Source organism: Mycobacterium sp. NGS11, from assembly GCF_059813315.1.
The window spans coordinates 57672-115342 of the sequence record NZ_JCALEJ010000005.1 but is presented as its reverse complement, the minus strand read 5'-3'; the positions used below and the strand labels follow the sequence as shown (position 1 = coordinate 115342).

The following is a 57671-nucleotide window of genomic DNA, read 5'->3' as shown; positions in this document are numbered from 1 at the left end:
GACAGGTCGCCGAGCACGGCCTCGGTGTCGTCGGCGGCGGCGTTGCGGCTCAGCCGCGGCATGACGACCGTCAGCACCGTCACGCCGATCATGCCGAACGGCAGCATCAGGACCAGCCAGGTGTAGTTGTAGATCGCAGGTCCCGATGCCGCTGCGGTGCTGGCGATCTGGTTCCCGACCACCAGGCCGAGCTGGCTGATCAGGACGTAGAGCACCATGGCGGCGGCCATGGTGCCGAAGCGCTTGAGGCGCTGGTCGATTCCCCACAGAGGACGCAGGTCGACGCGTTGGCGGCGCAGCGCCACCAGCAGCAGCCCGGTTTGGGCGAACACGCCCAGCGTGGTGCCGACAGCGAGCACCAGCAGCTTGGCGTTGCCCATCCGGACGGGATCGACCGAGAGCTCGCCGGGAACCAGTGCGTAGACCGCCAGGGTGACCAGCGCGACGACGTTATTGACAACCGGCGCCCACGCCGTGGGCCCGAATACGTTGCGGGTGTTCAGGATCGCCATGAACACCGATGTCAGCCCATAGGCCAGGACCTGGGGAAGCAGCAGGTAGGCGAAGGCGATGGTCAGCGGCTCGTTGACTTGCGGGTTGCGGCCCAGCATCAACCGCACCAGCAGCGGGGCGGCCACTACCGACAGCGCCGTGGCGAAGATCAGCAACGCCGTCGTCAACGTGACCAGGCGCCGCACGAACGCCGCGCCGCCGTCGGGGTCGCTTTGCTCGGCGCGGGCCAGCACCGGCACGAAGATCGCGGTGAAGGTCGCCTCCAGCACCAGCGCCGCGACGAGGTTGGGCAGCTGGTTGGCCACCGAGAACGCGCTGGACAGTGCGGCGCCCAAGATCGCGGCCAACAGCACCACCCGGGCGAAGCCGGTCAGCCGGCTGATCAACGTGGCGAAGGCCATCGCCCACGACCGCGAGACCAACGCCGCGTCAGACAGCTCGGGGCGCCGCCGATCGATCTCGGCGGCAACGGGCGGCAGTGGACCGGTCGGCGGCGAGCCCGCCGCACGGGACTGCGACGGCTCGGGCAGGCGGTGGTGCGGGTGGGCCTGCCGATAGGTGGGGGTCATACTCGGTGCTCTTGTTCGACCCGGTCGTCGTCGGGGTCAGCGGCGGGCCGGGCATCGGGTGGGTCGGGGCGGTCCAGGTCGGCGGGGTCGGGCTGGCCACGGAAGCGATGCCACAGCCGTCGGCCGGCCAGCAGGATCAGGACCGCCGCGGCGGACAGCGTGATGGCGAACAAGACCTTGCCGTAGGCGTTGGAGTGCACCGACAATCGCACGGGCTCCCCCAGCCGCAAACCGTCCGGAGTCCGTAGGGTCGCGTCAACGGCGACGCGCTGGGTGAAGTTCACTTCGACCGGGATGCGCAGCGGCAGGTAACCCGGCGGCAGTTCGATCTGGCCGATGTCGGTGACGTTCATCCCCGGTGGCGCATCGACATGCAGCCGCACCCGGATCGGAACGGCCAGACCGTTGTGCAGCGCCAGCGGCAGCGGGCTGTGCTCGGTGGCCAGGGTGTAGGAGCCGCCCGGGTTGACGATCGTCACCGCGCCGAACAGGTCGTTAACCGTTTTGCCGACCACCACGAGGCGCTGCTGGGCCAGCCCGTTGCGGGTGTCGGGCGGTTGGGATTGGCTCAGCGCGCGCAGCATGTCCTCGCGCAGCGGCGCGGTGTACTGGACGCCGGTCAGCCCGGTGCGATCGTCGGTCATCAGCGATGCCGTCAGGCCCCACAGCCGGCCGACCTGCCCGCTGATGCCGGCGGTGACGTCGTCGCTGAACTGGCCGGGTGCGGAGGCGTAGGTGCCGACGCCTCCCTGCGGCTCGGTGCGGGCTGGTGCCGATTGGTTGGCGTCGGCGACCACGGCCGGCAGCGGTCGCGGTACCGCCAGACCGGAGCGGATGGTGGTGGTCAGGGCGGTCAGGATGACCTGGGCGTCGTCGGCCTGCAGATTCCACGTCGACGGCGGAACCAGGATCTGGGTGCGGGGCTCGTCGCGGTCGAGCGCATGCCAGAAGATCGAGCCCAGCGCGTCCTGCCGGCGCGCGGTCGCGGAGTCGTGGCCCAGCCGAACCGTCAGGGACGAGTCCAGGTACGTCGGCACCCCGGGGGTGGTGCCCGCCCCGGCCAGCGCGGCGCCGACGGCGGGGTCGAACGGCGCAACCATGACTTGCGGGGACAACCGCCGCGGCGCGGTGTCGGCGCCGCTCCCGGGGGAGCCCTGCGCCTCGGTGGCCGACAGGTCGGCCGCAGCGATGGCGACCGTGTTGTCGCTGGCGCTGAGCAGCTTGACCATGCGGTTGGTCAGCGGACCGTTCGGCACCAGCGTGGCGCCGCGGATCGAGGAGACGTCCAGAATTTTGTCGACGATGCTGTTGGGATTCGTGGTGGCGATGGCGCTCAGGCCGGGATCGTTGACGCGCTGGACGGCGTCCAGGTCGGCTTGCGCGTAGGGGAGCGGGGCCACACACGTCCGGTGGGCCAGGGCGCGTAGGCGGTTCAGCCATTCGGTCGCGGCGGCCTGCCCGGCGCCCGGGTGGGTGGGGGTGCCGGGCAGCTGGGCCGAGTCGTCGGGCGAGTTGGACACGACATAGCCGGCGGTCATCGCGTTGACGGTGACCAGCAGATCCGGGTCGAGCGCCAGGCACAGCGCACGGCCGACCGCGCCGTCGGGGTCGACGTCGTGACTGGTGGCGACTTCGGCCGAGGCCAGCAGGATGTCGAGCCTGCCGCCGCCGGCCAGCGAGGTGGCCAGATCGTCGTCAACCAACCGCACCGGGATGGTCCCGCCCGGCACGCCGGGAGCCAGCCTGGGCCGGTCGGCCAGCGGCCACAGCATGGTGATCAGCACCGGTTTAGAGGTGTCGGGTGCGACGGCGGAGCCCACGTCGTCGGCGCGGTCGGGCGGCACGCCCACCACGGGCAGCAGGAAGCGCGCATTGTCCAACCGGGCGGGTGCGCCGTAGTCCGGTGTGCCGTTCACGTTGACCAGGACGGGGTAGATGCCCGGCTTCTCCGCGCCCAGCGACGGCTTGGTCAGGGCGCGCAGTGGGGCCGACAGGGTGAAGCCGACCTCTTGCCCGCGCTGCAGTTCGGGCGCCACGGTGAGGAAATCCGCGGCCGCCTGATACCCATCCGTGTCGCCGTCGAGGGTGGTGCGCAAACCCGCGGAGGCGGTGACGGGGCCCGCGTGCTCGAGGCGGACCATGACGTCGCGGACCGGCCGGTCGCCGATGTTGGTCACCATGCCGCTGACGGTCACGACGGGCGGACTGCTCGTGGTGACCACGTCGGGAGTGACTTGATCGATGCGAACCCGGACGAACGGTGTCACCCCCGGCTCGCCCGCCGCCGCACGCGGCGTCACCGGCCCGGTGAGCACCGCAAGTCCGGCCACGATGGCGAGCACGGCGGCGATACGCACCAAGCCGGCCCACCGGAGACGCGGAGCTGTCACGGCCCCGGTCCGTGGCCGTTCTTTCGGCCCGTGGCCGGTTTGTCAGCATGCCGAGTCCGCGAATGGGTCTGAGGGCGGCGGCGCGGGGAGCTGGGCGGCAGCGGGGGAAGCGAAGCCGGACCGTCGCTTTGTAGCTTGTCGATCAGCTCGTCGGCCACGCGGGCCAGCCGGCGTTCGTCGGCGTAGGCCAGCCGGGACGGCAACTCGCCCATCGGGACCCAGGCCACCTCGGCGACTTCGAGGTCCTCGTCGGACAACTCGCCGCCCGAGAAACGCATTAGATAGTGGTGCACGGTCTTGTGCACGCGGCGGCCGTCGGTGACGAACCAGTAGTCGATGCGGCCCAGCGCGGCGAGGACGCTGCCCCGGATGCCGGTCTCTTCGGCCACTTCTCTAATAGCGGTCTGCTCGGCGGTCTCACCGAGTTCGATGTGCCCCTTGGGCAGCGACCACAGCATCCGCCCCCGCCGGTCGATGCGTCCGATCAAGGCCGCGACCTGAGACTCGCGCGGTCCGTCGAGACCGTCGATGACCAACCCCCCGGCCGAGGTTTCGTGGACGGTCCGCAGCTGATCCGGTCCGCGGCGAGACGCCCGGGATCGGCGCGATTTGGTGGCTGTCGAGTCTCCGGTCGCTTGACCGGTGGTCTGCTTCTCGGACGAAGCCGCGGCGCCACGGCCCCGGCGCCGCCCCCGGCGCCGACGCGGTTTGCCTTGTTCGCCGTCCGACACCCAAGCGATAGTAGCTGGCACGGCATATTCTCCTGGAGATGCTCGCCGCGGGCTGAGCGCGCGAGGTCACGGCGGAAGGCGTGGTGTCAGATCGGGCCGATCGCTCCGGCAATGATGAAGCCGGGAATGAAGATGAGCAGCGACAGCGGCCCCGATAGGCTGCCGATCATCATTCCGCGCCCGATCTGGCCCCATCTTCCTGGCGCCCTGGCGATCAGCGCGCTGATACCGACGTAAGCCAGTGTTATCGGAAGAACGACAAACACGAAGGGCCACATCGGCAGAACGAACAGCCAGGTGACGAGATCGACCACAAGCACGTGGACCATGGCCACTGCAAAAGTCAGGGGTGCATATCGATCGTTTGGTGTACTTGCGAAAGGGTGTTCAGTCATGACTTGGTCTCAGCGCATTTCCAAGTAACCGAAAATTATCGCGCCGACTATCGCGACGCCCGAACAGCTCGCGATGCTCAATGCAAAACCACGACGACGCGAAGACGGCGACGTGAGAAGCGCAGCCGTGAGGAATGCACATTCCACCGTCGTGATGAGTGTTGCGGTCAATATCCAAGCGCGTTCGCTGCGGCCGCTTTCGGTTGCGAAAGGCCCCTTGCCCAGCAACCACATATTCATGATCAGCAAGCCTATTACGCCTTGCACTACCAATGGTGCGGACAGCGTGGCCGAACGCCAGGCGCGGGCATCGAAGGCCGTACGGAGGGACATCGTTCGTTGCTTCCTATCAAGAGGTGATCAGGACGGGACTGCTATTCCGCTTGGTAGCGGAGGAACAGACGGTGGATGCGCTACTGGCCCGAATTCCGTTGGCGGCAACGGCGTAGGTACGTCGTAGTGAGAATTCCAGCTCCCACTGTCGAACGGCGCAAAGGCCCTCCCGCCGAGCGGGCCGACATCGTGATGGCGAAACAGGTTGGTAGCTGGACCCAACGATCTGGCTGAGTGCGCCGGGTCGATCAACAATGTGCGGGTGCCGCCTCCCGGTAAGTCCTGGTAAGCCTCCAATGACGGATAGTTGGTGCGTGTGCCATTCACCTCTACACCTTCCCGCCCCGGGGTGAACACGAGGTCGCCGTTGACGGTGATTGTGTGCCCCGCCAACGGTCCGTTCGGGTCGGCGGTAATGCTTGGAGCGAAGGGATTTCCAGCGTCGTATTTGATCCGGACCGACCCGTCGGCTAACTGGGTCACGCTGCCCTTAGGTGCGCCGACCTTGACGGTGCCCGGCGCACCGGTGGGAGTCTCCTCGACAGACGGATTCTGACGCAGAACCACGATTCCGTTTTCGTAATCGATGTAGGTCGTCACCTTAGTGTCCTCGGGGTTGAAGTGCTGATCGGCTTTACGGTTGTTACCGAGATCGCGGTTGCCGGTGAGGGAACTTGTCACGTCGCGTTGTTCGATCCACTGCGAGACACGGACCACTCCCTGCCCGGGTACGGGGCGGATCCTGACCACACGGATCTCCGATTTGGCGCCGTTGAACTTGGGGTCATAGGTCTGCGAATCCAGCGCGGCCGCAGTCTCCCAGTCGGCGTCCGACGTCGGTTCACGGCCAAAGACCTGTTTGAAGGCCTCAATCTGGTTATGACGACGCTGGTCCTGCGAGGGCGATTCCGGAACATCGCCGTCAAATGCCTGGATCGGCGGGTCGTACCCGTCCTGCTTACGCAGGTTGGCCATCGAAGCGTGCAGCTGATGAGAATATTGATCGCGAATTCGCGTCAGATTGCTTACCGACGCCTTGGTGTCATCGATCGCGTGCTTCTCGAGTCCGTCGATGTAGTGATCCAGCAACTGCCTCTCCGAAGCCGTCAACTGAGCGTTCTTCTCCAGCTCGACCGCCTCGCCGATTTGATCGTCGAGATCTTGCAGCGCTCCTTCAAGCGACGAAATCTCGCCCTTTCCCGATCGTTGGGCCTCGGCCAGGGAGGCCGCGACGTTCTCGAGATCCGCGCCGATTCTGGGCAACTGAGCTGCTTGTACCCCGAGCGCGTTCGTGGCCCGCTGTACCTCGGCCGAGTCGTTGATCGGGTTCTCGCCGTTCTCGCGTGTCCAGGCTTTGTCGAAGCGACTCCGCGCCAGGTTGAATGCGGCTTCCGCTTCGCCTGTGGATCGCCCCGCGTCATGAAACGCTTTTGCGAGATTCGAGATCTGGGCCGGCCGCCCGCTCTGCAATGTGGCATTGATCTTCCACGGGTCTCCGCCCGCGAACATGATCAGTGCGCCCTTGCTTATGTATCGGAGATGCACCGCATCGTCCCGCCGCCAACCCTTCTTGTCGCACGTAACGGTACTGACGCGCCACGCCGGGTCAATTCACCTTTGGTGACGTGCGAGGCTCCTCACACGGGCTTTTCGCGAGCGGCCGACTAGGCTGATCGAACGTGCCAGACGCCGCCCAGGATGCCGACCTGCTGACCGCCGCCGCGGTCGCCCTGAATCGGCATGCGCCCATGCTGGCCGAGCTCGGCTCCGCTTTCGCCGCCGCCGGCCACGAGCTCTACCTCGTCGGCGGTTCGGTACGAGACGCGTTGTTGGGCAGGTTGAGTCCCGACCTGGACTTCACCACCGACGCGCGCCCCGAGCAGGTGCAACAGATCCTGCGTCGGTGGGCCGACAACATATGGGACACCGGGATCGAATTCGGGACCGTTGGTGTCGGTAAGGGCGAGCACCGCCTGGAGATCACCACTTTTCGCGCCGACACCTACGACCAGGTGTCCCGCAATCCCGAGGTGCGATTCGGCGACCGCCTGGAGCACGATCTGGTGCGGCGCGATTTCACGGCCAACGCGATGGCCGTGCGGATCTCGCCAGAGGGGCCGGGCGAATTCCTGGATCCGCTGGGCGGTTTGGCGGCGCTGCGCGCGCGGGTGCTGGACACGCCTGCCGCGCCAGAGGTGTCCTTCGGCGACGACCCATTGCGGATGTTGCGCGCGGCGCGGTTCGTCTCACAGCTCGGCTTCGGCGTTGCACCGCGAGTGCGAGAGGCGATCGATCAGATGGCCCCGCAGCTGGCGCGGATCAGCGCCGAACGAGTAGCCACCGAACTGGACAAACTGGTGCTCGGCGACGACCCAACGGCCGGCATCGATCTGCTGGTGCAGACCGGCATGGGTGAGGTGGTGCTGCCCGAGGTCGGCGGCATGCGGATGGCCATCGATGAACATCACCAACACAAGGACGTCTACGAGCACTCGTTGACGGTGTTGCGCCAGGCGATCGCCTTGGAGGACGACGGCCCGGACTTGGTACTGCGTTGGGCCGCGCTGCTGCACGACATCGGCAAGCCCGCGACTCGGCGCCACGAAGCCAACGGCGGCGTCAGTTTTCATCACCATGAAGTCGTCGGCGCCAAGATGGTGCGAAAGCGCTTGCGGGCGTTGAAGTATTCCAAGCAGATGGTCGAGGACGTTTCGCAACTGGTGTATCTGCATCTGCGGTTTCACGGCTACGGCGACGGGAAGTGGACCGATTCCGCCGTCCGGCGCTACGTCACCGACGCCGGCCCGCTGCTACCCCGACTGCACAAGCTGGTGCGAGCCGATTGCACGACCCGCAACAAGCGCCGCGCCGCGCGGCTGCAGGCCAGCTACGACCGGCTCGAGACGCGGATCGCCGAGCTGGCCGCCCAGGAGGATCTGGCCCGGGTACGCCCCGACTTGGACGGCAACCAGATCATGGAGTTGCTCGGCATCCCGGCCGGCCCCCAGGTCGGCGAGGCATGGCGGTTCTTAAAGGAGCTCCGGTTGGAGCGCGGACCGCTGGACAACGACGAGGCGACCGCAGAGTTGTTGGCGTGGTGGAAGTCTCGGGGGAACGAGTAGCGGCAGCCACGCGTCCGAATATGCATGGACTACTGCATGGCTGGTGATAACGGCGCCGCCTTCTGGCACGGGCAACCCGACCTCGATCTGGACCACGACGGGCGCTTCGAATCGATCGGACTGGATTTCGACCACGACGGATTACGCGACGACGCCCTCGCCGATCTCGACGGCGACGGCATCGTGGATCACGCTGTGCTGGATATCGACAACGACGGTACCCCCGAGGCGTACTTCACCGACGACGGATCCGGGACATGGGCGGTGGCCATGGACCGAGGCGGCCAGCTGCGCTGGTTCGGCCTCGATGGTGTCGAACACACCGGCGGCCCCCTGGTCGACTTCGACGCGCACGGGCGTGCCGACGCCCGCCTCGTCGATACCGATGGCAACGGGTTGGCGGACCGCGTCCTGCGTTCCGACGAAAACGGCGTGACCGGCTATGTCGACACCGACGGCGACGGCAAATGGAATGTGCGGCTGACCGATTCGGATGGCGACGGCCTCGCCGACGGTGCGAGTTCGCTCTGAGGGTGGCGCTGGCCTAGCGACGGCGCGATGTTATTGCGCCACATAAGCATTCCATTTCTCGTCGCCGAAGCCGGCGGAGATCCCTGGTCGACCGATGCCAGCGTGCAAGCGGGCCGCCCAGCACAGATCTCGTCGTTGGCGCGGGCGTTCCGCGACGCCGGAGCGAGCACGTCTGAGGCGGTCGTTGCCTTCGAGGCCGCTCGCCGTCGCTTCGAAGCGTCGTGGAACCGCCAGAACAACGAGCATCCGATCAACGACGCCGATGAGGTAGAACGCGTGACCCGGTCGTTGGGTCTGCAGGCCGAGCGATTGCCCACGATCGCAGTCGAATTGGAGACTATTGCCGCAGCGTTGGCCGAGGCTCAGCGAGCCTCCGCGTGGTACCTCGCCGCACTGGAGTACGACCTGGAAGTCATCGACGACGAGCTCTGCGAGGCCCTCGCAGACAACGACCACTGCGCGGCCGACGATCTGCGCGGTGAGGCGGTTACCGAAACGAAAGCGATAGTGCTGGTACTCCGGCAGGTTCGCGATCGGTATTCGGTCAACCTTACGGCCGCGATAGGGGATCTCCGCGTCGAGGGGGTCGACCCGGCAGACATTCAAGGCGTCGACGAACTATCGATTCCGTCGGCGGGCAGCAGCTCAGAGGAGGGCAGGCGATGGTGGGAGTCGTTGAGTGCCAACCAAAAGCGACTGCTGATAGACCAGCACCCGCGCGAGTTAGGCAACATGAACGGCATACCGGCCGACGTGCGCGACGCGGTGAACCAGGCAACGATGAAAGACGACCTGCGCAAGGTTGAAGACGCCGCCCATCAGCGCGGGCTGGTGCCCTCGGCGCTCCGCGAGGACGCGCTCAACAACCGGAAGTCGGATGTGTTCACCAACCCCGGTGATTACGGGTTGTGCGCCACCGACATTTCGCGATACCAGAACGCGGTGAAAACGAACGACTTTCTCGAGCGCGACAAAAGGTCCGATCTGCCGGCGGGGCACCCAGTCATGCTGTGGGCCTACGACCCGCTGGCTTTCAACGGCAAGGGCAGGGCGGCCGTCGCGATCGGCAACCCGGACAAGTCTCGTAACACGGCGGTCATCGTCCCGGGCACCAACAGCAGCGTGCGGGGAGGGTGGATGTCCGACGGGACTGACGACGCGATCAACCTTTACGTACAGTCAATGAAAGCCGACCCCAGCCACTCGACGGCGGTGCTGGCCTGGATGGGTTACGACGCACCCGAATTCGGCCAACCGCATTGGCAGCAGGCCATCACCGATCCCGCGGAATTGGAGCAGGTTGGCACCCCGTGGCGGGCGAGGCAAGCAGGGGCGCTGCTGGCCGCGGATGTCAACGGCCTGGCCGCGACACATGAGTCGGCATTCCCGTCGCACGTGACGGTTCTTGGACATTCCTACGGTGCCACCACCGTTGCCGATGCGTTTGCGAACAGCGGCATGCGCGCCAACGATGCTGTGCTAACCGGTTGCCCAGGAACCGATTTGGCGCATCGCGCCGCGGACTTCTCTCTCAACGGCGGCAGACTGTATGTGGGCGCCGCGTCGACCGATGCGATCAGCTGGATCGGTGAGACAGGCGGCGGCCTCCCGAACGGACTGAACGAAACGCTAGGCGGGCCGGTGGGACCGTTGGCAGGGCTGGGCAGCGACCCGGCGCACGCGGGATTTGGGGCGGTGCGGTTCCGTGCCGAAGTCGCGGGCTCGCACAGCGTCATGCCCTGGTTCACCGACCATTCGCGCTATTACGACGTGGGCAGCGAATCGCTGCACAACATCACCGAGATCGTCGTCGGGCACGGCGATCGGCTGGCCGGCGAGGGCATGCTGGCGCCGGACCGGGCCGCAGCGCGCATCGCCCTTCCTTTCCAGTTACACACCCCCTTGGGCACGGTTTCGCTGCCGCATGTCGAAATCCAGGTGCCCATGACTGTCGATCCGGAATGGGATCGGCCCGCGCAATCGGTCACCAATGACCATGGTTTCTAGGGGTCCTCGTGCTGGCCGCTCCGCCTGGTCCGTGGGTGAATTGACCACCCCCGAAGCCGCATTTAGCCTGATCGAAAGGTGTACGCGGCGTCGAGACCGTTTATCGGATCAGATCGGAAGGAGTGCCAGTGTTCGTCGATACGGATCTTTTGCATTCCGGAGGCAATCAGTCCCACCGCGCAGGAGGGCACGCCCAGGACGGGGCGGATCAGTTGGCTGGCGGAACCGTGGCAGCGGGGATGTTCGGTGACTTCGCTGCGGCCGACGCCTTTCACGGCGCGGTCTCGGTCGCGCACGGTCAGCATGTGAAAACCCTGCAGGCCCACAGTGAGACGCTCACGGGTGTCGGCACCAAGGCGCACCACGCGGCCAAGGGGTTCACCAACATGGACGACAACAACGCCGACGACATGAAGGCGTTGCGACCGAGTTCTGGTCCCTCTGTACAGAGCGTGTAGAGAGTGCCGTGACGGAGGATCCAGCTTCACGTCTGGGTGGGCCCTATGTTGGTCCACCGGTCCGGCAGCCGACCTAGCGGCCGCAAAGCGGCGGTATTGCTCGTATCTCGGTTAGCTGTTGAACTATGGAAGCAAATTCGAGACGGTCTCGAAAGCGCGGGCAATCATGAGGAGGACGCATGGTGGGGGATCTGCCTCCAGCTCCCGAGGAGAGGCCGGCCGCCGGCCCGCCGACAGGCCCCACGCCTTGGGCTCCAGTCTTTCCCACGCAGCCATCGGCGCGCCCTCGGGCATGGCCAGCTATCGTCTTAGCCGCGATTGCCGTCCTGCTGGGCATCGCGGCCCTCGTTGTCGCATTAACGCGGCCTGGGACTAGTCAGTCAGTTGCATCCTCAGCCACATCGGCGCCAGCGCCGTACAGCGCGGACCAGACTGCTGCTGCACATCAACAACTGTGCGATGCGTACAAGCTTGCAGCGCGCGCGGTCCAAATCGACACAAACGGCGATAATCCCGCCTTGGCCGGAGTCGCCAGCGTGAATGGGGCGGTAATGCTGGAACAGGCTGTAAACGCGGGGCCGGCGCTCGCATCCGGCGATCGGGCCGCCGCCCTTGCCTTAGCGGCGGCATATAGCAAGGCCACAGCGATGGGAAGCTGGTCGCAGAGGGATGATCCTGCCTTTCGAGCGGAGGTCGATGATGTCAACGCGAAGGACGCCGCGATGAAGAAGGTATGCGGTGTCAGCTGACTGCTCCATTGATTGAAGTAGGAGGCTGGAAAATTTTTAAAACATCGCAGAGGGTCTTGCCGACCGGAGGAGGGGCATATGGCGGGAAGGGTGCGCGGTGGCGGTTGACCTTCCGCCCGGTACCTGGACCGCCGCGCTGATCGGACCATGGTGGCCAGGGCCATCAACGGCTCTGCGCGCCGGTGCCCAGCACTGGAGCGAAGCATGTGCAGAACAGCAGGCTTATTCGCAGACCTTGCGCACCAAGTGGACGTTATTCGCGGCGCACAATCAGGGTCACACGGCGGATGACCTTATACACCGATTTCAGCAGGGCGAGAAGTTTCACCTGGATCTCGCTGAGAAGTACCAGACAAAGGCGTCGGCATTCAATTCGGCGGCAGACGCGAATGACTATCTGCGAAACCGACTGTCCGACATAGCGAATAATGGCAACAACGAGATCAATCAAATACTCGCATCAAAAAAGCCACCGCCTGAGAAATTAACGGAAGTACAAGCTGTTCAAGCGCGCTGCAACGCGGACGCCGCGAACGCTAGTCGAGACGCCGTCGACAAGATGATGGCGGCGACGCAAAAGATTCTCGATGCTGAAGGCACCGGCGGTGACGCCCGTAGCTGGGCACAGGCAAATGGGTTCAATGTTGGCGATCCCACGCCGCCGAACCCAGTTAGTAAAGAGGACTTGCAGACCCCGCGGACGACACCGGCTGGCTTTGGTGTCGGGGGCACTCACGGCGGACCGTCACCGGCCGGCGGTCCGGGCACTACCCCGGGGGACAGCGGTCCAGGCTCGGTTCCGGCTGGATACGGCACAGGGCTTGGCCACGGTGGGTCGGGTCCAGGTGGCGGCGGGACGGGGGGGCCTCTGGGGCAGTTCGGTACCGGTCCGGGTCACGGAGGCCAGGTATCGAGTGCCAACGTGCCGGCAGGCTCGCCCGGGCTTGGACCCACAAGCGGGCCCCAGACGAGCGCGCCGTTGGTAAATGCGCCAGTTCAGGGCAGCCCCGTACCGATCTCGCCGGCGTCACCCGCCGGCCTGGGCCCAGGAAGTCAGCCCGGTTTGGCCCAAGCCTTCACCTCTGGCTTGGCGACCGGGCAGTCGACGGGACCTGGCGGACAGGCGTTCACCGCGGGGCCGATTCAAGCGATGGATTCCGGGATAAGTCAAGCTCCTCAAACCACACCTGCAGTCACACCGACCGTGCCCAGTGCAGGAGCATTCATCCCGACAGCCACTCCGGTCGACGCGCCCCCAGCCGCGTCCCCGGCGCCAACGACCATGGGGGGAGGCACTTCAGTTGCGCCCGTAATGACCGCTGGTTCATGGTCGTCGCCCGCCCCGACCATGGGTGTCGGCTCGTCCATTCCGTCGGGGCCGTTGCCCGCCTACGGTTCCGACCTACGCCCGCCAGTGGTAGCGCCTCCCTCCGTACCTTCCAATCCGGGGGGCCCCGTCTCGGGAGCACCGGTAGCGTCTTCGCCGGCGTCATCCCCGTCCGCGGGCGGGGCGGGCGGGCCATTGGTCTCTCCAGTGGAGCGGACGGCGTCCGGGGCCGCCGCGGGCCAAGCCGGTGCGGGGTCATCGACAATGGTTGGCGCATCGGCAGCTTCCGCAGCGACCGGCGCGACCGCTGGCGCCGTGTCGGCCAGGACGGTCGAACAACAGCGATTGCAGCGGCTCGTCGACGCGGTGGCGCGTCAGGAGCCGCGGCTGTCATGGGCGGCGGGATTGCGCGACGACGGTGCCACCACGCTGCTGGTCACCGATCTCGCCGGCGGTTGGATTCCACCCCACGTACGGTTGCCCGCCCACGTCACCCTTCTTGAGCCGATGGCACGACGCCATGACGTCAACGTGATGGATTTGCTCGGCGCCGTCACGGTGGCGGCTGCCCATCACCCCAACACCTATGTCACCGAGCCGGGACCCGACGAGCCCGCACTGAGCGGCGATCGGCCTGCCCGCTCGGCGGCGCCTGAAGTCGACCAACTTGGTCCCACCTTGGTCGATGCCGTACGCCGCCGGGACGGCCTGCCACGTATCGCGCAGGCGGTCGCCGCGCCCGCCGTGCGCAAAACGGGTGTCCTTCAAAGCGAATCGGAGCTGCTAAGCCAATACCTCGCTGAAATTCAACACTCGGTGCTGACCGCGTATCCCGGCTACGACCCAGCAGGCGTCGGAGACTGGATGCTGTTGGCCGCGATCGAGGCTTTGATCGAGGGGCATGAGTACCTGGCGAATTACCATTTGGCCTGGTTTGACGCCACCAGCCACCTGACCGGTTTGTAGCGCGGCCCTCAATCCTTTGGGTGAATACCGCTATCGGCATCCTGTGACAAAATGGGCGGCAAGCGATCGGCGTGCTCATGCACTTTCGAACTTTGCGACTGGCTTGGAGGTGAGACCTTGGGACCCAATGGAGGGAAACCGATTCGTTGGGATCCAACCACGACGCCTGATGCACCACCGGTCCCGCTCCCGACGTCGTCTCCTCCTGTTCCCCCAGGAGGTGTTTCGCCCGGCGATGGTGGGCAAGGAATGGTCGCGGGAGCCGGAAACGCCGGCGTCCCCAAAGACGCTGCGGACGCAGCCGCGGCAGACGCGGATCGCCGTGCCCATGCCGCCGATGCGGAGGCCAAGTTCCCGGCCAACGAGGCAAATAGCCAGCAGGACATGCAAATGGTCCAGCAGATGCTGCAGAGCGTGACCGGTGCCATCGGTGGTGCGATCGGAGGCATCATGGGCCCGATGACGCAGCTGCCCCAACAGGCGATGCAGGCTGGTCAGAGCGCCCTTCAGCCGCTGATGAGCGCAATGCAGGGCGCCCACGGCGCGGGCCTTGCCGACAGCGCGCATCTGGTCGACAACGTCGGCAGCGGCGGTGGCTCCGGCCTGGGCGGTGGCTCGGGCTTAGGCGGCGGCGGTGGAGGCCTCGGGGGCGGCGGCACCACGCCGGCCAGCTCGCTGGGGCCACCGCCGGTGCCGACGTCGTCCCCGCCAACCACACCCGCGGGCGCCAAGGCGCCGATGATGCCGCCGACCGGTGGCATGCCCGCCATGCCCGGGCAATCCGGCATGACCGGCATGCCGATGATGCCGCCGGGCGCGATGGGGGCCGGCGGCGAAGGCGGCAAGAAAGACAGCCCGGTCGAGAAGCGGGTGATGGCGCCCGGCGTGCCCAACGGCCAGCCGATCAAGGGCCGCTTGACGATTCCGCCGAACGCCCCGGGCAACAAATCCGGCGAGGCAAAGCCGACCGTCGTCACCAATAGGCCCAACCGCCGGATCGTGATCATGCCGTCCGAGGACGAGCCAAAGGAATAGCGGTGAACATCCCAGCCCACCGGAAGGTGACTGGTCGGACGGGTTGCCCAGCAGTAAGGTCGCTACGTAATCGCGGTCGGCCGATCCCAACGCACGCACCAAGTTGGGTTGCCCGTTATTGACAGCAGAACTGTCGATACGTGCACTATTGGTAAGTCTGCAGCGACCGCGCAATGCGCGGCCAGGAGTGTGTGGGAGTACTAGCGCGAAGTGTCCGGCAAGGATGCGGCGTCAAGAGGGCGCACAGGTGAATCACGGCGGGGAAGTCGGTGACTGATCCTCTGAAAATACAAGCGGTCACGGCGTTGTCTCGCGCCCACAATCTGTTCGCGGGCTTCACCACCGACCACGGCATCGACGATGCACAGGCCCGCGCCGCGGCGCTCACGCATCTCACCGCTGGGCTGCCCAGCGCGGCAGCTACTCGGTCGGATACCTCAAGAAAGCGGTTGACACGGTCGGCCCATGCGGACCGGATGCTGGGGCAGATCATCACCGCGGCGCGGGCCGATCACACGCACAGCCACGCTGCGACGCGAACGGTGCTCGATGCCGCCTTAACCGACACGACACCGGCCGCCGATACACCGATGGGTCGACGCGAGGCAGAAGGCCGTATGGCGGCGCGGCTGCGGACCCAACATCGCCACGTCGCCGGATCGCGCCGGCGGGCGAAGCTGCTCGCGCGCAGACTGCGACGCTTGCACTACCTTCGGGGGCGGTCGATGCACCACAACCAGGCCAGCGGACGCCCGGCCGTGTTGGCGGCCATCCGTAAAGCCTTGGACATCAAGGGCATTTACGACCCGGCGGCGCGCGCTCGCTGGGAACGTGGCATGGATCTGGTGGCCCGCCGCGAATCCAACTACAACGCCAACGCGGTCAACGACTGGGATTCCAACGCGGCGCGGGGCACACCGAGTAAGGGCGCCTGGCAATTCATCGCGCCGACCTTCGCGGCGTATCACCAGCCGGGGACCTCGCGCGACATCCACAATCTCGTAGCGCAGGCGTGTGCGTTCATCAACTATGCGATGGGCCGCTACGGGGTGGCAGTGGACGCCGCGAATTTGGCTGATCGGATTCAGCAGGCCGATCCTCACCGAGCACCCAAGGGGTACTGAGCATGCCGCTGAGTTTGTCTAACCGCGACCAGAACTCCGGGCACCTGTTCTACAACCGGCGGCTGCGCGCGGCGACCACCCGTTTCTCGGTGCGCATGAAACACGACGACCGCAAGCAGACGGCCGCGCTGGTGTTGTCGGTACTTCTGGTGGCCATCGCGTCGGGCTGGATGCTGCTGCTGAATGTTCTGAAACCGACTGGCATCGTGGGTGATTCCGCGATCATCGGCGACCGCGATTCCGGGGCGCTCTACGCCAGGATCGACGGGCGGCTGTATCCGGTGCTGAATTTGACGTCCGCGCGGCTGGCCACTGGCACGGCGAATCAGCCGACATGGGTGAAACCGGCCGAGATAGCGAAGTATCCGACCGGGCCGCTGGTCGGTATCCCGGGTGCGCCGGCGGCCATGCCGGTTCATCGGGGGGCGACGTCGGCGTGGGCGGTGTGCGACACGGCGGGCCGACCGCGCAGCTCCGAGCGGCCGCTGGTGACTTCGATCGCCGGGCAGCTCGAGGGCTTCGACCGCGCCACACCGCTCAGCGATGACGCCGGGGTGTTGGTCACGTTCGAGGGCAACACCTATGTGATCTGGGGCGGAAAGCGCTCGCAGATCGATCCGTCGAACAGGGCGGTCACGCTGAGCCTGGGTCTGGACCCGGGAGTGACTCTGCCGGTGGAGATTTCGCGGGCCCTCCACGACGCGTTGCCGGCGACCGAACCGCTCGGTGTGCCCGCGGTGCCCCTGGCGGGCACGCCCTCGACGTGGGTGTCGGGCTCACAGGTCGGCGCGGTGCTGCAGGCCCAGACCGCCAGCGGCGGCAAGCAGTTCTACGTCCTGTTGCCCGACGGGGTGCAGAAGATCACCAGCTTCGTCGCCGACCTGTTGCGCAGCGCCAACTCGTACGGCTCCACGGCGCCCCGCGTCGTGGCTCCCGACGTGTTGGTCAACATACCCGAGGTGTCCTCGCTCGCGGTGGACTACTACCCGACCAAGCGCCTGAATTTCATTGACACCGCCGCCGATCCGACCACCTGTGTCGGATGGGAGAAGGGCTCGACGGATCCGCAGGCGCGCGTTGTCGTCTACAACGGGCGCGGACTTCCCACACCGTCGTACCTGGACAACCGCATCGTTCACCTGGTGCGTGACGACCGCGACCCTGCCTCGGTGGTCGCCAACCAGGTGCTGGTGTTGCCGGGCGCGGCCAACTTCGTCACGTCGACCAGCGGCGTGGTCACCTCCGATTCCCGCGAATCGTTGTTCTGGGTCTCCGACAACGGGGTGCGGTTCGGCATCACCAATGACGACACGACGTTGCGCGCGCTCGGGCTCGATCCGGGATCGGCGGTCCAGGCCCCCTGGCCGCTGCTGCGGACCTTCGCCGCTGGCCCGGCGTTGTCAAGGGAGGCAGCGCTTTTGGCGCGGGACACCGTCCCGGCGCTCGGCAAGGTGGCTGTGGTGACGACATCGGCGAAGCCGGGAGGCTAGAGAATGTCCAAGAAAGCGTTCCCCATCAACCGCGTCAAGATCGAGCCGCCGAAACCCGTGCGGGTAGCGCCCAGCGCGCCTATCGCGCTGCCAGAACGCGAGCCGCGCAACATCTGGGTGATGATCGGGGTGCCCGCGCTGATCGTCGCGCTCATCGGCACCATCGTCATGCTCTACGTCTCGGGCGTGCGCAGCCTGACCACCGGCTTTTTCCCCCTGATGGGGATCGGCGCCTTCAGCATGCTGGCGTTCTCCGGCCGCTTCGGTCGTGCCCGCAAGATCACCTGGGGCGAAATGGAAAAGGGTCGTCGTCGCTATCTTCGTGACCTCGACGGCAACCGTGACGAGATCCAGACCGCGGTGTGTGCGCAACGCGAATGGCAGAACTCCGTGCACTCCGACCCGCGCGGGCTCGGCGCCATCATCGGCGGCCCCCGGATGTGGGAACGCGGGCGCGGCGACGCCGACTTCCTGGAGGTGCGGCTCGGCACGGGCGTGCAGCACGCGCCGGACTCGGTGCTGTCGGTGACCTGGCCCGACATCGCCTCCGATGAGGAGCTCGAACCCGTCACCGGGCAGGCACTTCGCGATTTCATCCTGGAGCAGCGCAAGATTCGCGACATCGCCAAGGTGGTCAACCTGCGCTCGGCGCCCGGATTCAGCTTCGTCGGCGAGGATCTCGACCGGCTGCGGTCGCTGATGCGCTCGGTGCTGTGCTCCCTGGCGGTGTTCCACAACCCGCGCGACGTCAAGTTGTTGGTGGTAACCCGCAACCCCGAGGTGTGGTCGTGGATCGTCTGGCTGCCGCACAACCTGCACGACGAACTGTTCGACGCGTGCGGGTTTCGGCGCCTGATCTTCGCCACGCCCGAGGAACTCGAAGAGACGCTGGGTGCTGAGCTGCACATGAAGGGCAAGCGCGGCGCCTGGACGCCGCTGGCCGCGGCCAGCCCCACCGCGATGGGCTCGGCCCTGGAAACCGGCAGCGACACGGTCGATCTCGGCCCGCACCTGGTGATCATCGACGACAACACCGGCAGCCCCGATGCGTGGGAGAGCGTCGTCGGCCAGGTCGGCAAAGCGGGAATCACGTTGCTGCGCATCGCCTCACGCATCGGGACCGGCGTCGGCTTCGCCAATGACCAGGTTTTCGACCTCAGCGAACGGCACAGCGCACCCAACGGATCGGTCAACGGCGAAGTAGCCCTGCGCCGCAACGGCTCCGACGCCGACGGCGAAGACGACCGCCCGGCGCCGCTGCTGCGGGTGCGCAACAAGTTCTTCGCCCACGCCGACCAACTGTCCGTGCACCGCGCCTACCGGTACGCGCGGGCGATGGCCCGCTGGTCGCCGACCAGCCGCAGCGAGATCGCCGACTCTGTCAGCGGCGCAACCGAACTCCTGCGGGCCCTGGGCATCAGCGACCCCCGCGATCTTGACGTCGACCGGCTGTGGGCCGAGCGGCGGGGACGCGGCGACGAGCGTTGGTGCGAGGTGCCCGTCGGCGCCAAACCCAACGGCGAGCTGCAGAACATCACCATCCGCGCCAAAGACTTCGGCGGCTTCGGGTTCCACTCCGTGGTCATCGGTACCAGTGGCTCGGGGAAGTCGGAGTTCTTCTTGTCGTTGGTCTACGGCATCGCACTGACCCATTCCCCGGAGACGTTCAATGTCATCTTCGTCGACATGAAGTTCGAATCGGCGGCCCAGGACATTCTGGGCATTCCCCATGTGGTGGCCGCGCTGTCGAACCTCGGCAAGGACGAACGGCATTTGGCCGAGCGAATGCGCAGGGTCATCGATGGCGAGATCAAGCAACGCTACGAGCTGTTCACGTCGGTGGGCGCCCGCGACGCCAACGACTACGAAGAGATCCGGCTTGCCGGGCGCGATCTGCCCCCCGTGCCGGTCCTGCTCGTCATCGTCGACGAATATCTGGAGCTGTTCGCCAATCACGAAAAGTGGATCAATCTCATCATCCACATCGGCCAGGAGGGCCGCGGCGCCAACGTTTTCTTCATGCTGGGTGGGCAGCGGCTGGACCTGTCGTCGCTGCAAAAGGTCAAGTCCAACATCGCGTTCCGCATCGCACTGCGCGCCGAGTCCGGTGACGACAGCCGCGAGGTGATCGGCTCGGACGCCGCCTACCACCTGCCATCGAAGGAAAACGGCTTCGGTCTGCTCAAGGTCGGGCCGCGTGATCTCGAACCGTTCCGCTGCTTCTATCTCTCCGCCCCGTTCGTGGTGCCGAAGGCCAAGGAGGTCGCCACCACCGTCGACATGACGCTGACCAAGCCGCGGTTGTACAACTGGCAGTTCCAGCCGCTGGACGCCTCCGATGCCACCGCGCTGGAGGCCGCCGCGGCCGTCGACGCCGAACCCGACGAATTCCTCTACTACGACGACGGTTTCAAACGGAAGAAGATCGTCGACGTGCTGCGGGAGTCGCTGCACGAGGTGCCGCACCGCTCACCGCGCCGGCCGTGGCTGGAGCCGCTCGAGGAGCCCGAGTCCATCGACGCCCTGGTCGCGGGATACCGCGGCAAGCCCTGGCACGTCGACTACGGGCGCAACGCGGGGCTGATGTTCCCGGTCGGCGTCATGGACATCCCCGAAGAGTCGAAGCAGATTGTCCATGCGGTGGACGCGTTGCGCAGCAACGTGATCGTGGTAGGCGCCAAGCAGCGCGGCAAAACCACCACGCTGATGACGCTGATGTGCTCGGCCGCAACCATGTACAGCCCGTCGCGGGTGACGTTCTTCTGCATCGGCGGCGCGACCCTCGCCCAGGCCGCCTCGCTGCCCCACGTCACCGACATCGTCTCGCCGAAGGACGCCGAGGGCATCGAGCGCATTTTGAGCAGCATGGACGCGTTGATCGACGCCCGCGAGGACTCGTTTCGACGCCTCAAGATCGACCTCGACGGCTTCCGGGAACGCCGCTTCGCGCCGGGCAGTGACGGATTGGGCGGCACCGACGCCAACGATCCGTTCGGAGATGTCTTCGTGGTGGTCGATGACTACGACGACCTGTACTCGAAAGACACTGTGCTGGGCGACCGCATCATCTCGCTGAGCAGCCGCGGCCCCGAATACGGCGTGCACGTGATGTGCAGCGCCGGTGGGTGGATTCACGGCCAGCGGCAGAGCCTGCTGCAAAACGCCACGGCGCGAATCCAATTGCGGTTGGCCGACCCCAGCGAGAGTCAGATGGGGCACTCCTCGCTGGAGTCACGCGACGCGGCGCGGCGGACGCTGAACCGGCCCGGCTTCGGCCTGACCGACAGCCTGCACGAACTGCGGGTCGGTGTTCCGGCCCTGACCGATCCGAACACCGGCGTGGTGGTGAGCATCGTCGACGTCGGGGCCCGCATCGCGGAGGTCGCCGGAGTCACCAAGCACGCCACCCTGCAGCGTCTGCCTCAGCGGGTGGCGCTGAAGGCGATCTTGGAGTACGAGGCCGGACACCCCAGCGGCGAGGACCTCTCGCTCGCCTTCGCCATCGGTGAACGTCACGAGCTGGGGCCGGTGCCCATCAAGCTGCGCGAGAGCCCCGGATTGATGATTTTGGGACGGCAAGGGTGCGGAAAAACCATGTCGCTGGTCGCCATTGGCGAGGCGATCATGAACCGATTCAGCCCCGAGGAAGCGCAGCTGACGCTGATCGACCCCAAGACCGCACCGCACGGTCTGCGCGACCTGCACGGGCCCGGCTACGTGAGCGCCTACGCCTACGACCAGGACGAGATCGACGAGGTGATCACCGCACTCGCGCAGCAGGTCCTGCTGCCCCGGCTGCCTCCGAAAGGCCTGAGCCAGGAGGAGTTACGCGCACTGAAACCGTGGGAGGGCCCGCGGCACTTTGTCCTGATCGACGACATTCAGGACTTGCGTCCGGACCAGAGTTACCCGCCCAAACCTCCGGTGGGCGCCGCGCTGTGGAAGCTGATGGAGCGTGCGCGGCAGATCGGATTACACGTCTTCACCACGCGCAACAGCGCGAACTGGGCGACGCTGCAGATGGATCCGTGGATGCGCTTCCAGAACTCGGCGAAGGTGGCGCAGCTCTATATGGACAACGACCCGCAGAACCGGATCAACCGCAACGTCCGGGCCCAGACACTGCCGCCGGGGCGCGGCCTGCTGGTCAGCGTCGACGGAGACGTCGAAGGCGTACTGGTCGGACTGCCCTCATCTGTCATACCGCCCCAGCAGTAACCAGTTGCGGCTCAGGCGTTCTCGCCGATGGCGCGACGGTGCGGCGGGGGAGCGGACTCGGCCACCAGAACCACCGCCCCAACAGCGCCACGATCGACGGCACGATGAACGCTCGCACCACCAGCGTGTCCAGTAACAATCCGACCGCGATCGTCGTACCGATCTGGGCGATGCTGAGCACGCTGCTACTCAGCAGCGCCAGCATGGTCAGCCCGAAGATGACGCCGGCAATCGTGACCACCCCTCCGGTACCGCCGAACGCCCGGATGATGCCGGTCTTCAGGCCCGCCGCCGCTTCCTGTTTGATGCGCAACGCCAGCAGCAGGTTGTAATCCGCGCCGACGGCGATCAGCGCGATGAAGGCGATCGGCGCGACGGCCCAGTGCAGGTCATGATGAAGCAGGTGCTGCCAGATCAGCACGCTGGCACCGATGGCCGAAGCGTATGAGGTGACGACGGTCCCGACGACGACCAGTCCCGCGACAGGGCTGCGCAACATCGCGGTGACGATGAGGAAGATGAGGACCAGCGCGGCACCGACCAACAGCTCGGTGTCGCCGGCCACGAAGTGCTGTAGGTCGGCGGTCACCGGGCCCACTCCAGCCAGGTCGACCTCGGTCGGGGTGAGGGTGCCCTCCTTGGTGGCCTCGTCGATGGCGGCGCGCACCTGCCCCGCCCGTTTGGCACCGTCGGCGCCCCACTCCGACCCGTCGCCGTACACCAGCAGGTAAGCCGCACGCCCGTTTTCGGAGATCAGGTGGCCCAGCGCCGTGGTGTAGCGCGGGTCGGTCAAGGCCCGCTGCGGCATGTAGAAGTCCCCTGCCGCGCTGCCCTGGAACTGCGTCGCGATCTCGTTTATGTAATCGGTCAACTGGCGCAGTTGCGGACCGAGCGTATCGGACAGACTCAGCAAGTCGCGGGTGGCCGAACGGGCTTGCCCCAGGGCGTCTTTCATCGACGCCACGCTCTGCGGCAGGGTGGCCATCGCGGCGGCCGCCGTGCTCGACCCGCTGGTGAGTTTCGCCGCGCCCGAGCCCAGCCGGGTAGACGTCTGCACCAGGCTATCGACGGGCTGGAGGACACGGTCCACCGTTGAGCAAATTGGATTGGTGGCGCAGTCGGGAGTGCGCTCGACGAAGTCCCGCAGCGGGTCAAGGTAACCCGATACCGTCGTGACATTGCTCTGCAGTCCGTCCATCCCGGCCCGCATGTCTTGCGCGGCGCCGGACATGTCGGCCAATCCGGCGCTGCCACCGCGCAATCCGTTGCCCAACCCGTCGACCGCGGCTTGGGTCCGCGCCAGCGCGGTGTCCAGCTCGGAAACCCGCTTGAGCCGCTGGGTCAGCGAATCCATGGTGTCACCGAACTGACGGCCGAGCACACCGGCCTGATAGGTCAATGTCGCCTGTTCGGGCACCTTGCCGTCGGGACGGCTGGCGGACTGCACCGCACGCACACCCGGTACGGCCATGACGTGGCTGGTGATCCGTTCGATGGCGATCAGCCCGGCCGGGTTGCGCAGGTCGTGGTCGGCCTGGACGGCGATGACGTCGGGCAGCAGCGCGTTGGCCGCGAAATGCCGGTCGGCGCTGGCATAGCCACGGTTGGAGTCGGTGGCCGACGGCGTGGCCGCGGGTTCGTTGAAGCCGACTCGCATGCTCACCAACGGCAGCGCGACCAGCAGGGTCAACGCCAGCGCAGTGACCAGGATCGGGCCGGGCCAGCGGGCGACGGCCGTTCCGACCCGGCGCCAGCGCCGCGCGGTTTTCGACGGCCGCGGCTCGAGATACCCGCGCCGTATCGCCAGGCTCATCAGCGCGGGCGTCAGCGTCAGTGCCGCGACCATTGTCGCCAGAATGCCGATGGCGCAGGGCAATCCCGCGCTGCGGAAAGAGCCCACCTTCGCGAAGACCAGGCACGCCAGCGCCACCGACACGGTGAGCGCCGATCCGATCACCACGGGCGCGATGGACCGGTAGGCCTGCGTCAGCGCCTGGGCCGGAGCCACGCCGCGGCGCCGGCCTTCGTGGTAGCGGCCGACCAAAAAGATCGCATAGTCGGTTCCGGCTCCCAGCGTCATGGCCGCCATGAGCGCCACGGAAAACAGCGACACCTCAACCACATTGGATTGACCCAGCGCCGCGACGACGGCGCGGGCCAGCGCCAGGGCAAGTCCGACCGAGATCAGCGGGATCGCCGCCGCGACGGGTGATCGATAGACCACCAGCAGCAACAGCAGGATGAGGCCGATGGTGGCGGCGGTGATCCCGAGCATCTGCCGATCGATCGCGGAGAATTCGTCGACGATCGTGGCTCCGGGGCCCGTGACATGGACTGCCAGACCGGTAGGTGGTGACAGCTTATGGACGGTCCCGCGCACGGCGTTGACCGAATCGCGCGCCTGCGCGGTGCCGAGCATGCCGGCCAGCCGGATCATCACGCTGACGGCCTTGCCGTCCGAACTCTGCGCGCCGGCGGCCGTGGCCGGCTGCGACCACAGGTCTGTCACCGCATACACGTGGCGCTGATCCGAGCCCAACGCCGTCGTCAGCGCGTCGTAGAACTGGCGATCCTGCGGCGTCAGCCGCTGATCGCGTTCCAGCACAACGTAAACGAAGTTGTTGCTGGGCGTCTGGTTGAACAGCTGGGCGGCCCGGGCGGCGGCCGTCGCGCTCGGCGCGCTGGACGGCATGAAGGACCGGGCATGGGAGTCCACCACCCGCTCAAGTTGTGGCACCGCCACATTGGCGATTCCCGCCGCCAGCACCCAGAGGCCGACGATAAGGACCGCGTACCGGCTGGTCAATCGCGCAAGGCTGCCCATTCGGTCATGCAACGGTCTGCCGATCACCGTTGGGCCCGCCGAACAAGCCGACGGCCACGTGCTCACCGCGCGTAAGCGAGCGCACGCGCAGCGAGCGACGAGTGCCGATCTTCACCAAGGCGTGCAGCCCGGGATGGGCGGCCTCGAGATCGGCACGCACCTGTTCGGCAGGCGCGCCCTCGTAGGCGGCCTGATCCAGCTTGGCCACCAGCATCGTGATCCAGCGTTGGCCGAGCGAGAGCATCAAGCCCTCCTGGTCGCCGAACAGCTCGGACACCTCGGATGAGTTGTCGATCAACGCAAGTGCCGCCTCGGGGTCCGTCTCGGCGGCGCGTATCACCTCGGCCATGAAGGCCATGCGGTCGTGCAGCAGTGTCCATGTCATGACTGAAACGCTAGGAAAGCAGCGGCCCGCGGCGCGTCGTGCCGAAGTGCAGTCTTTGTCTCCTACCACGGGCGGAGGCGGGTGCCGCCCGCAGGAGGATGTGACGGGGCAGCCGGCTCTTCTAGGATTGGACGATGTTGCATGCCGCAGCGGATCACTTGCGGGAACTGCTGCGCCGGCGAAGCGAGCTGATTCCCGTCGGTATCACCTGGGCGGCGCTGATCTCCGTCGATGTCGCCCTGGTGCTCGGCGGGGTGATCGGGACGCTGCAGCGGCCCGTCTCGGATCTGCCGGTGGCGCTGACCGCGTTCGCCCTGGCGCTGTCCCCCTCGTTCGCGTTCTTGATCTTCAACACGAAGATGACCCCGGGGCCGCTGTGGGCCACCTGGACGGCGTCCACCGCGCTGACGCTGTTTGGCACGTCCACGCCCATCCACGCCGATTTCGCCCCGGCGTTGCTGGTCCTGATGGTCTTGGTCGTCGCGACGTTGGCGTCGGTGCTGGGCGGGATCCTGGCGAGCCTCTCGGCGGCGGCGCTGTTGCTCACCGCATCCGCCCTGCATCGCCTCGACACGGTGGTGCTGTATCTGGGTTTCATAGCGGTGGGATGGCTGCTCGGTTACCTGATGCGAACCCAGCGGCTGCTGCTGGCGGAACAGATTGAGGCACAAGACATGTTGGCCGAGCACGCCGCCGCCGACGAACGCCGCCGCATCGCGCGCGAAGTGCACGATGTCATCGCCCACTCGCTGAGCATCACCCTGTTGCACGTGACGGGTGCGCGCCGCGCGCTGCAGCAGGATCGCGACGTCGATGACGCGGTCGAGGCCCTGGAGCAGGCCGAGCGGCTCGGCCGCCAGGCCATGGCCGACATCCGTCGTACCGTCGGGCTGCTCGACAACTGGCCGAGCAAGACCGCGCAGACCGCTCCAGAGCCCGGCATCGACGACATCGCGGTGCTGGTCGAAGGTTTTCAGCGGGCCGGTCTGACCGTCGCGCTGTGCGTCGAAGGGCCCACCGATCACGTGTCGGCCGCGGTCGGCCTCGCGCTGTACCGCATCACCCAGGAGTCGCTGGCCAATATCGCCAAGCACGCCCCAGAGTCGAAAGCCGGTGTGGTGTTGGATATTTCGGCGGTGTCGGCGAGGCTGGCCATCACCAATCTGCTTCCCGCGGCGGTGGCGGCCTCGCCGTCGGCCGAGGGACGCGGCTTGCGTGGTATGCGCCAGCGGGTGGAGCTGCTCGGCGGCGCGATCGACGTCGGCCCCACCCGCGACGGCTGGTCGGTGTGCGCGGAAATACCGCTGCACGAAGGCGATGTCGCCTGGCGCCCGTGGTGGTGCAAGGGATGATCCCAGACAATTCAGCGACGCCCGAGATCACCGTGCTGCTCGTTGACGACCAGGACCTGGTGCGGTCGGGCCTGCGCCGGATCCTGCGCCGCAAGGACGGTTTCGTCGTCGTCGCGGAATGTGCCGACGGTGACGAGGTGCCGGCCGCGGTGGCCGAGCACCGGCCCGACGTCGTCGTGATGGATCTGCGGATGCGCCGCGTCGACGGGATCGAGGCGACGCGCAGGCTGGGTGGCAGGCCGCCGGTGCTGGCCCTGACGACCTTCAACGAGGACGAGCTGCTGTCGGGAGCACTGCGTGCCGGCGTGGCCGGCTTCGTGCTCAAGGACTCTTCGGCCGAGGAGTTGATCCGCGCGGTGCGGGCGGTCGCCAGGGGTGACAGCTATCTCGATCCCGCGGTCACCTCGCGCGTGCTCACCACGTACCGCAAGGCCGCACCCGGTCCCCGCGGCATCGCCATCGGCGAACTGACCACCCGCGAGCTCGACGTCCTGACATTGATCGGCCAAGGGTTGTCGAATACGGAGATCGCCGACAAACTGTGCATCTCCGGCGTCACCGTCAAGAGCCATGTCGGCCGCATCTTCGGGAAGCTCGATCTGCGCGACCGGGCCGCCGCGATCGTCTACGCCTACGACAACGGCATCGTCGTGCCGCGCTGAAGACCTAGTAAGGCGCCGACTGTTCCGCCAGGTTCAACAGCACGTAGGCCATGCACATCAGGAAGTTCAGCACCACCACGATCAGACCCGCGAACATCAACGAACGGGCGCCGCGCTTCTTGAGTCGCTTGTAGCGCGCGGCGCGAGATTCGCGGTCGAGCTGCATCGCGATCAACGCGAAGTTCACGTTGAGCAGTTCGTGCGCGGCCAGCGGCGCGCCCGCCAACATTTCTCGCAGCCGCTCCGGTGCCGTTCGAACGCCCACCCGTTCGAAACTCTGGCACAGACGTCGCGTCCGCCGCCGGCGGAGCGTGTGATACGGCAGCCGAAGGTGCCGCGCAAGTTGCCCTCGATTGCCCCCCCAGGGGTAAGACGGGGTCATCACAAGCGGGATTCTAAATCGCTGGACGCCACTTTCGCGCCGTGAACGCGAATTATGTTGCGAGATATCACTTCGGCGTTCCGACGCTCATTTGCTGGGAGGCGGTAGCGCCCGGCGCAGAATCAAAGCGCTACTAGTGGTGTCGACGCGCGAGATACGGGGTTTCCACGATGTTTGCGGCCGGTAGAGCAGGGTGAGGGTGACCCGTTGAGCAGATCGGGCGGTCGGGTTTGTCGGTGGTGGCTGCGATGATGGCGCCATGTCTCCGACCGCGATTGCAGCCAGCGTCGAAGTGCGCCCCAAGGATCGTCTCGAGGTGCTGTTCGAGGAGATGGCAGAGTTGACCGGTCAGCGCAACGCGATCGACGGGCGCATGGTCGAGATCGTCGCCGAGATCGATCGCGACGGGCTCTGCGGGATCACGGGCGCACGCTCGGTTGCGGCGTTGGTGGCCTGGAAGCTCGGGGCGTCCTCGACGAACGCGCACACGATCGCTACCGTCGCGCGCCGGTTCGAGGAGTTTCCCCGCTGCACGCAGGGCATGCGGGAGGGCCGGTTGTCGCTGGATCAGGTCGGGGTCATCGCGGCGCGCGCCGGCGAGGGCTCCGATGAGCACTATGCGGCGCTGGCCCAGGTCGCCACGGTCAACCAGCTGCGTACCGCGGTCAAGTTGGAACCGCGGCCCGAGCCCGATCCTGGGCCGCAACCAGAGCGATCGATCACCAAAGCCGCCAACGAGGAGTTCACCTGTTGGCGGATCAAACTTCCACACCTGGATGCGGCGAAATTCGACGCGGCGCTGGCGTCTCATCGGGATGCGCTGATCGCTCAGTGGAAGCGCGAGCACGGCGAGGGCGTCGGCGATCAGGCGCCGCCGCTGCCAGGCACCGCCGACGCGTTCATGCGCCTGGTCGAGACGGGTTGGGACGTCGAGGCGGCGCGGCGTCCCCATGGGCAACACACCACCGTGGTGGTGCATGTCGACGTGGAAAAGCCCGCCGCGGCGCTGCATCTGGGCCCGCTGCTGTCCGACGCCGAACGGCGCTACCTGACCTGTGATGCCACCTGTGAAGCCTGGTTTCACCGCGACGGCGAAGTCATCGGCGCCGGCCGTGCGACGCGGGTGATCAGCCGGCGGCTGCGCCGCGCGCTGGAGCATCGCGACCGGATGTGCGCGGTGCCCGGCTGTGGGGCCACCCGTGGTCTGCACGCACACCACATCCGGCACTGGGAAGACGGCGGCCCCACCGAACTGGCCAACCTGGTGCTGCTATGCCCTCATCATCACCGGTTGCACCACCGGGGCGTCATCACCATTACCGGACCCGCAGACGCACTCGTCGTGACCGACAGCGAAGGGAACGCACTGCACCCGGGATCGCTCGCGCGCCCACCAACCCAACCCCCACCCGCCGTCCCTCCCTGCCGTGGGCCGCTCGGCGAACGCGCCGACTGGTGGTGGTACACACCGTTCCAACCCCAACCACCACCACCCAACAATTGAGGCGGGTTAGCGGGGTCACTACCGGCAGTGGATCGACGAGTGTCAAACAGATTGCTACATCAAGACTTTCGTTGATGCGACCGGGGGCCGATCACCCGACCCATACCGCCTGCGACCCAAGACCCGTCAACACCCGCCGCCGGTCATGCGCTCTGATTCGGGCAGTTCGAGGTAGCGCTCCAGGTTGCGATGCATGTTGATCACGCGGCGTTCCTCGCTGGACAACACCAGATGCGTGAAGCCGGGTTGATGCATGCCGCGTTGCAAGCCGGGAAGCACCGCGATGTCCTGGGTGAGCACCAGGCCCGGTTCGGCCTCCCCGGCGGTCGTCCGCATATCCGTCGGCTTGTTGTGCGGCGCACCGGGCGGTAGCCGGGTCATCAAGAACATGATCAGCTCGCCCTTGTCGGGGGAGGGGTCGGCGGCGGGCCGCGAGCACATCACGGTCAGGTGATCGGCGTTGGCCAGCAGCGTCATGTTGGGAAAGACGTTGTACTGGTGCAGCCGGGTCATGCGGTCGGTATCGGCCCAGGCGAGGTCGACGCCGCGCTCGGCCGCGAATGCTCTAGTGCGCGCGGTGATAAGGTCCTGAACGGTCTGGCCGGACTCGCGCGCCGGGATGGGCGTGCCGTCGGCAGCCCCCATCAGCGCGCCCTGCGTCTCAACGTAGGAGTTCCAGACCTCTTCGTCGGACAGGGCGCCGTCAAAGCGTGGGCTCTGCACACCATAGGGCTGGTCCGATTTCCCGGTGTGGCCCCAGATCTGTTGCGGCGCATGAATATCGTCGACGCAACGCAGCAGTTCGGGATGCAGGGTCTGGATGTGGTAGGTCTCGCTGTAGCCGTCGGCGATGGTCTTCCAGTTGGCGTCGACCTCGATGGTGAGCGTGGCGTAGCAGCGGAAATCCTCCAGGTGGCACCACGCTATGTCGTCGGGCACCGCCTCGAGGTATTCGGTCAACGAGACCGCGCCAGGATCGAGGTTGACGAAGACGAGCCCGGCCCAGGTCTCGACCCGCGCCGGTATCAGGGGAAAATCGGACATCCGCAGCGAGCCGAAGCCCTTGCGGTTGGGCACCCGTTTGAGCGCACCGGCCAGGTCCCAGGTCCAACCGTGATAGCCGCATTTGACTTCGCGCAGGCCGGAACCGGATCCGGTGCACAGCGAATTGCCGCGATGCCGGCAGACGTTCTGGAAGGCGCGGAGCGTCCCGTCGTCGTCACGGACGATCAGCACCCCATATGGGCCGCAACGGTATTCGAAGTAGTCGCCGGGTGTCGCCACGTGGTCGACCATGCAGGCCAGTTGCCACACCCTCGGCCACATCCGCTGCGCCTCTAGCGCGGCGAAGGCGGGGGAGTAGTAGCGCTCGGCGGGCACCAGCGTCGGGCTTTCCGGCGGGGTGCCGATGGCATCCTCATCGCGGGCGCGCGCCGGATTGCCGGCCACCGTTGCCATGAGCTCTTAGCGCGCCCCGCGGACCAGGCGCCCGGGGCGGGCCCCGGTGTCGACGTCCTTGCGGCGGGTGACGGTCCCGCTGACGATGGTCGCCGCATAACCGCTGGCGCCCTGCAATATTCGGTTCCCACCGGCCGGCAGGTCGAAGGCCATCGCCGCCGGGTGCAGGGTCAGCGCGTCCATGTCGATGACGTTGATGTCGGCCTTCTTGCCCGGCTCGATGGTGCCGCGGTCGGTGAGGCCGAACAGGTGGGCGGTGTCGCGAGCTTGCTTGCGGATCACGTATTCCAGCGACAGCTTCTCGCCCCGGTGCCGGTCCCGTGCCCAGTGCGTGAGCAGGAAGGTGGGGTAGGACGCGTCACAGATCATGCCGCAGTGGGCGCCGCCGTCGGAGAGGCCGAGCACGCCCGCCGGGTGCAGCAGCATCTCCCGGATCGCGTCGCAATTGCCGTCGGCGTAGTTGAACAGCGGCAGCATCAGCATGGAAGTTGCATCCGACTCCAACATGAGGTCGTACAGCGTGGACAGCGGATCGTCGCCGCGCGCCTTGGCGATGGCGGCGACGGTGCGGTCCGGGGTGGGCTCGTAGTCCGGCGGGTCGCCGAGCGCGTACAGCCTGCCCAGCGAGTGCTGCACCAAGGCGAACATCCCGTCGAACAACAATGTGGGATCGGCGGGCAGGTCATCCTCCGGGAGGATCGCCGCCTTCACCGCGGGGTCGGCCAACCGCTGCGCGAGCTCGTCGCGGCTGCACTCGGCCTTCAGCCGGCGGTAAGTGGGCCGATGGCTGAAACCGTGATGGCCTTGGAAGCCGATCATCATGCCGAACGGCCGCGCCGCGATCTGGGGGTAGAGGCGGGCGCCCGCGGCGTGCGCGTCCGCGGACAGGTCGAGCATCTCGCGCCACAGTTTCGGATCGGCGTCTACCTGGATCAGGGCGAAGGACACGGGACGGTCGATCTCGCCGCTCAGTCGCCGCATCCAGTCCAGTTCTTTCTTGGGCCCGATGATGTCCTCACCCGCCGCGCCCTGCGGTGCCAGCTCGAACACCGCCTGACCGCCCGCCGCCATGGCGCGGCCGAGACCGAACAGCTCTTCCTCGGCGGCGAACGTGCCTGGGACCGGTTCGCCGTCCATCGCGCGATGGCCCATCGTGCGCGAGGTGGAGAATCCGAGCGCGCCGGCCTCGATCGCCTCACGAACCAGCCGTCCCATCGCCTCGATGTCCTCGGGGGTGGCCGGCTCGTTGCGCGCGCCGCGCTCGCCCATCGCGTAGGCCCGGACCGCGCCGTGGGCGATCTGGCTGCCCACGTCGACGGCGAACTTCTGCTTGCCGACCGCGTCGAGGTACTCGGGGTAGCTTTCCCAGCCCCAGGTGATGCCCTCGGTCAGCGCGGTGCCGGGAATGTCCTCGACGCCCTCCATCAGCTCGATCAGCCACTGTTCACTGCCGGGCCGCACGGGCGCGAAGCCGACGCCGCAGTTGCCGGTCACGATCGTGGTCACACCATGGCCGCTGGACGGCTCGAGCAGGCTGTCCCAGCTGACCTGGCCGTCGTAGTGGGTGTGGATGTCGACGAAGCCGGGGGCCACCACATGCCCTGTCGCGTCGATGGTTTCGGCCGCTTCCCCGCTCATCGCGGGGCCGTTGGCCGAGCGTCGCACGACGTCGACGATCTTGCCGTCCTTGATGCCGACATCGGCGGCATAGCGCTCCGCGCCCGTGCCGTCGACGACCGTGCCACCGATGATCTTCAGGTCGAACATGAGACTCCTCTTCGCCGCCGGGGGCTGCCTCGGGAGGGCTGAGCGGCTAGCCGCGCAGCATTTCGCTACGGTAGGTAGCGTAACTCTTGGCGGGACGAAGGCAATAGCCTCAGCCGAATTGGGTCTGTTCTACAGAGAACCCTTCAGCGCGGCGACGGTTTCCAGATCATCGAGCGCCGCGACGCCACGGCGCAGGCCCTCCATCGCGATGTTCTCGACCTGCATCCCGCCCATCCCGGCGGTGATCAGCGCGGCGACGTATGCATACAACGCGCCTTGGCGGAATCGCAGCCACAGGTCGTCGCGGTCCAACTCGGGTCCGCCGGCGGCCATCAGCGCCCGACGGTAGTCGTCGAGGAGGTCGCGCTGGTTGGCCTGACGGTCCTCCGGCGTCAGGCTGGTGATCAGCGTGTAGGCCAGTTCGCGCGACGGGTGTCCCCGGCGCACCGCCTGCCAGTCCAGCAGCCCGGCCTTCCCGCCCTGGAAGTACATGTTGCCCGGATGGGCGTCGCCGTGCATGACGGTGTGCGGGGGAGTGTCGATGAGCGTGGCGACGGCGCGGTAGTTGTCGGCGATAAAGCGGCCAGTGTCGACGGGGACGTCGACCAGGGAAGTGCGCTCGGCGAGCCGCTTGATCGAAAGGTGCATCAGCGAACCGGTCAGCAACGACGTGACGTCGCCGGACGGCGTATACAGCCAGCCCATCGGACCGCGCCCGTCGCGCGGGAGCCGGCCCCAGAAGGTGGCATGCAGTTCGGCCAGCAGCTCGATGATCAGGCTCGCCTGATCGGCCGACAACGGATGCAAGGTGTCGGGGAACTCGCACGACTCGGCCGGAAGGTCCTCCAGGACCAGCAGGTAGCGGCCCGTCCGGGCGTCGAATGCCGCGCCGTAGCAATAGGGCACACCGATGACTTGAGGCGCGAGCTCACGGTAGAACCGCACCTCGGTGTGTCCGAGGCGACCGAGTTCGCCCATCAGCCGAGTCGCGGCGCTTTGCGCCGCGACCTTGACGAACACCGAGTCGGGGACGTTCTTTCCGGTCAACACCAGCCGGCCCCGCGAGGACGTGCCCGCGTCCCGGCTGAGAACGCGGATCGACCGGACGGTGGTACCCATGACCCGGGACAGGACTGTGGGATCGATCGCGTCGACCGTCCGCGGCAGACCGAATCTGCCGCCGATCGCTGCGTCGGTGGCCACCCGGCCCGCGCCTCGGCCCAGGTGGGCGGCCAGACCGAGAATCGAGAAAGCTTGCGCAAGAGGAGTCTTCATGTCCATCCACCCTGATTTGCGAGCCGTCCGCCCATGCCGGTGATGTTACGGGATGCGTTGTGCCGCTTGGCTGTCTGACGCGAGCTGACCGCGCCACGGGCGGTTTGTGCGATGAATCCTCTTGCTGCCCAATGGCTAGCCAGGAAAGCGTGATTGCAGCAATGATCAGGCGCTACAGCCGGGCCGCGTCAGGCCGGTCCACGTCAACGTGACACGAGTTCCCTGCGGAGTGCGGTCGATGCTGACCTCGTCGGCGAGCGCCTCCATCAGCGGGATGCCACGGCCGCGCATCTGCTGCTGGTACTGGACCGGCTTTTTCTGTCGCCACCGGCCGCGGTCGTCGACGGACACCGCCAAGGTGTCCGAGCCGCCGTCGTAGGCCGCCCGCACGTCGACGGTCCCGCGCTCCGCGGCGTCGACGTACGCGAACTCCGCCGCATTGGCGATCGCCTCGTTCACCGCAAGCAGGAGATCACTGAAGCGGTCGTCGTCAAGGGAGAAATATCGTCCGAGCCACACCCCGAACTCGGCGCGGATCCGGGCCGCGCTGCGCGCGTCGGCGCCCACTCGCGTCCGCACGAAGCGGGATTGGTCATCGATGTTCGACACGTTCTGCGGTTGATCAGAGCGGCCCATCGTCCCCAGTTGCGTGCCCACTTCGCCGAGGCTCACTCACCAGCGATGCCGCTCAGCGCACCGTCGAGGCTGCTGTAGAGCGAGAGCACGCTGTCGATTCCCATCAGCTTGATCGGCCGGCTGGTGGCCGAGCCGTTGGCGACCACCGCGAATTTCGTCGGCGGCTCGATCTCCGCCTGCGTGGTCACCAGGACGGTCATCCCGGCCGAGGCCAAAAAGCCGACCTTGGAGAGGTCAACGATCAGTGCCGCGGGCTTGGTGGCCATCGCGGTCTGGATGGCGTCGGCCAGCAGCGGCGAGCTGAGCATGTCGACCTCGCCGGAGACGGTGAGTACAACCGCCTGGTCTACCTGATGTTTGCCGACTTCAAAAGCGGTTGGATCGACAAGATCGCCGGATTGTTCGCCCATGGTCTATCACTCACATTCGGTTCCGTGCGGGACACCGCTAGCTCTAACAGCCATTGCCATATCCGGGGGCTGTGTATTCAACCCTCGGGGAACACGGTTGCCTACGGAGGAGACGCACTCCGTCGATCTGCGCTACTGAATGCAGATACAGCTACAAGTGTTTAGTCAATGGTAGGACACGCGGCGTACCACGCTCAAAACGCTGAACGATTTCGGGCGCCGCGCCGTCGTCCGGATGTGCCTAATGGGCGGCGCAGAAGTTGCACGGGGCAGCGGCCCGTGCGTGAATTGCTACCACCGGCTTCGTCCTGCGCTTGTGCGGCGTGGCCTGCGCAAACGGGAAGGGCGGTGGGCCGTGGAATCCCGTGATCGCGACGGCGGGCAACACGATGACGGGTCGCCCGCCGAGCCGCCGGAGACCCCGGCCACGCCGTCGCAATTCGGCGCGCTGAACCGGCGTCGCGCGCTACTGGGCATGGGCGCGGTAGCCGGGTTCGCCGCGGTCGACGTCGGTGGGTTCGCGTATGCCGGTGGCTGGCTGCGTCCCGGCGCGCTGACTCCGCCCGGGATCACGGATCGCTTTGAGCGCGTCTACGGCCGCCATGACGGCTTCCGGCGAAACCACGCCAAAGGCCTGAGCGCCACCGGGACGTTCGTCAGCAACGGAGCAGCCGCGGCGATATGCCGGGCCGCGGTCTTCCGGCGCGGGAGCGTTCCCCTGATCGGGCGGTTCTCGCTGTCCGGTGGGCTGCCCGACCAGGCCGACAAGTTCGACACCGTCCGGGGGCTGGCATTGTTGTTCGACGGCCCCGACGGACGGCAGTGGCGCACCGCGATGATCAACATCCCGGTCTTTCCGGACAGCACGCCGCAGGGGTTCTACGACCGGTTGCTCGCGTCCAAGCCGCTGCCAGGCACGGGCAAGCCCGACCCGCAGCAGATGGCCGCGTTCCTGCAGCGCCACCCCGAGACCGCCGCGGCCATGCGCGTCATCAAGCAGACACCGCCGAGCATGGGATTTGCCGACAGCACCTTTTACGGGCTGAACGCCTTCCGGTTCACCAACGGCGCCGGCGCGACGGTACCGGTGCGCTGGTCCGCGATTCCCCAGCAAGGCGTCGACGTGACGGCGTCGCCACCGGCCCGGGACTACCTGTTCGACGCCCTGATCCGCACTCTGGCGTACACGCCGCTGAACTGGCGCCTCGTCCTCACCGTGGGCGAGCCGGGCGACCCGACTCATGACGCCACCCAACCCTGGCCTACTGCGCGGCGCACCATCGACGCCGGCACCATCACCATCGCCGCGGTCCACACGGAAGACGCCGGCAACGCGCGCGACGTCAACTTCGACCCGCTGGTGCTGCCCGACGGCATCGCCGCCTCCGATGACCCACTGCTGGCCGCGCGATCGGCCGTGTATGCCCGTTCGTTCACCCGCCGCGCCGGCGAACCCAAAGCGGTCAGCGCGGTCGACGTCGAAGCGGTCCTCCAATGACGCGCGCGACCGCCGGGGCGCGCTTCACCGTGCCGTCGCGCGTTCTGCACTGGTTGATGGCGCCGATGGTCATCGCACAACTGCTCATCGGCGTGACCATGATCGCCGCACTGAGCTACTACCCGCTGCTGCTGGCCGTCCATCGGCCCCTCGGCCTGCTGATCCTCGCCTTCGCGCTGGTTCGGCTGGCGAACCGGATCAGGCACCGGCCGCCCGCTTTTCTGGCCACGATGAGCGCAACCGAACGCCGCATCGCGACGTGGTCGGAGTACCTGCTCTACAGCCTGTTGCTGGTCCAGCCCGTGACCGGGTGGGCGATGTTGTCCGCGGCGCGATTCCCGATCACGCTGCTCGGGCCGGTCGCGCTGCCCGGCATTGCGCCGCGCGACGTCGACGTTTTCGCGGTGCTGCGGGAGTGCCACGGCGCTTTCGCGCTGCTGCTCTTCCTGGCGTTTACCGCCCATATCACGGCGGTACTCTTCCACACGCTCGTTCTGCGTGACCGGCTGCTGGACCGCATGGCGCTGTGGCGCTGAAGCTCGGCAGCCAAACTACTGAGACCGAAATCGCAGTCTGACGACCTGTCTGCTCGGGCTCGAAGTGGCCGAATATGATCGGCACGATTCAGACTTGAGCGCGCGGGCACGGGCCGGGCGTGCGGCGGCCGCGAGGGCCATGAGGAAGCGGGAGAGTTCAATGTCGAACCAGCAGCAAGCGGAACGGATGACGTCGGGGAAGGGCTTCATCGCGGCGCTCGACCAGAGCGGCGGTTCGACGCCCAAGGCGCTGCGCCTGTACGGCATCGAGGAAAACGAGTACTCCTCCGAGAAGGAGATGTTCGACCTCATTCACCAGATGCGCTCGCGGATCATCACATCACCGGCGTTCACCGGGGACCGCGTGCTGGCGGCCATCCTGTTCGAGCAGACCATGGACCGTGAGATCGCGGGCAAGCCGTCAACCACGTACCTGTGGGAGACCAAGGGCGTGGTGCCCATCCTCAAGATCGACAAAGGTCTGGCGGACTCGTCCGACGACGTTCAGCTGATGAAGCCGATCCCGGGCCTCGACGAGCTGCTGGACCGGGCCGCCGGCCTGGGCGTCTTCGGCACCAAGGAGCGCTCGGTGATCGGCGGCGCCAACGCCAAGGGCATCGCGGCCGTGGTCGCGCAGCAGTTCGAGCTCGGCCACCAGGTGCTCTCGCACGGCCTGGTGCCCATCATCGAACCCGAGGTGACCATCTCGATATCCGACAAAGCCGAGGCCGAAGGCATCCTGCGCGACGAGATCACCAAGCAACTCGACGCGGTGCCCGAGGGCCAGCGCGTGATGCTCAAGCTGAGCCTGCCCACCGAGGTGAACTTCTACCGCCCCCTGATCGAGCACCCGAAGGTGATGCGGGTGGTGGCCCTTTCCGGCGGCTACTCCCGCGAGGAAGCCAACGAGCTGTTGGCGAAGAATACCGGCTTGATCGCCAGCTTCAGCCGCGCCCTGACCGAGGGCCTGACCGTCGACCAGTCCGACGAGCAGTTCAACGCGACGTTGGACAAGGCGATTCAGTCGATCTACGACGCCTCCGTCGCCGGCTGAGCTATCCCGATGGCGGCGACCCGCTGCGCCCGGCTTCGCCGCGCTTGCGATCGCCGCTAATAGCGGTGCCGGGCCATGCGCGGTGGCCCGGTGCCGCCTTCGTCGGAGACCAGAGCGGGCACCATTTCACTGGTCACCAAGCCCTCGTCGCACGTCAATTCGTCGATGACGCCGAAGGATTCGGCGATATTGGCCGGGGTGTCGATCACGATGGTGACGACGGGCACCCGGCGGGTCAGCGAGAGCAGTCCATCGCCGTGGGGCGGGCGTTCGCCGTGGAAGCCCCAGACGCCGCGCAGCACCGTCGCGCCGTCCGTGGTTCTGGCCCGGCGCAGCCGCTGAACGATCCCGCGGTGGATCGGCACACCGCCGTGGTGTGCCGACTCGGAGGTGTAGATCGTCAGCTGCTGGAACAGCGGCAAGCCGCGCTCGTCGACGCCCGGTAGGGCGTGCGGCCGCTCCAGGAACTGGCCGTCACGTTTACACACCCGGACCCGTTCGAGGGTGATCAGGGGCCTGCGTAGCAGTTCGCCGATCTCCGGTAACACGCGACCGATCAGCCCGCCGGATCCGACGGCGACGATCATCATCGGGACGTCGGCGTTGCGGCCAAAGAAGCTGGCGCGCTGGCGCTTTCCGTGCGTGACACCGTCCACCCCGAGCAGCACCGTGGCGCCTGCGAGCCCACGCCGGTGCATCAAATCGCAGAGGGCGATGTATGCCGGTGAGCCGTTGACGCGTTGCTTGCGGCCGACGTAGATCGTCATCTTGACGGCGTCGCCCAGGTCCTCGGCCGGCTGCGGCGCCCCGACGTTGTCGTAGAGCAACCGGGCGCGCTCCAGGGTGACCAGGCCGCGCTGCTTGACGGCGAGCACCGGTTGGAGCAGGGCCTCGATCTTCGTTCTCGTGTCCACCGCGATGATCGCCACCGGCGGGTCCTCGGACAACGTCAACGACTCGTCGGTGCGCAAATGGTGACCGGTGCCGAATCCGCCGATGCCCCGCAGCAGGACGCCGCAAGCGATCCGGTGCTCTGCGTACAGGCCGAGCAGGACATCGGAGACGAAGCTGTCCCCGGTCCGCCTACGCTCGGCCAGATAGGTGGTGAGCTTCAGGCAATCGTCGTCCATCGCCGCTCCCGTCGCCTTGCCGGCAGCCTACCCGTTCGCAGACGTCAACCGCCGCAGCGTGTTCGACGGACTGCGTCAGGTTCCGGTGAGGGCGTCCACGATGAGCCGGGTGGTCCGTTCGGCTCGCCGTCGCGAGTAGGGCTGCGCGCCGGAGAGAATCGGATACACCACCCCGCCGACGATCGCGTCCGCCGCCGACTCGGCGGTGGCCTCGCTGACGTCGTCGGCCAGCAGCCGGGCCCGCACGCTGTCGTGCAGCGGCGCACTGAAACCGGCGCGCAGTTTGACGGCGGTGTCCTCATGCTCCATGCAGGCAACGGTCAGCGTGCGCAGCATGGCCGCACCCCGCGGCGTCGTCAGGCTTGTGAACAGCTTGCCCACCCAGCCGACCAGATCGGCGCTGAGGTTGCCGCTGTGGTTGACCGACGCGATCAGCTTGTCGGCGTCTTCCAGCATGACGTCGGCGACCAGCGCGGGGCGGGTGGGCCACCAGCGGTAGATGGTCTGCTTGCCGACACTGGCGCGCGCGGCGACCGCCTCGATGGTCAGCCCGTCGAAGCCGCGCTCGAGGAGCAGTTCCCGGGTGGCGGTGACGATCGCTGTGCGGGACTTCTCGCTGCGCCTCCTCGGCGAAGTCGCTTGCGCGTTCGCCGCGCTCAGATCGGTTGGCATCTGGTGGTCCTCGCTTCTGCGAACTGAAGATCGAAAGCCGGTAATCGGGCGCGCTTTACATATCCTGACTCGCGCCGGTACTCTTCCACAAGACGAGACGGTCCGTCTTGTAACGAAAGGATAGCAGTCCGTGCGGCCAACGCCAGTTACCTCTGGGCCGTCCTCGTGACCCTGGGACTGAGCCCGGAGCAGCAGGACCTCAGCGACGCCGTGGGCCAATTCGCCGCCCGGAACGCTCCGATTGCCGCGACGCGTGACAGCTTCGACGACCTTGCCGCAGGACGCGTGCCGAGATGGTGGGATGCGCTGGTTGCCAACGGTTTTCATGCGGTGCATCTGCCCGAAGACCTCGGCGGCCAGGGTGGACGGCCGATCGATGCCGCGTGCGTTCTCGAAGCGGCGGGCAAGTCGTTGTTGCCCGGACCGCTGCTGCCGACGGTCGCCGCCGGAGCCGTCGGGCTACTGGCCGACTCGACGCCGAGCGCAGAGTCGTTCCTGCGCGACCTCGCGTCCGGCAGCACCGCGGCGGTGGTGTTACCCGACGACGACGGCGGTCTGCAGGCCCGCGCCGAGGACGGGCACTGGGTGATCAGCGGCGCGTCACAGGTAACCCCGGGCGTCTGCGCGGCACGGGTCATCCTGGTCGGCGCCCGGACCCAGGACGCCGCAATCGTCTGGGCGCTCGTCGACCGCGAACGGCCCACGGCCACAGTCGAAGCCATTGCCGGCACCGATCTTGTCGGCGACGTCGGGATCCTGCGCCTCGCGGACTACCGGGCGCCGGAGGCCGATCTGCTCAGCGGCATCGACCCGGAGCGGGCACGCTGTGTGGTCGTCGGACTCGTCGCCACCATGACCGCCGGCATCGTCCAGTGGTGCGTGCAGGCTGTCACCGCGCATCTGCGCAGCCGGGAGCAATTCGGCAAGGTGATCGGTACCTTCCAAGCCCTGCAGCACAACGCGGCAATGCTTTTGGTGAACAGCGAGCTGGCCACCGCGGCCGCCTGGGACGCGGTACGCGCCGTGGACGAACCACTCGACCAGCACCGAATCGCCGCCGCCGGCGCGGCCGTCATCGCGATCTCGCCGGTCCCGGATTTGGTGCTCGACGCCCTGACGATGCTCGGCGCCATCGGCTTCACCTGGGAACACGACGTGCACCTGTACTGGCGGCGGGCGATCAGTCTGGCGGGATCGATTGGTCCGGCGAACCGCTGGGCGCGACGGCTGGGCGAGCTCACCTGCACCCAGACGCGCGACATGTCGGTGAACCTCGGCGACGCGGAATCCGAGTTCCGTGCCTGGGTCGCCGAGACGCTGGATGCGGCAATGCAATTGCGCAACGACACACCCGCGCCGCACGGCGACTACGCGGACCAGGCCTCCGGACCCCAGCGCACGTTGATCGCCGACGCGGGCCTGATGGCGCCGCACTGGCCGGCACCCTGGGGCGTCGGGGCGGATCCGTTGAAACAGCTCATCATCGACGAGGAGTTCGCCAAGCGGCCCGGGCTGGTCCGACCATCGCTGAACATCGCCGAGTGGATCCTGCCCTCGGTGATGGCTGCCGCACCAAAAGACCTGCAGGAAAAGATGATTCCGCCGACCCAACGCGGCGAGATTCACTGGTGCCAGCTGTTCAGCGAGCCGGGAGCGGGCTCCGACCTCGCGTCGCTGGCCACGCGGGCGACCAAGGTTGACGGCGGCTGGCGGATCAACGGCCACAAGATCTGGACATCGCTGGCGCAGTACGCCGACCTCGGTGCGCTTCTCGCGCGCACCGACCCCGAGGCCAGCAAGCACCGCGGCATCGGCTATTTCATCCTCGACATGCGATCCCCCGGGGTTCAGATCCAACCGATCAAGACGGCGACCGGGCAGGCACACTTCAACGAGGTGTTCCTCAACGACGTCTTCATTCCCGACGAGATGCTGTTGGGCGCGCCGACCGACGGTTGGAGCCTGGCGATCGCCACGATGGCCGAAGAGCGTTCCGCCATCGGGGGATACGTCAAGTTCGACCGGGCGGTCGCCCTGCGCCGGCTCGCCGCTCAACCCGGGCCCGACCGTGAGGACGCGTTGCGTGAGCTCGGCGAGCTCGACGCCTACACCAACGCGATCAGGGCGCTCGGGGTCCGCGAAACCATTCGGCTGCTCGACGGCCAGGCGTCCGGTCCGGCGTCCAGCATCGCCAAGGTGGCGATGAACGTGCTGTTGCGCCGCACCTTTGCCGCCACGCTGCAGTTGACCGGGCAGGTCGGGATGGTCGACGACCCCGACGCGGCCGTCGTGGAACCCTATCTGCACCTGCCGGCCGAGCTGATCGGCGGTGGAACCAGGGAGATCCAGCTGAACATCATCGCGCAGATGATCCTCGGCCTACCCCGAAAGTAAGGCACAGCATGGGATTGCGTGGAGAAGCCGCGATCGTCGGATACGTCGAGCTGCCGCCCGAGCGGCTCAATAAGGCCTCGTCCGCGCCGTTCGTCCTCGAACAATGGGCGGAGCTGAGCGCCGCCGCGCTCGAGGATGCGGGCCTGCCCGGCGACGTCGTCAACGGGATCGTCGCCTCACACCTTGCCGAGTCGGAGATCTTCGTCCCCTCCACGATCGCCGAATACCTGGGCGTGGGTGCACGATTCGCCGAGCACGTCGACCTGGGCGGGGCCAGCGCGGCCGCCATGGTGTGGCGAGCCGCCGCGGCCATCGAATTGGGGATCTGCGACGCGGTGCTGTGCGCGCTGCCGGCCCGCTACATCACGCCGATGTCGCCGAAGAAGCCCAAAGCCTACGGCGACGCGCTGTACTTCGGCTCGTCGAGCAACCAATACGGCTCTCCCCAAGCGGAATTCGAGATACCCTACGGCAACCTCGGCCAGAACGGGCCATACGGCCAGGTGGCCCAGCGCTATGCCGCGGTGCACGGCTACGACGAGCGCGCGATGGCCAAGATCGTCGTCGACACACGCACCAACGCCAACCACACCGACGGCGCGATCTGGAAGGACAAGCCGCTGACCGTCGAGGATGTGCTGGCCACTCCGGTCATCGCCGACCCGCTGCACATGCTCGAGATCGTCATGCCCTGCGTCGGCGGCGCCGCGGTCGTCGTCGCGAGCGCGGACCTCGCCAAGCGGTCGCGTCATCGCCCGGTGTGGATCAAGGGATTCGGCGAACACGTGCCGTTCAAGACCCCGACGTACGCCGAGGACCTGCTCAATACCCCGATCGCCGCCGCGGCGGACACCGCGTTCGCCATGACCGGCCTGAGTCGTGAACAGATGGACATGGTCTCCATCTACGACTGCTACACCATCACCGTCCTGCTCTCGCTAGAGGACGCCGGCTTCTGCGAGAAGGGCAAGGGCATGGAATTCGTCGCCAACCACGACATGACCTTCCGCGGCGACTTCCCCCTCAATACGGCCGGCGGGCAACTGGGCTTCGGTCAGGCGGGTTTGGCCGGCGGGATGCACCACGTGTGCGACGCCACCCGCCAGATCATGGGCCGCGCGGGGGCCGCGCAGGTCACCGACTGCAACCGGGCCTTCGTGTCCGGCAACGGCGGCATCCTGTCCGAGCAGACCACCCTGATTCTGCAAGGGGACTGACAGATGACGTTCGAACGACCGATGCCGGTGAAAACGCCTACCAGCGCACCGTTTTGGGATGCGCTGGGTGAGCATCGCATCGTCATTCAGTACTCGCCGTCGCTACAGTCCTACGTGTTCTATCCGCGGGTGCGCGCGCCGCGCACCCTGGCCGACGACCTGGAGTGGCGCGAGATCTCCGGAATGGGCACCCTGTACTCCTACACGGTGGCCCACCGGCCGGTCAGCCCGCATTTCGCCGATGCCGTGCCCCAGCTGCTCGCCATCGTCGAATGGGACGAGGGCCCAAGGTTTTCCACCGAACTGGTCAACGTCGAGCCGAATGCCATCCGGGTCGGAATGCGGGTGAAGCCGGTGTTCTGCGACTACCCCGAACACGACGTCACGCTGCTGCGTTACGAGCCCGCGGATTGATCTAGGTCGACGACCGCACCACCAGGCGAGCGATGTCGGTCAGCTCGGGAGACGGGGGCGCGGGGTGACCCAGCCGCTCGAAGACGGCGGCAAGCGCGGCGTCGGCAACCGCGCAGGGATCGAATTGCACGGTGGTCAGCGGCGGTGTGCTCACGACGCCCATCGGGCTGGCGTCGACGCCCATCACCGCGAGGTCGCCGGGACAGCGCAGGCGTGCCTGATGGATGCCGTACAGGACGAGGCAGGCGATCTCGTCGCTCTGCGCGCACACGGCGGTGACCCCGTCGCGCACCCAGCCGGTGACGACGTCGGCGGCGTTGTCCAGGGTGACCGCGTCGACCCGCACCGCGGGGAGGTCGCGCATCTGCGCCGCCCGCGAAACACCCTCGAACCAGTAGTCACCCAGCGGACGCCATCGGGCAATCCCGGTGTAGGCGAACGCGATTCGGCGGTGTCCGCGCTCGACCAGGTGATCGACCCGCATCTCGCCCACGGACAGATGCGGGTCCTTGAGCGCGGGCAGTGTTCCGATCTCGATGTGGGGAATGCCCGCGTTGGTCACCGCTTGGCGTGCGGCTGCGCTCAGGGGGAACAGGCTGGTGATCGCGACGGGGTCGAGATTCTCGATCGCGTCGACCACGTGCTGGTCGTCGTCGGTTTCGAAAATCTGCACCTGCAGGAAACCCTCGCGGGCCAGCGCGGTGGTCATCCGGCTGCCGGCCTGCATCGGCATCTCGCCCACGGCCACGTGGGGCACCACGTAGAGCACCACACCGCTTTTGCCGCGCGCCAGGTTACGGGCGGCGAGGTTGGGCCGATAGCCCAAAAGTTTGGCCGCGCGGTACACCGCGTCGCGGGTTTCCGGCGAGATGCGGCGGCCCCGCGCGTTGTTCAGCACATAACTCACCGTGGCGGTCGACACGCTGGCCAACCGGGCCACGTCGGCGGTGGTCGGACGCGCAGCTTTGTTGGTGCTCAACTTCCGTTACCTTCCGGGCCCGGTCATGCCCCATGGTGGCACGCGACGCGCAGAGGTATCGCGCCATATCGCACTGGGCGTTCGTGCCGCGGCAGCTCCCAAGGACTAATAGTCACTACTGCGGCCTGGGCGCGAGATTCCGGGCTGGACGGCTGCGCGCACCTGCACCGTTGCGCTCCAGTGGTTTAGCTCGTCAGCGCACCGCGACCGACGTTGACACTGTGATACACGACATTGTCTACTAGTCGATAACCGGCGACCGAGGAGCGCGGCATGAACAAGCACGATCTGATCCTGATCAGCGTGGACGATCACATCGCCGAGCCGGCCGACATGTTCGACGCGCACGTTCCCGACGCATACCGGGATCGCGCGCCCCGGGTGGTCCTCGAGCCGGACGGCGTCCAGCAGTGGTACTACGGCGAGATCCGGGGACGCAACATGGGTCTCAATGCCGTCGCGGGGAAACCGCGCGAGATGTACAACATCGACGCCTCACGCTACGACGAGATGCGGCCGGGCTGCTTCAACGTGGACGAGCGGGTGCGGGACATGAACGCCGGCGGCCAGCTGGCGGGGTTGAACTTCCCGAACTTCACCGGCTTCTCCGGTCAGGTGCTCAACCAGGGCCCCGACCGCGAAACGAACCTGGTGATGATCAAGGCCTACAACGACTGGCACGTCGACGAATGGTGCGGGGCCTACCCGGGCCGGTTCATCCCGTGCGGCATCCTGCCGCTGTTCGACGTGGCCGAGGCCGCCAAGGAGGTGAAACGGCTGGCCGACAAGGGTTGTCACGCCGTAACGTTCTCCGAGAACCCAGAGGCGCTGGAGATGCCCAGCATCCACACCACGTACTGGTACCCGCTGTTCGAGGCCGTTTGCGAAAACGACACGGTGCTGTGCACCCATGTCGGCTCGGCGTCGCGGTCTCCGCAGGTGTCGACCGACGCCCCGCCCAGCGTGCAGATGACCGCCTCGTCGATGATGAGCATGTTCACTTTCACCGAGCTGATCTGGGCGCAGTTCTGGGCCGACTTCCCGCAACTGAAGTTCTCGCTGACCGAGGGCGACGTCGGCTGGATCCCGTACTTCCTCTGGCGGGCTGAGCACGTCTACAACCGGCACTCGGGCTGGACGCTGGCGACCTTCCCACCCGGCTATGACGGACCCACCGACGTGTTCAAGCGGCACTTCTACACCTGCTTCATCAGCGACAAAGTCGGTGTGCGGAACATGGATTGGTTCAACGAGGACATGCTGTGCTGGGAGTCCGACTTCCCCCACTCCGACAGCAACTGGCCCTTCGCGCCGGAGGACATCGTCGCCACCATGGGCCACCTCGACGACTCGGTCATCGACAAGATCACCCACCAAAACGCCATGGCCGCATACTCCTTCGACCCGTTCCGATTCATCCCGAAGGAGCATGCGCGCGCCGGCTACCTGCGCGCGCAGGCCAGCGACGTCGACGTGGTCACCCACGTCGGCCGCAAGGCAAGTCAACGTGACCGTGACGCCTGGACGCGGATGACCCAGTTCGCCCTGCAGGCGCAGGCATCGGTGACGGTCGAGGCTCCCGATATTTCCGGGCGATCCGCCCGGCGTCGCGCCACCACCCTGGGCAACTGAGCGTGGGAGCCGAGGCGCCCTTCGCGGACTGGCGCGTGCTGGAGTTGTGCAACGGCCTGGCGGCGTCATACTGCGGCAAGATGTTCGTCGACGCCGGGGCCGAGGTCGTGAAAATTGAAGCGCCGCGGGGTGATTCGATGCGCGACTGGTCGGCCGGCGGGCCGCCCGGGGCGTTGTTCGGCTATCTGGCCGCCGGTAAGAAGTCCGTCGTCAATCACGGCCAGGCCGAGGTCGCATCGCTGCTGGCCGGCGCCGACCTGATAGTCACCGACCTCACCGACGGATGGACGCTCGACGCCATCAGCGCACACACCGCCGCGTCGGCCGTCGTGGTCGCCGTCACACCGTTTGGCACCACCGGCCCCTATGTCGAAAACCAGGTCATCGCCAACGAATTCATCCTCCAAGCGCTGTGCGGATCGATCGCCGGTCGCGGTTGGCCCGACGACGAACCCGTCCAAGCGGGTGGCCGGCTCGGTGAGTGGCTGGCGGGGACGTTCGCGGCGGCGGTGGCTGCGGCCACCGTCCGGCACGCGGCCCGAAGCGGCCGCGGTCAGGTCATCGACGTCTCGACGTACGAGGCCATGGCGATCGCCATGGGTGGCCTGTCCGCCATGTCGGCCAGCGTGTTGGGCGCCGATTCGCTGCTGCACGAACGCAGTTTGGAGCTGCCCTCGATCGTTCCGACGGCCGACGGCATGGTCGGGTTCTGCACCATCACCGCCCAGCAGTTCCAGGACTTCTTGGTGATGATCGAACGCGCGGATCTCGTCGGCGACGCCGAGCTGGCGTCGTTCACCGGGCGGGTGGAGCGCCGCGACGAGTTCCTGCGGATGGTCACCGAATGGACCGGGCGCCGGACCACCGAAGAGATCGTCGACCTCGCGGTGGCATTTCGAATTCCGGTGGCGCCCATCGCGACTCCCGAGATGCTTCCCAAGATCGACCACTTCGTGGAACGCGGCGTGTTCGTCGAATCACCGTCCGGGGTGCTGGCGCCGCGGGTGCCGTATCGCAGCGACGCGATGGCGACCGGCGCGCCCGCGGAACCGCCGCCACTCGGCGGCGACACCGGACGCGTGCGGTGGCCTGCGCGCCCCGAGTCGCCGTGTGGCGACGACGCCGACGCGCTGCCGTTGTCCGGCGTCCGGGTCACCGACTTCACCGCCTTCTGGGCCGGGCCGGTCGCCACCCAACTCTTGGGCGCCCTGGGCGCCGACGTCATCAAGATCGAGGGCGTGCGCCGACCCGACGGCATGCGGTTCTCCGCGGGCCGCCCGCCCGACTGGGACCAATGGTGGGAATGGGGCCCGGTGTTCTTGTGCAGCAACAACAACAAGCGGGGCGTCAGCGTCGAACTCGGCACCGAGGCTGGACGACAGCTCGCGCTCGGGCTCATCGCCGCGAGCGACCTCGTCGTCGAGAACTTCTCCCCCCGGGTGATGGCGAACTTCGGTCTGGAATGGGATGCGGTGCGCGCGGCCAACCCGCGGGCGATCATGGTCCGGATGCCCGCGTTCGGCCTCGACGGCCCGTGGCGCGACCGGGTCGGCTTCGCGCAGACGATGGAACAGGCGACCGGCATGGCGTGGATGACCGGGCACGCCGACGGCCCTCCGGTGATCCCGCGCGGGGTGTGCGACCCGATCGCCGGCCTGCACGCCGCCTTCGCCGCCGTCGCGGCGCTGGCGATCCGCGACCGCCACGGCAACGGAATGCAGGTGGAATCGACCATGGTCGAGGCCGCGCTGAATGTGGCGGCCGAAATGCTGGTCGAGTACTCGCGCAACGGAATCGCGATGCGCCGCAATGGGAATCGTGGGCCGGGTGCCAGCCCCCAGGGTGTCTATCGATGCCGCGGTGAGGACGAGTGGGTTGCGCTGGCGGCTTTGGACGGCGCCGCCCGGGCGTCGCTGGCCGGCCTGCTCGGCCAGCCCGCGCTGGGGGAATCCGGCTGGGCGGAACGGGCGGACGACGTCGACAAACTGGTCTCCGCCTGGGCCGCGGGGCAATCGGTGTCCGAGGCGGTCGAGGCGCTGCGCGGGGCCGGTTTGGCCGCCGCACGGGTCACACCGGCCGCGGCGCTGCTCACCGATCCGCAGCTGCGGGCCCGCGGCTTCTGGGAGACGGTCGACCATCCCGTAGCGGGCTCGTTCCTGTGCACCGGAATGCCTTTCGCGTTCCTCGGCAGGCCGCGGCGCTGGATCCGGCGGGTGCCGCCGCTCTATGGCCAGCACACCGATGAGGTGCTGACCGAGGTCCTCGGGCACGACCGGGACGACCTGGCGGCCTTGCGGCGGTCGGGAACCATCAGCGCCCGGCCGGCGGGACTGTGACATGGCGGTCAGTCTGTGCGTGCCGCCCCGGGCCGGGGAGCTGTGTGCGCCGGTGCGATTCTTGGTGCGTCAGGACTCCGTGGTGATGGAGCTGACGGCACGGCACCGCATCACCAGCGTCGAATGGGACGACGACGAGCATGCGGTCGCGATGGTCGTCGAGGTCACCGACCCGCAGACGGCACGGCCGGTGGACGTGCGAATCGATGTCATGGAGCCGGGCGCTGTGCCCGCCAACTCACGGGCCACGACGATCGGGACCATCACGCGCGGCGGGCGTGAATACGACGTCATGGGAACGTATTTGGGAGTTGTCGCGGATGAGAACTAGCCCGACCACGCGCACCGCGGCGATCGTCGGCGTGCACAACACCCGGCAGGGACGCCGCCTGGACGGCGAAACCTCGCGCGGCCTGGCGATCAAGGCGATTGTTGGCGCGTTGGACGATGCGGGCCTGACCCTCGACGACGTCGACGGCATCAGCGCGAGCCCGCACTCGACGTCGCTTATCTATGACCTGCGGATCGGGCCGGCCTGGCAGGGCCTGGCTTTCGGCGTCGGTATGATCACCGAAGCCGTCACCGCCATCGAGCACGGCATGGCCGACGTGGTGGTGCTGGTCGCGGCCCAGGCCGGCGAGTACCGGGATCACGAGGCCACCGCGCCCTGGACCCGGCCCGAAAACGAATTCGTCGCCCCCTGGGGCATGTTCACCACCGCCGAGTTCGCACTCATCGCGCGGCGTCACATGCATGTCTATGGCACGACGCGCGAACAACTTTCGATGGTGGCGGCCACCATTCGCAACAACGGCTCGCGCAACCCCGAGGCCGTGTACTACGACCGTGGGCCGTTCAGCCCGGAGGACATCACCGCGTCCCGGCCCATCGCCGACCCGTTCCATCTGCTGGACTGCGCCACCACCTCCGAGGGTGGGTGTGCTTTGGTCGTGGCCAACATCGATGCCGTCGACGTTGCGGGCCAACCGATCTACGTGCTCGGCAGCGGCGCGGACTTCCACGGCCCGTCCTACCAGCATCCGCCCGCGTACGACCTCGCCGGCCGGCGCGGGGATCACCTCAACGGTGTAGTGGGCCGGCGCGCCGCGGAGTGCGCGTTCAACCACGCCGGGCTGCGCCGCGACGACGTCGACGTGCTGGAACTCTACGATCCGTTCTCCTTCGAAATCATCCGTCAACTCGAGGCTTTCGGGTTGTGCGGGGACGGCGAGGGCGGCCCGTTCGTCGCCGATGGTCATATCGGCATCGACGGCAGCCATCCGATCACCACCGACGGGGGGACCATGTCGTTCAGCCACGCGGGAGCCAACCCGCAGATGATGCAGCGCGCGATCCGCGCGGTGCAACAGCTGCGCGGGCAAGCCGGCGACCTTCAGGTCCCCGACGCCCATGTCGCGTTGTGCAGCAACGGGGGAGCGGGGGCCCTGTTCACGACCGTGCTGATCCTGGGAGACGAACCACGATGACCTCCGACCCGTTGCGGCCTCAGACCGGACCCGTCCCGCACGCGAGCAGCCACGTCAGCGGCCCGTTCTGGGAGGGATGCCGGTCCCACGAGCTGCGCTACCAGCGCTGCGCGGCTTGCGGATCGGCGAACTTCCCGCCGACCGAGCATTGCCGCCAGTGCCTTTCGGAGGACATCAGCTGGCAGCGGGGCAGCGGGCGTGGCGAAATTTACAGCTGGACCGTCGTATATCGGCCGGTCACAGCGGAATTCGAGCCGCCCTACGCCCCGGCCATCATCACCCTGGACGAGGGCTACCAGATGCTGACCAATGTCGTCGGCGTGGCGCCCGAGGATCTCGAGGTAGGCCTGCGGGTGCGCGTGGAGTTCCACGCCACCGGGCCCGACGTGATGCTGCCCTACTTCACCGGCGCGCAGACGGACAGCTCGTGAGCCCCAGGACCGCTAACGGCCTGCCGGTCACGGCCTACCTGGTGCTGGGGGTGCTGGCGGCCAACGACGAGCGACTCACCGCCGGCGAGATCAAGATGCGCGCGGAACTGTCGGTCGGTCACTTCTATTGGTCCCCGTCGGTCAGTCACGTGCGGCGCGAACTGACCCGTCTGCTGCAGCGGGGGATGGTCAGCGAGACCGGCGCGCAATCCGGCAAGCGTGCGATCACCTTGTACGAGACCACCGATGCCGGCCTCGACGCGCTGCGTCGCTGGGTCCAGCACTTCCCGGGCCAGGACCAGGTGGTCATCAAGCATCCGGTCATCCTGAAGACCTGGCTGGCCCGCGGCCAGGACCCCGAACACGTCCTCGACACCCTGGAGCGCCACCTCGACGCGACCCGGGCCCGGCTGGACGAGGCACTGTGGTCGCGGCAGCGGTCGGTCGATCTCGGCATCACGAACGACCCCGAGCAGCGCTACTCCTTTGCCGTGTTGGACTACGCGATTCGCGGGCTGTACGCGGAGATCTCCAACATCTCGCAACTGCGCGACGAGATCGCCGGCGGCACAGCCCGAGACCCGGTCAAACGGGTGCGACGGTCGAAGGGCCAGATCCGCCGCCGGGCACCGAGGAACCCGGGGTAGCCGCGTAGGCCGTGCCCCGGGGTTCGCGCTCCCACAGCACCTCGTCCGCCCCGACGTCCGTTCCCTGAGCGATCAGCTGGCGCTTGAGCACCTTGTGCGTTGCGGTGCTGGGCAGGTCGGGGGCGATGCGGACGTAGCGCGGGCGCGCCTTCGGGGACAGGTCGGGCTGTGCGTCCAGGAACGCTTCGAATTCGGCGGGTGCGATCCTCTGGCCGTCGTTGAGGACGATCGCTGCCATCACCTGGTCGCCGACGTGGTCGTCCGCGACGGCGTACACGGCGACACGGCTGATAGCGCCGTGACGCAACAGGATTCGCTCGATGGGGGCGGCGGCCAGGTTCTCGCCGTCCACCCGCATCCAGTCGGCCGTGCGCCCGGCAAGGTAAATCCAGCCGTCGGCGTCGCGGTAGGCCAGGTCGCCGGACCAGTACATGCCGTGGCGCATACGTTCGGCGTTAGCGTCCGGATCGTTGTAATAACCGGTGAAGAAACCCGAGCCCGCCGTGTTGACCAGCTCGCCGATCGCCTCGTCGGGGTTGGCAAGCGCCCCGTCGGCGTCGAACCGGGCCACCGCACATTCGGTCACGGTGTCGCTGTGGTAGATCGCGATGCCGTCCATGCCCTTGCCGATGGATCCCTTGGGGGTGCCTTCCTCGCGGATCACGATGACGGCATTCTCTGTGGAGCCGAAGCCGTCCTCGACCTGCACACCGAAGCGGCGGCCGAATTCGTCGATGTCCTTGTCGTTGGCCTCGTTACCGAAGGCCACCCGCAGGGGGTTGTCGGCGTCGTCGTCGCGTTCCGCGGTGGCCAGGATGTAGGCCAGCGGCTTGCCGACGTAGTTCATGTAGGTAGCGCCGTAGCGGCGGATGTCGTCGAGGAAACTGCTCGCCGAGAACTTCGCCGGCACCATCGCGGCACCGGAGCACACCGCGGGCGCCCATCCGGCGACGACGGCGTTGGAGTGAAACAGCGGCATCGAGACGTAGCAGGTGTCGCGTTCGGTGAGGGCGAAACGCTGGACCAGATTGAGACCGGCGAACGTCGCCATGAGGTGGGATACCTGCACCGCCTTCGGGTTTCCGCTCGTCCCGGAGGTGAAGATCATCATGAAGGCGTCCGCCGCGGTGACCTCGCGGTGCGGCTTCAGATCCCCTGCGGCGTCGACGAATTCGCTCCACTGCGGCGTCGAGGAGTCGAGGATCTGCGTTGCGCCGAGATCCAAGCCGTCCAGCAGCGGCCGGTGTTCGGCGTCGGTGACGACAAACTGGCAGTCGGCGCGCCGAACGTCGGCCGCCAGCGCCTCACCGCGCCGGGTGGTGTTCAGGCCGCACAGGACGTAGCCGCCCAGCCCCGCCGCCGCCATCTGGCTGACCATCTCGGGCGTGTTTCCCAGCAGGGCGCCGATGTGCATCGGCCGCTGCGGGTCGGCGGCGGCCAACAGTGCGGCGGCCCGCGCGGCGGCGCCCGTCAGGTATTGACGCCAAGTCCATTGAATATCGCGGTATTTCACCGCGATTCCAGCATCGGATGAGCGGGTGCGCAGCAGCGCTTGAATCGTGTCGTCAGCCATCCGTTTGGATCCACCCTCACTCCGCTCGCCCTACGAGACGAGACGGTCCGTCTTATAGTAGCGGGCGGCCCGGCGCCGCGGTAAGTACCCTGCCGCCTTGCACCACCCCTGTGTTGTGAAGTTTTCATACTTATTTCGCTCACGATTCCGTTTCGGGGACCGCGTGTATCGCGAGGCCGTTGAGGTCGAACGGCCATCATTGGCTCATGCTGTTCGAGTTGCACAGGTCGCTGCTCCTGCTCAGGAATCGCGCGCGGGAATTTCGTCGTGAACTCTCACAATCGCGATCGGCGGACTTGTCCGGCCGGCGGTACCAGGCCGGATCGCCAGCGCCGAAGGACGACGGCCAAAATTGATGCGCGGCCGCGCTATCCACCCACCATCATCAACCCGCCATCCACGGCCAGCAGTTGGCCGGTGATGAAACCCGAGCCGGGTCCGGCCAGGAACACCAGCATCGGACCGACGTCGCGGGCGGGATCGCCCGACGTGCCGCCGAGCGGGATCATCATTTGCATCTGCTGGTCGATCAGCGCCGCGGCGTCCGGGCCGAGGAACTCGCGCAGCCGGTCGGCACCGGCGGTCTGCACCGCGGGCGCAAGGGCGTTGACGGTGATGTTGTCGGCGGCCCAGGCTTTGGCGGCCGATCGCGTCCACGCCTGCACCGCGCCCTTGGTCGCGGCGTAGACGGCCGAGATCGGGCTGCCCATCACGGCTTCCGAGGAGCCGAAGTTGATGATGCGCCCGCCCTTGGGTTCCTGGTCCTTCATCACCGCGTATGCGGCCTGGTTGGTGAGGATGGTCGCCTTGATGTTGGTGTCCAACAGAAACGAGATGTCGTCGGCGCCGATGTAGCCGGGAACGCCCGCCTGCCACAACCCCGCGGCGTTCACCAACACGTCGAGACCACCGAAGCGCTGGGCGGCCGCACCGACCATCGCCGCGACCGCCTCGGCCTCGCGCACGTCGCACTGCAACCACTCGGCGGCGAGGCCCTCCGGCGGTGGTGTCTGGTGATAGGTCGCCGCGACCTGGGCTCCCGCCGCCGTGAGGACTTCGACGGCGGCCGCGCCGATGCCGGTGGCGCCGCCGGTGACCAGGATTCGCCGGCCGAGCAGGGGAGGCGTCGAATCTGACATGCGTTGACGCTACCGCGAGCGGCGGGATCCGCCGCGGTGGCGTCGGGCCGGCCGGTCGGTCAGGCGCGGACCGCGATCGTCGAGAGCAAGTCGGCGAGCCGGTCCGGCTGATCGACCATGGAAAAGGTTCGGGCCCCCGCGATGACTTCGAGGCGGGCGTTGGGAATGGTCGCGGCCAGCCTCGCCCCGTCTTCCTGCTCGAAGAACACGTCGTCGGCCGACCACGCGATGAGCGTCGGCTTGTCGAAGTCGTACAGCCGGGCCGCCACCGTCGTGGTCACCTCGGTGCGCATCGAAAGCGTGAACTGGCGCAGGTCTTCGGCGATGCGCGGGTCGGAGAGCCCCGGCTGCACCCAGGCCTCGGTGAGGGCGTCGATGTTGCGATGCGCCAGCCCGTCGAACGCGCGCTTGCGCGCCGCCGGCAGCCGCATGGCCTGTGCGGCGGCCCGAAAGGTCGGCTTGGTCTTCGCCGCCAGAATGACCGGCTTAAGGATTGGCGGCGGAAAGTGTTCGAACGCATCGCAACTCGTGAGCACCAGCGCACCCAGCCGCTCGCGATGGTGCACGGCCACCAGCTGGGTGACGACGCCGCCGGTGTCATTGCCGACCAGCACCACGTCCCGCAGGTCCAGCGCGTCGAGTACCTCGGCGACCATGCCGGCGACACCGCTGATGGTCCGGTCGGCGCCGCGGCGCAGCGGCTCCAGATGCGCGCCCAACGGCCAGGTCGGCGCGATGCAGCGCAAACCACGGGCGGCCAGGCGCTCGCTGACTTGGCGCCACAGCTGCCCGCCCATCATGTACCCGTGCACGAAGACCACCGGCCTGCCGTCCTCGGGTCCGGTTGCTTCGTAATGGATGGTTCCGGCACTAATGTCGATCGTCGACATAGCAAACTCCTAGTTCAGAGATACACTTACAAACAGGCTGCCTGTTCGTAAGTTACCAACAGGTTGTATGGAAAGCAAGAGACGGACCCAGGAAGAGCGCTCCGCGGCGACCCGCGACGCGCTGATTGCGGCTGCCCGCAAGCTGTGGGGGCTGCGGGGCTACGCCGACGTGGGCACGCCGGAGATCGCCACCGCGGCCGGGGTCACCCGGGGCGCGATGTATCACCAATTCGCCGACAAGGCAGCGCTATTCCGCGAGGTCGTCGAAGTCGTCGAGCAGGATGTGATGGCGCGGATGGCCGTCGTTGTGGCCGAATCCGGGGCCGCCACGCCGACCGAGGCGGTCAGGGCCGCGGTCGACGCATGGCTCGAGGTTTCCGGCGATCCCGAGGTGCGCCAGCTGATCCTGCTGGATGCGCCGAGCGTGCTCGGCTGGGCCGAATTCCGTGATGTCGCACAGCGATACAGCCTCGGCATGACCGAGCAGATGCTCAGCGAGGCCATTCGGGCCGGCGAACTGGCCGAGCAGCCGGTGCGGCCGTTGGCGCACGTGCTGATCGGTGCGCTCGACGAGGCGGCGATGGTGATAGCCACCGCCGACGACCCGCAACGGACCCGTCGAGAAATCGGTCAGGTGTTGCACCGGCTCATCGACGCGATGTTCGACGCGCGGTGAGGGCTGTGGCCAATGAACCAAAGTCTATCGCGTAGGTTGTCAATGCCCTTGCCGCAGTGCATGAGTCGCGGACGCCTTGGTGAACTGGCTGATAGCATCGGCCGCCACTTCGGCGCCGTCGCGCCGTCGGATCTCCGCCCCGAAGAGCGCAGCCGCTTCCCGGTAGGTCGGGTCCTGCAACACCTTGCCGATCGCCGCACGGATGCGCCGCACGTCAGCGTGTTTGCGCAGCAGGATCCCCGCACCGAGGCGTTCGATGGCGGCACCAACGCGACGCTGGTCGATCAGCGTGTTGGCGGGCAGGATCACCAGTGGCACACCAAAAGACAGCGCCCGCATGGCCGTGCTGTGCCCGCCGTGGCCGACGACCAGGGAGGCGGTGGCCAGAACCTCGTCGTGGTCCAGCCAGGCGTGCAGCGACGAGTTCGCCGGCACGCGCAGCCCGGCTGAGTTGATGGCAGGTCCGACCGTTACCGTCGCGCGCACGGGCAGGGGTTCGATGGCGTCGAGGATCCTTTGCAGCATGCGCCGCTGCCCCGCATAGGCGACGGTGCTCAGGCTGACCAGAATCCGGGGCTCCGGCAGCGGGGTCGCCGCAGCCGGAATGCCTTGCCAGACAACGCCGACATGTCGGACCGCGGGCGCGCCCCGCACCGGGTCGAGTTCGGCGCGGGCGGTGACGATGTGGAGCGCGCCGGTTCGCTCGAGGTGGTCGGCCGGGGTGCCCTTGAGGCGCAGCAGCCATCCGATCGGGCCGGCGGCGAGGTCTTGCAGGGTCCGATGAAAGTAATGTCCGAACACCACTGTTGGGAAGCCTTGCGCCGCAACCTCGTAAATGGCCGCGGTCAGTAGCACGTCGACCACCACCACGTCGGCGTGGTACCGGCGTGCGGCTCGCACCGCCTCCCGGCCCAGCCGGCGGTCCATCGCGACCCGGACCATGCTGGCCATCATGCCAAGCAGCGGCCGCTGCACCGTCGGATCGAAATGTGTTGCGGGCGTGAAGGCCTCGAATCCGAACCCGTCGGCCTCAACGCGCTGACGCACGCCGTGGTGACCGAGGAAACGAACCTCGGCGCCGCGGGCGCGCAGCGCCCGGGCGACCGCCAGCTCCGGCGGAATGTTGCCGCCGCCGTCGAATACGACGAACAGAACCTTCATGGCGCCGCCCGCGCGCCGGCGCCCTGTGACACCGTGAGTACGCCGTCGATCATCAGCAGCATGCGGTTGCGGACCTCGGCGACGGTCAAACCCCGGTCGCGCCGAAGCAGCTTCCAGCCGTATACGTCGGTGGCCACGACCAGCGCATCGATGATCCGATCCCGTTCGATGGGTTCGAGGGGCAACTCGGTGCCGAACACTTCCTCCACCCACTCGCGATGCAGGGTTCGTCCCGCCTCGCACATCAGCCGCGCTCGCGGATCGTCATCTTCCTCGGCGAGCAGGCCGAGCACCATGTCCCCGCGCGCCTCGTAGTGTTCGATCAGCACCGTCATCGCCGTTTCAAGGTCGCCCGGTGGCGGGACTCTTTCGGCCAGCACGGCTTGGCGGACAGCCAGATACGCCGCCTCGATCAGCGATTCGCGGCTGCCGAAATGCCGAAGCACCGTCTTCACCGTGACACCGGCGCGCTCGGCGACCGTGCCCAGCGTGATACCCAGAGAGCGTTCCGCTACGACCGCATCGATGGCCGCCTCCACGATGGCGTTGCGGGTAGCCGCCGTCGACTCCTTGCGAGCTCGCATGTCGTAGCGTCGCGATTTCGTGTCCATGATGATGTACATCAAACCACCATTTGATGTCCCCCGCAATAGACATCAACTTGCGGACGATTGGGGAACCAGCATCGCGACGCGTGGCTGAAACGGCCGAACTCAACAGGCCGGACGGGAAGTGCGCGGCCTCTCGCCGCTACGGGGTTTTGAGAAAGACGTCGTTGAGCGTGACGGTGCGCAGGTTCCGATCGCGGATGAAGTCGACGAGCTGCGGATAGACGTGCGTGACCGGCAGATGGTTGAGGTGCCCGATGACGATGGCCTGCGGTGTGAAGTACTGATCGGCCATCTGCACGATGTACTCCTCGGTGATCAACGTCGAGTCCGACAGCGACCCCGACCACAGGGTGGGGACCTTGTAACCGAGGTCGGCGGCCACCGCGTCCACGGTGGCGTTGCGCTTCGCGTAAGGCGGCCGCCAATACGGCTTCGCGCCGATGCCGTAGGTATTCTTCAAAAACGCGTCATTGCGCGAGAGCTGTTCGGCTACTTGCTCTTTCGTCAGCGTGGTCATGTCCGGGTGCGACCAGGTGTGGTTGCCGAGCTGGATCTGCCCGCTGTCCACCAATGGCCGAAGC

At 67.2% G+C, this 57671-nt stretch carries 49 protein-coding genes (2 of these 49 cut by a window edge); 26 read left to right on the top strand and 23 right to left on the bottom strand.

Going from position 1 to position 57671, the window contains the following annotated elements; translation table 11 throughout:
• From AC5Y4T_RS08980 to AC5Y4T_RS08955, 6 genes are all read right to left on the bottom strand, one after another.
• On the bottom strand, positions 1-1082 hold the 5' portion of the coding sequence (locus AC5Y4T_RS08980) for a lipid II flippase MurJ (protein WP_499952759.1). The gene continues 2560 nt to the left of window position 1, outside the view; the window shows 1082 of its 3642 coding nt (coding positions 1-1082); its start codon is at positions 1080-1082; the stop codon falls past the left edge of the window.
• Positions 1079-3472, bottom strand: a complete 2394-nt coding sequence (locus tag AC5Y4T_RS08975) for a hypothetical protein (protein WP_499952758.1) — start codon at positions 3470-3472, stop codon at positions 1079-1081. Before AC5Y4T_RS08975 ends, AC5Y4T_RS08980 begins: the two co-directional genes overlap by 4 nt.
• Positions 3469-4203 (bottom strand): NUDIX hydrolase, encoded by a 735-nt coding sequence (locus AC5Y4T_RS08970; protein ID WP_499952757.1) that lies wholly within the window; start codon positions 4201-4203, stop codon positions 3469-3471. Before AC5Y4T_RS08970 ends, AC5Y4T_RS08975 begins: the two co-directional genes overlap by 4 nt.
• Before the next feature lie 86 nt (positions 4204-4289).
• Positions 4290-4517 (bottom strand): hypothetical protein, encoded by a 228-nt coding sequence (locus tag AC5Y4T_RS08965; RefSeq protein ID WP_499952881.1) that lies wholly within the window; start codon positions 4515-4517, stop codon positions 4290-4292.
• A 90-nt stretch (positions 4518-4607) separates the two neighbouring features.
• Positions 4608-4931, bottom strand: a complete 324-nt coding sequence (locus AC5Y4T_RS08960) for a hypothetical protein (RefSeq protein WP_499952756.1) — start codon at positions 4929-4931, stop codon at positions 4608-4610.
• Positions 4932-4958: 27 nt separating this feature from the next.
• A complete protein-coding gene (locus AC5Y4T_RS08955) occupies positions 4959-6440 on the bottom strand; it encodes a putative alpha/beta hydrolase (protein WP_499952755.1) in 1482 nt (493 codons plus the stop codon).
• A gap of 170 nt (positions 6441-6610) precedes the next feature.
• Here AC5Y4T_RS08955 and AC5Y4T_RS08950 point away from each other — a divergent pair, with 170 nt between their 5' ends.
• The 10 genes from AC5Y4T_RS08950 to eccCa all read left to right on the top strand — a co-directional run bounded on the left by AC5Y4T_RS08950 (position 6611) and on the right by eccCa (position 21958).
• Complete coding sequence (locus AC5Y4T_RS08950) at positions 6611-8053, top strand: CCA tRNA nucleotidyltransferase (RefSeq protein WP_499952754.1); 1443 nt, start codon at positions 6611-6613, stop codon at positions 8051-8053.
• A 24-nt stretch (positions 8054-8077) separates the two neighbouring features.
• Positions 8078-8584 (top strand): pullulanase, encoded by a 507-nt coding sequence (locus AC5Y4T_RS08945; RefSeq protein ID WP_499947194.1) that lies wholly within the window; start codon positions 8078-8080, stop codon positions 8582-8584.
• Positions 8585-8611: 27 nt separating this feature from the next.
• Positions 8612-10591 (top strand): putative alpha/beta hydrolase, encoded by a 1980-nt coding sequence (locus AC5Y4T_RS08940; RefSeq protein ID WP_499952753.1) that lies wholly within the window; start codon positions 8612-8614, stop codon positions 10589-10591.
• Between the two features lie 122 nt (positions 10592-10713).
• Positions 10714-11049, top strand: coding sequence for a DUF2563 family protein (locus tag AC5Y4T_RS08935; RefSeq protein ID WP_499952752.1), 336 nt, complete (start codon positions 10714-10716; stop codon positions 11047-11049).
• Positions 11050-11567: 518 nt separating this feature from the next.
• Positions 11568-11798 (top strand): hypothetical protein, encoded by a 231-nt coding sequence (locus tag AC5Y4T_RS08930; RefSeq protein WP_499952751.1) that lies wholly within the window; start codon positions 11568-11570, stop codon positions 11796-11798.
• A gap of 1642 nt (positions 11799-13440) precedes the next feature.
• Positions 13441-14091 (top strand): DUF5631 domain-containing protein, encoded by a 651-nt coding sequence (locus tag AC5Y4T_RS08925; protein WP_499952750.1) that lies wholly within the window; start codon positions 13441-13443, stop codon positions 14089-14091.
• Positions 14092-14340: 249 nt separating this feature from the next.
• On the top strand, positions 14341-15126 hold the full coding sequence (locus tag AC5Y4T_RS08920; RefSeq protein WP_499952749.1) for a hypothetical protein: 786 nt from the start codon (positions 14341-14343) through the stop codon (positions 15124-15126).
• Between the two features lie 269 nt (positions 15127-15395).
• Positions 15396-16250, top strand: coding sequence for a transglycosylase SLT domain-containing protein (locus tag AC5Y4T_RS08915; protein WP_499952748.1), 855 nt, complete (start codon positions 15396-15398; stop codon positions 16248-16250).
• A gap of 2 nt (positions 16251-16252) precedes the next feature.
• Complete coding sequence (gene eccB, locus AC5Y4T_RS08910) at positions 16253-17740, top strand: type VII secretion protein EccB (protein ID WP_499917464.1); 1488 nt, start codon at positions 16253-16255, stop codon at positions 17738-17740.
• A gap of 3 nt (positions 17741-17743) precedes the next feature.
• Complete coding sequence (gene eccCa, locus AC5Y4T_RS08905; RefSeq protein WP_499952747.1) at positions 17744-21958, top strand: type VII secretion protein EccCa; 4215 nt, start codon at positions 17744-17746, stop codon at positions 21956-21958.
• On the opposite strand, the gene AC5Y4T_RS08900 is transcribed toward eccCa, so the two are convergent.
• Positions 21939-24794, bottom strand: a complete 2856-nt coding sequence (locus tag AC5Y4T_RS08900) for an MMPL/RND family transporter (protein ID WP_499952746.1) — start codon at positions 24792-24794, stop codon at positions 21939-21941. The two genes, eccCa and AC5Y4T_RS08900, sit on opposite strands and share 20 nt — an antisense overlap.
• The gene (locus tag AC5Y4T_RS08895) at positions 24787-25167 is read right to left on the bottom strand and encodes a hypothetical protein (protein WP_499952745.1); all 381 of its coding nucleotides are present in this window, start codon (positions 25165-25167) and stop codon (positions 24787-24789) included. The genes AC5Y4T_RS08900 and AC5Y4T_RS08895 overlap by 8 nt, the downstream gene beginning before the upstream one ends.
• Positions 25168-25301: 134 nt before the next feature.
• On the opposite strand from AC5Y4T_RS08895, the gene AC5Y4T_RS08890 reads away from it, so the two are divergent.
• Positions 25302-26519 (top strand): sensor histidine kinase, encoded by a 1218-nt coding sequence (locus AC5Y4T_RS08890; RefSeq protein ID WP_499917468.1) that lies wholly within the window; start codon positions 25302-25304, stop codon positions 26517-26519.
• The gene (locus AC5Y4T_RS08885; protein WP_499917469.1) at positions 26516-27181 is read left to right on the top strand and encodes a response regulator transcription factor; all 666 of its coding nucleotides are present in this window, start codon (positions 26516-26518) and stop codon (positions 27179-27181) included. The genes AC5Y4T_RS08890 and AC5Y4T_RS08885 overlap by 4 nt, the downstream gene beginning before the upstream one ends.
• A 4-nt stretch (positions 27182-27185) precedes the next feature.
• Here AC5Y4T_RS08885 and AC5Y4T_RS08880 read toward each other — a convergent pair whose 3' ends face one another.
• Entirely contained in the window at positions 27186-27446 is a 261-nt protein-coding gene (locus AC5Y4T_RS08880; protein ID WP_499917470.1) for a hypothetical protein, read from the bottom strand.
• A 376-nt stretch (positions 27447-27822) separates the two neighbouring features.
• On the opposite strand from AC5Y4T_RS08880, the gene AC5Y4T_RS08875 reads away from it, so the two are divergent.
• Entirely contained in the window at positions 27823-29067 is a 1245-nt protein-coding gene (locus AC5Y4T_RS08875; protein ID WP_499952744.1) for an HNH endonuclease signature motif containing protein, read from the top strand.
• 126 nt (positions 29068-29193) lie between these two features.
• On the opposite strand, the gene AC5Y4T_RS08870 is transcribed toward AC5Y4T_RS08875, so the two are convergent.
• The 5 genes from AC5Y4T_RS08870 to AC5Y4T_RS08850 all read right to left on the bottom strand — a co-directional run bounded on the left by AC5Y4T_RS08870 (position 29194) and on the right by AC5Y4T_RS08850 (position 34613).
• Complete coding sequence (locus tag AC5Y4T_RS08870) at positions 29194-30525, bottom strand: aromatic ring-hydroxylating oxygenase subunit alpha (protein ID WP_499952743.1); 1332 nt, start codon at positions 30523-30525, stop codon at positions 29194-29196.
• A 6-nt stretch (positions 30526-30531) separates the two neighbouring features.
• On the bottom strand, positions 30532-32292 hold the full coding sequence (locus AC5Y4T_RS08865) for an N-acyl-D-amino-acid deacylase family protein (RefSeq protein WP_499952742.1): 1761 nt from the start codon (positions 32290-32292) through the stop codon (positions 30532-30534).
• 129 nt (positions 32293-32421) lie between these two features.
• Positions 32422-33567, bottom strand: coding sequence for a phosphotransferase (locus tag AC5Y4T_RS08860; protein ID WP_499952741.1), 1146 nt, complete (start codon positions 33565-33567; stop codon positions 32422-32424).
• A gap of 165 nt (positions 33568-33732) precedes the next feature.
• Complete coding sequence (locus AC5Y4T_RS08855) at positions 33733-34176, bottom strand: ATP-binding protein (protein ID WP_499917678.1); 444 nt, start codon at positions 34174-34176, stop codon at positions 33733-33735.
• A gap of 59 nt (positions 34177-34235) precedes the next feature.
• Entirely contained in the window at positions 34236-34613 is a 378-nt protein-coding gene (locus AC5Y4T_RS08850; protein WP_499917475.1) for an STAS domain-containing protein, read from the bottom strand.
• Between the two features lie 355 nt (positions 34614-34968).
• On the opposite strand from AC5Y4T_RS08850, the gene AC5Y4T_RS08845 reads away from it, so the two are divergent.
• From AC5Y4T_RS08845 to AC5Y4T_RS08835, 3 genes are all read left to right on the top strand, one after another.
• Entirely contained in the window at positions 34969-36111 is a 1143-nt protein-coding gene (locus tag AC5Y4T_RS08845) for a catalase family peroxidase (protein ID WP_499952740.1), read from the top strand.
• A complete protein-coding gene (locus tag AC5Y4T_RS08840; protein WP_499952739.1) occupies positions 36108-36647 on the top strand; it encodes a cytochrome b in 540 nt (179 codons plus the stop codon). The genes AC5Y4T_RS08845 and AC5Y4T_RS08840 overlap by 4 nt, the downstream gene beginning before the upstream one ends.
• A 160-nt stretch (positions 36648-36807) precedes the next feature.
• Complete coding sequence (locus AC5Y4T_RS08835) at positions 36808-37701, top strand: fructose bisphosphate aldolase (protein ID WP_499947181.1); 894 nt, start codon at positions 36808-36810, stop codon at positions 37699-37701.
• A 56-nt stretch (positions 37702-37757) separates the two neighbouring features.
• On the opposite strand, the gene AC5Y4T_RS08830 is transcribed toward AC5Y4T_RS08835, so the two are convergent.
• Together AC5Y4T_RS08830 and AC5Y4T_RS08825 are read right to left on the bottom strand one after the other, a co-directional pair.
• Complete coding sequence (locus AC5Y4T_RS08830; protein ID WP_499952738.1) at positions 37758-38831, bottom strand: DUF190 domain-containing protein; 1074 nt, start codon at positions 38829-38831, stop codon at positions 37758-37760.
• 75 nt (positions 38832-38906) lie between these two features.
• Entirely contained in the window at positions 38907-39503 is a 597-nt protein-coding gene (locus tag AC5Y4T_RS08825) for a TetR/AcrR family transcriptional regulator (protein WP_499952737.1), read from the bottom strand.
• 165 nt (positions 39504-39668) lie between these two features.
• On the opposite strand from AC5Y4T_RS08825, the gene AC5Y4T_RS08820 reads away from it, so the two are divergent.
• From AC5Y4T_RS08820 to AC5Y4T_RS08810, 3 genes are read left to right on the top strand one after another with little or no spacing between them, the layout of a single operon-like run.
• The gene (locus tag AC5Y4T_RS08820) at positions 39669-41897 is read left to right on the top strand and encodes an acyl-CoA dehydrogenase family protein (RefSeq protein WP_499952736.1); all 2229 of its coding nucleotides are present in this window, start codon (positions 39669-39671) and stop codon (positions 41895-41897) included.
• Positions 41898-41905: 8 nt separating this feature from the next.
• Complete coding sequence (locus AC5Y4T_RS08815; RefSeq protein ID WP_499952735.1) at positions 41906-43114, top strand: thiolase family protein; 1209 nt, start codon at positions 41906-41908, stop codon at positions 43112-43114.
• Positions 43115-43117: 3 nt separating this feature from the next.
• Complete coding sequence (locus tag AC5Y4T_RS08810; protein ID WP_499952734.1) at positions 43118-43528, top strand: Zn-ribbon domain-containing OB-fold protein; 411 nt, start codon at positions 43118-43120, stop codon at positions 43526-43528.
• 1 nt (position 43529) lies between these two features.
• On the opposite strand, the gene AC5Y4T_RS08805 is transcribed toward AC5Y4T_RS08810, so the two are convergent.
• Positions 43530-44507: a LacI family DNA-binding transcriptional regulator gene (locus AC5Y4T_RS08805; RefSeq protein ID WP_499952733.1), complete on the bottom strand. Its 978-nt coding sequence runs from the start codon at positions 44505-44507 to the stop codon at positions 43530-43532.
• A 273-nt stretch (positions 44508-44780) separates the two neighbouring features.
• Here AC5Y4T_RS08805 and AC5Y4T_RS08800 point away from each other — a divergent pair, with 273 nt between their 5' ends.
• The 6 genes from AC5Y4T_RS08800 to AC5Y4T_RS08775 are packed head-to-tail and all read left to right on the top strand — an operon-like array spanning position 44781 to position 51040.
• Positions 44781-46139 (top strand): amidohydrolase family protein, encoded by a 1359-nt coding sequence (locus AC5Y4T_RS08800; RefSeq protein WP_499952732.1) that lies wholly within the window; start codon positions 44781-44783, stop codon positions 46137-46139.
• Between the two features lie 2 nt (positions 46140-46141).
• Positions 46142-48475, top strand: a complete 2334-nt coding sequence (locus AC5Y4T_RS08795) for a CaiB/BaiF CoA-transferase family protein (RefSeq protein WP_499952731.1) — start codon at positions 46142-46144, stop codon at positions 48473-48475.
• 1 nt (position 48476) lies between these two features.
• Positions 48477-48806 carry a hypothetical protein gene (locus AC5Y4T_RS08790; RefSeq protein WP_499952730.1) on the top strand — a complete coding sequence of 110 codons (330 nt, stop codon included), beginning with the start codon at positions 48477-48479 and terminating at the stop codon, positions 48804-48806.
• Positions 48796-49962: a thiolase family protein gene (locus AC5Y4T_RS08785; protein ID WP_499952729.1), complete on the top strand. Its 1167-nt coding sequence runs from the start codon at positions 48796-48798 to the stop codon at positions 49960-49962. Before AC5Y4T_RS08790 ends, AC5Y4T_RS08785 begins: the two co-directional genes overlap by 11 nt.
• The gene (locus AC5Y4T_RS08780; protein WP_499952728.1) at positions 49959-50393 is read left to right on the top strand and encodes a Zn-ribbon domain-containing OB-fold protein; all 435 of its coding nucleotides are present in this window, start codon (positions 49959-49961) and stop codon (positions 50391-50393) included. Before AC5Y4T_RS08785 ends, AC5Y4T_RS08780 begins: the two co-directional genes overlap by 4 nt.
• A complete protein-coding gene (locus AC5Y4T_RS08775) occupies positions 50390-51040 on the top strand; it encodes a PadR family transcriptional regulator (protein ID WP_499952727.1) in 651 nt (216 codons plus the stop codon). The genes AC5Y4T_RS08780 and AC5Y4T_RS08775 overlap by 4 nt, the downstream gene beginning before the upstream one ends.
• On the opposite strand, the gene fadD1 is transcribed toward AC5Y4T_RS08775, so the two are convergent.
• The 3 genes from fadD1 to AC5Y4T_RS08760 form a co-directional block, all read right to left on the bottom strand.
• A complete protein-coding gene (gene fadD1, locus AC5Y4T_RS08770) occupies positions 50979-52613 on the bottom strand; it encodes a fatty-acid--CoA ligase FadD1 (RefSeq protein WP_499952726.1) in 1635 nt (544 codons plus the stop codon). The genes AC5Y4T_RS08775 and fadD1 overlap by 62 nt on opposite strands.
• A 368-nt stretch (positions 52614-52981) precedes the next feature.
• The gene (locus tag AC5Y4T_RS08765; RefSeq protein ID WP_499952725.1) at positions 52982-53752 is read right to left on the bottom strand and encodes an SDR family NAD(P)-dependent oxidoreductase; all 771 of its coding nucleotides are present in this window, start codon (positions 53750-53752) and stop codon (positions 52982-52984) included.
• 59 nt (positions 53753-53811) lie between these two features.
• Positions 53812-54642: an alpha/beta fold hydrolase gene (locus AC5Y4T_RS08760; protein WP_499952724.1), complete on the bottom strand. Its 831-nt coding sequence runs from the start codon at positions 54640-54642 to the stop codon at positions 53812-53814.
• Positions 54643-54709: 67 nt separating this feature from the next.
• Between AC5Y4T_RS08760 and AC5Y4T_RS08755 the strand changes: the two genes are divergently transcribed.
• Positions 54710-55318 carry a TetR/AcrR family transcriptional regulator gene (locus tag AC5Y4T_RS08755; RefSeq protein WP_499952723.1) on the top strand — a complete coding sequence of 203 codons (609 nt, stop codon included), beginning with the start codon at positions 54710-54712 and terminating at the stop codon, positions 55316-55318.
• Positions 55319-55357: 39 nt separating this feature from the next.
• Here AC5Y4T_RS08755 and AC5Y4T_RS08750 read toward each other — a convergent pair whose 3' ends face one another.
• The 3 genes from AC5Y4T_RS08750 to AC5Y4T_RS08740 form a co-directional block, all read right to left on the bottom strand.
• Positions 55358-56479 (bottom strand): glycosyltransferase, encoded by a 1122-nt coding sequence (locus AC5Y4T_RS08750; RefSeq protein ID WP_499952722.1) that lies wholly within the window; start codon positions 56477-56479, stop codon positions 55358-55360.
• The gene (locus AC5Y4T_RS08745) at positions 56476-57102 is read right to left on the bottom strand and encodes a TetR/AcrR family transcriptional regulator (RefSeq protein ID WP_499952721.1); all 627 of its coding nucleotides are present in this window, start codon (positions 57100-57102) and stop codon (positions 56476-56478) included. Before AC5Y4T_RS08745 ends, AC5Y4T_RS08750 begins: the two co-directional genes overlap by 4 nt.
• A gap of 127 nt (positions 57103-57229) precedes the next feature.
• On the bottom strand, positions 57230-57671 hold the 3' portion of the coding sequence (locus AC5Y4T_RS08740; RefSeq protein WP_499917496.1) for a polysaccharide deacetylase family protein. Its footprint extends 368 nt past the window's final position; only the last 442 of its 810 coding nucleotides appear in the window; its start codon lies beyond the right edge, outside the window; its stop codon occupies positions 57230-57232.

Bases quoted from the DNA above. Each gene is read 5' to 3' on its own strand.
- AC5Y4T_RS08960 (WP_499952756.1), bottom strand. From the start codon at position 4,931: ATGTCCCTCCGTACGGCCTTCGATGCCCGCGCCTGGCGTTCGGCCACG.
- AC5Y4T_RS08955 (WP_499952755.1), bottom strand. From the start codon at position 6,440: ATGTTCGCGGGCGGAGACCCGTGGAAGATCAATGCCACATTGCAGAGC.
- AC5Y4T_RS08945 (WP_499947194.1), top strand. From the start codon at position 8,078: ATGGACTACTGCATGGCTGGTGATAACGGCGCCGCCTTCTGGCACGGG.
- AC5Y4T_RS08940 (WP_499952753.1), top strand. From the start codon at position 8,612: ATGTTATTGCGCCACATAAGCATTCCATTTCTCGTCGCCGAAGCCGGC.
- AC5Y4T_RS08920 (WP_499952749.1), top strand. From the start codon at position 14,341: ATGGTCGCGGGAGCCGGAAACGCCGGCGTCCCCAAAGACGCTGCGGAC.
- eccB (WP_499917464.1), top strand. From the start codon at position 16,253: ATGCCGCTGAGTTTGTCTAACCGCGACCAGAACTCCGGGCACCTGTTC.
- eccCa (WP_499952747.1), top strand. From the start codon at position 17,744: ATGTCCAAGAAAGCGTTCCCCATCAACCGCGTCAAGATCGAGCCGCCG.
- AC5Y4T_RS08895 (WP_499952745.1), bottom strand. From the start codon at position 25,167: ATGACATGGACACTGCTGCACGACCGCATGGCCTTCATGGCCGAGGTG.
- AC5Y4T_RS08890 (WP_499917468.1), top strand. From the start codon at position 25,302: ATGTTGCATGCCGCAGCGGATCACTTGCGGGAACTGCTGCGCCGGCGA.
- AC5Y4T_RS08885 (WP_499917469.1), top strand. From the start codon at position 26,516: ATGATCCCAGACAATTCAGCGACGCCCGAGATCACCGTGCTGCTCGTT.
- AC5Y4T_RS08875 (WP_499952744.1), top strand. From the start codon at position 27,823: ATGTCTCCGACCGCGATTGCAGCCAGCGTCGAAGTGCGCCCCAAGGAT.
- AC5Y4T_RS08870 (WP_499952743.1), bottom strand. From the start codon at position 30,525: ATGGCAACGGTGGCCGGCAATCCGGCGCGCGCCCGCGATGAGGATGCC.
- AC5Y4T_RS08865 (WP_499952742.1), bottom strand. From the start codon at position 32,292: ATGTTCGACCTGAAGATCATCGGTGGCACGGTCGTCGACGGCACGGGC.
- AC5Y4T_RS08860 (WP_499952741.1), bottom strand. From the start codon at position 33,567: ATGAAGACTCCTCTTGCGCAAGCTTTCTCGATTCTCGGTCTGGCCGCC.
- AC5Y4T_RS08850 (WP_499917475.1), bottom strand. From the start codon at position 34,613: ATGGGCGAACAATCCGGCGATCTTGTCGATCCAACCGCTTTTGAAGTC.
- AC5Y4T_RS08840 (WP_499952739.1), top strand. From the start codon at position 36,108: ATGACGCGCGCGACCGCCGGGGCGCGCTTCACCGTGCCGTCGCGCGTT.
- AC5Y4T_RS08835 (WP_499947181.1), top strand. From the start codon at position 36,808: ATGTCGAACCAGCAGCAAGCGGAACGGATGACGTCGGGGAAGGGCTTC.
- AC5Y4T_RS08830 (WP_499952738.1), bottom strand. From the start codon at position 38,831: ATGGACGACGATTGCCTGAAGCTCACCACCTATCTGGCCGAGCGTAGG.
- AC5Y4T_RS08825 (WP_499952737.1), bottom strand. From the start codon at position 39,503: ATGCCAACCGATCTGAGCGCGGCGAACGCGCAAGCGACTTCGCCGAGG.
- AC5Y4T_RS08815 (WP_499952735.1), top strand. From the start codon at position 41,906: ATGGGATTGCGTGGAGAAGCCGCGATCGTCGGATACGTCGAGCTGCCG.
- AC5Y4T_RS08810 (WP_499952734.1), top strand. From the start codon at position 43,118: ATGACGTTCGAACGACCGATGCCGGTGAAAACGCCTACCAGCGCACCG.
- AC5Y4T_RS08800 (WP_499952732.1), top strand. From the start codon at position 44,781: ATGAACAAGCACGATCTGATCCTGATCAGCGTGGACGATCACATCGCC.
- AC5Y4T_RS08790 (WP_499952730.1), top strand. From the start codon at position 48,477: ATGGCGGTCAGTCTGTGCGTGCCGCCCCGGGCCGGGGAGCTGTGTGCG.
- AC5Y4T_RS08785 (WP_499952729.1), top strand. From the start codon at position 48,796: ATGAGAACTAGCCCGACCACGCGCACCGCGGCGATCGTCGGCGTGCAC.
- AC5Y4T_RS08780 (WP_499952728.1), top strand. From the start codon at position 49,959: ATGACCTCCGACCCGTTGCGGCCTCAGACCGGACCCGTCCCGCACGCG.
- fadD1 (WP_499952726.1), bottom strand. From the start codon at position 52,613: ATGGCTGACGACACGATTCAAGCGCTGCTGCGCACCCGCTCATCCGAT.
- AC5Y4T_RS08765 (WP_499952725.1), bottom strand. From the start codon at position 53,752: ATGTCAGATTCGACGCCTCCCCTGCTCGGCCGGCGAATCCTGGTCACC.
- AC5Y4T_RS08760 (WP_499952724.1), bottom strand. From the start codon at position 54,642: ATGTCGACGATCGACATTAGTGCCGGAACCATCCATTACGAAGCAACC.
- AC5Y4T_RS08755 (WP_499952723.1), top strand. From the start codon at position 54,710: ATGGAAAGCAAGAGACGGACCCAGGAAGAGCGCTCCGCGGCGACCCGC.
- AC5Y4T_RS08750 (WP_499952722.1), bottom strand. From the start codon at position 56,479: ATGAAGGTTCTGTTCGTCGTATTCGACGGCGGCGGCAACATTCCGCCG.
- AC5Y4T_RS08745 (WP_499952721.1), bottom strand. From the start codon at position 57,102: ATGTACATCATCATGGACACGAAATCGCGACGCTACGACATGCGAGCT.